Annotated in this window: 56 protein-coding genes and 2 pseudogenes (2 of these 58 cut by a window edge); 31 read left to right on the plus strand and 27 right to left on the minus strand. The window is 38.7% G+C overall.

Features of this window, described 5'->3' with window-relative positions:
- A protein-coding gene (asd, locus tag O1450_RS00500; protein ID WP_269229307.1) for an archaetidylserine decarboxylase crosses the window boundary here: on the plus strand, window positions 1-166 show its 3' end. It extends 686 nt beyond the left edge of the window; only the last 166 of its 852 coding nucleotides appear in the window; its start codon lies off the left edge, out of view; its stop codon occupies window positions 164-166.
- Window positions 167-210: 44 nt separating this feature from the next.
- Here the strand turns inward: asd and O1450_RS00505 are convergent, their stop codons facing one another.
- Window positions 211-1,056, minus strand: a complete 846-nt coding sequence (locus O1450_RS00505) for an ADP-ribosylglycohydrolase family protein (RefSeq protein WP_269229308.1) — start codon at window positions 1,054-1,056, stop codon at window positions 211-213.
- 384 nt (window positions 1,057-1,440) lie between these two features.
- Window positions 1,441-2,076, minus strand: coding sequence for a CatB-related O-acetyltransferase (locus tag O1450_RS00510; protein ID WP_269229309.1), 636 nt, complete (start codon window positions 2,074-2,076; stop codon window positions 1,441-1,443).
- 323 nt (window positions 2,077-2,399) lie between these two features.
- On the opposite strand from O1450_RS00510, the gene O1450_RS00515 reads away from it, so the two are divergent.
- Window positions 2,400-3,449 carry a hypothetical protein gene (locus O1450_RS00515; RefSeq protein ID WP_269229310.1) on the plus strand — a complete coding sequence of 350 codons (1,050 nt, stop codon included), beginning with the start codon at window positions 2,400-2,402 and terminating at the stop codon, window positions 3,447-3,449.
- Window positions 3,450-3,858: 409 nt separating this feature from the next.
- Here O1450_RS00515 and O1450_RS00520 read toward each other — a convergent pair whose 3' ends face one another.
- Both O1450_RS00520 and O1450_RS00525 read right to left on the minus strand, forming a co-directional pair.
- Window positions 3,859-4,767 (minus strand): LysR family transcriptional regulator, encoded by a 909-nt coding sequence (locus tag O1450_RS00520; RefSeq protein ID WP_269229311.1) that lies wholly within the window; start codon window positions 4,765-4,767, stop codon window positions 3,859-3,861.
- A gap of 488 nt (window positions 4,768-5,255) precedes the next feature.
- Window positions 5,256-5,585: pseudogene (locus tag O1450_RS00525) on the minus strand (LysR substrate-binding domain-containing protein); the annotation flags it as partial.
- Here O1450_RS00525 and O1450_RS00530 point away from each other — a divergent pair.
- Window positions 5,574-5,720, plus strand: a pseudogene (locus O1450_RS00530) (chlorhexidine efflux transporter); the annotation flags it as partial. The pseudogenes O1450_RS00525 and O1450_RS00530 overlap by 12 nt on opposite strands.
- A gap of 138 nt (window positions 5,721-5,858) precedes the next feature.
- Here the strand turns inward: O1450_RS00530 and O1450_RS00535 are convergent.
- From O1450_RS00535 to O1450_RS00550, 4 genes are all read right to left on the minus strand, one after another.
- Window positions 5,859-6,323, minus strand: coding sequence for a DUF2147 domain-containing protein (locus tag O1450_RS00535; RefSeq protein WP_241282303.1), 465 nt, complete (start codon window positions 6,321-6,323; stop codon window positions 5,859-5,861).
- Between the two features lie 122 nt (window positions 6,324-6,445).
- Window positions 6,446-7,804 (minus strand): phosphate regulon sensor histidine kinase PhoR, encoded by a 1,359-nt coding sequence (gene phoR / locus O1450_RS00540; protein ID WP_269229312.1) that lies wholly within the window; start codon window positions 7,802-7,804, stop codon window positions 6,446-6,448.
- Between the two features lie 8 nt (window positions 7,805-7,812).
- Window positions 7,813-8,523: a phosphate regulon transcriptional regulator PhoB gene (phoB, locus tag O1450_RS00545; RefSeq protein WP_004659793.1), complete on the minus strand. Its 711-nt coding sequence runs from the start codon at window positions 8,521-8,523 to the stop codon at window positions 7,813-7,815.
- A gap of 250 nt (window positions 8,524-8,773) precedes the next feature.
- Window positions 8,774-9,451 carry a TetR/AcrR family transcriptional regulator gene (locus O1450_RS00550; RefSeq protein WP_269229313.1) on the minus strand — a complete coding sequence of 226 codons (678 nt, stop codon included), beginning with the start codon at window positions 9,449-9,451 and terminating at the stop codon, window positions 8,774-8,776.
- A gap of 305 nt (window positions 9,452-9,756) precedes the next feature.
- Here O1450_RS00550 and O1450_RS00555 point away from each other — a divergent pair, with 305 nt between their 5' ends.
- Window positions 9,757-10,584 (plus strand): SDR family NAD(P)-dependent oxidoreductase, encoded by an 828-nt coding sequence (locus tag O1450_RS00555; protein ID WP_004659799.1) that lies wholly within the window; start codon window positions 9,757-9,759, stop codon window positions 10,582-10,584.
- Window positions 10,585-10,647: 63 nt separating this feature from the next.
- Here O1450_RS00555 and O1450_RS00560 read toward each other — a convergent pair whose 3' ends face one another.
- Both O1450_RS00560 and O1450_RS00565 read right to left on the minus strand, forming a co-directional pair.
- Window positions 10,648-12,015 carry an MATE family efflux transporter gene (locus O1450_RS00560; RefSeq protein ID WP_269229314.1) on the minus strand — a complete coding sequence of 456 codons (1,368 nt, stop codon included), beginning with the start codon at window positions 12,013-12,015 and terminating at the stop codon, window positions 10,648-10,650.
- A 99-nt stretch (window positions 12,016-12,114) separates the two neighbouring features.
- Entirely contained in the window at window positions 12,115-13,269 is a 1,155-nt protein-coding gene (locus tag O1450_RS00565) for a methionine aminotransferase (protein WP_269229315.1), read from the minus strand.
- Window positions 13,270-13,587: 318 nt separating this feature from the next.
- Between O1450_RS00565 and O1450_RS00570 the strand changes: the two genes are divergently transcribed.
- Window positions 13,588-14,025, plus strand: coding sequence for a hypothetical protein (locus O1450_RS00570; protein ID WP_269229316.1), 438 nt, complete (start codon window positions 13,588-13,590; stop codon window positions 14,023-14,025).
- Between the two features lie 129 nt (window positions 14,026-14,154).
- On the opposite strand, the gene O1450_RS00575 is transcribed toward O1450_RS00570, so the two are convergent.
- Genes O1450_RS00575 through O1450_RS00585 form a run of 3 tightly spaced genes read right to left on the minus strand, consistent with a single transcriptional unit; the run spans window position 14,155 to window position 16,618 of the window.
- Window positions 14,155-15,462: a DUF445 domain-containing protein gene (locus tag O1450_RS00575; RefSeq protein WP_269229317.1), complete on the minus strand. Its 1,308-nt coding sequence runs from the start codon at window positions 15,460-15,462 to the stop codon at window positions 14,155-14,157.
- A gap of 18 nt (window positions 15,463-15,480) precedes the next feature.
- The gene (locus tag O1450_RS00580; RefSeq protein ID WP_269229318.1) at window positions 15,481-16,038 is read right to left on the minus strand and encodes a CC0125/CC1285 family lipoprotein; all 558 of its coding nucleotides are present in this window, start codon (window positions 16,036-16,038) and stop codon (window positions 15,481-15,483) included.
- Between the two features lie 40 nt (window positions 16,039-16,078).
- The gene (locus tag O1450_RS00585) at window positions 16,079-16,618 is read right to left on the minus strand and encodes a DUF924 family protein (RefSeq protein ID WP_087537256.1); all 540 of its coding nucleotides are present in this window, start codon (window positions 16,616-16,618) and stop codon (window positions 16,079-16,081) included.
- Between the two features lie 192 nt (window positions 16,619-16,810).
- Here O1450_RS00585 and gshA point away from each other — a divergent pair, with 192 nt between their 5' ends.
- Together gshA and O1450_RS00595 are read left to right on the plus strand one after the other, a co-directional pair.
- On the plus strand, window positions 16,811-18,388 hold the full coding sequence (gshA, locus tag O1450_RS00590; protein ID WP_256414055.1) for a glutamate--cysteine ligase: 1,578 nt from the start codon (window positions 16,811-16,813) through the stop codon (window positions 18,386-18,388).
- Window positions 18,389-18,406: 18 nt separating this feature from the next.
- The gene (locus tag O1450_RS00595) at window positions 18,407-18,910 is read left to right on the plus strand and encodes a disulfide bond formation protein B (protein WP_005156976.1); all 504 of its coding nucleotides are present in this window, start codon (window positions 18,407-18,409) and stop codon (window positions 18,908-18,910) included.
- Window positions 18,911-18,958: 48 nt separating this feature from the next.
- Here the strand turns inward: O1450_RS00595 and O1450_RS00600 are convergent, their stop codons facing one another.
- Window positions 18,959-20,305: a PGAP1-like alpha/beta domain-containing protein gene (locus O1450_RS00600; protein ID WP_269229319.1), complete on the minus strand. Its 1,347-nt coding sequence runs from the start codon at window positions 20,303-20,305 to the stop codon at window positions 18,959-18,961.
- A gap of 261 nt (window positions 20,306-20,566) precedes the next feature.
- Between O1450_RS00600 and O1450_RS00605 the strand changes: the two genes are divergently transcribed.
- The 8 genes from O1450_RS00605 (at window position 20,567) to urtE (ending at window position 30,497) form a co-directional block, all read left to right on the plus strand.
- Window positions 20,567-21,154, plus strand: a complete 588-nt coding sequence (locus tag O1450_RS00605; protein ID WP_269230384.1) for a YqiA/YcfP family alpha/beta fold hydrolase — start codon at window positions 20,567-20,569, stop codon at window positions 21,152-21,154.
- Between the two features lie 17 nt (window positions 21,155-21,171).
- Window positions 21,172-23,055, plus strand: coding sequence for a DNA topoisomerase IV subunit B (gene parE, locus O1450_RS00610; RefSeq protein ID WP_269229320.1), 1,884 nt, complete (start codon window positions 21,172-21,174; stop codon window positions 23,053-23,055).
- 224 nt (window positions 23,056-23,279) lie between these two features.
- Entirely contained in the window at window positions 23,280-24,620 is a 1,341-nt protein-coding gene (locus O1450_RS00615) for an MATE family efflux transporter (RefSeq protein WP_269229321.1), read from the plus strand.
- 271 nt (window positions 24,621-24,891) lie between these two features.
- Window positions 24,892-26,172, plus strand: coding sequence for an urea ABC transporter substrate-binding protein (gene urtA / locus O1450_RS00620; RefSeq protein WP_269229322.1), 1,281 nt, complete (start codon window positions 24,892-24,894; stop codon window positions 26,170-26,172).
- A 91-nt stretch (window positions 26,173-26,263) separates the two neighbouring features.
- Window positions 26,264-27,886 carry an urea ABC transporter permease subunit UrtB gene (gene urtB / locus O1450_RS00625; protein WP_269229323.1) on the plus strand — a complete coding sequence of 541 codons (1,623 nt, stop codon included), beginning with the start codon at window positions 26,264-26,266 and terminating at the stop codon, window positions 27,884-27,886.
- A gap of 4 nt (window positions 27,887-27,890) precedes the next feature.
- Window positions 27,891-28,961 carry an urea ABC transporter permease subunit UrtC gene (gene urtC, locus O1450_RS00630; RefSeq protein WP_269229324.1) on the plus strand — a complete coding sequence of 357 codons (1,071 nt, stop codon included), beginning with the start codon at window positions 27,891-27,893 and terminating at the stop codon, window positions 28,959-28,961.
- Window positions 28,962-29,789, plus strand: a complete 828-nt coding sequence (urtD, locus tag O1450_RS00635; protein ID WP_269229325.1) for an urea ABC transporter ATP-binding protein UrtD — start codon at window positions 28,962-28,964, stop codon at window positions 29,787-29,789.
- A gap of 9 nt (window positions 29,790-29,798) precedes the next feature.
- Window positions 29,799-30,497 (plus strand): urea ABC transporter ATP-binding subunit UrtE, encoded by a 699-nt coding sequence (gene urtE, locus O1450_RS00640; protein WP_269229326.1) that lies wholly within the window; start codon window positions 29,799-29,801, stop codon window positions 30,495-30,497.
- A gap of 188 nt (window positions 30,498-30,685) precedes the next feature.
- On the opposite strand, the gene O1450_RS00645 is transcribed toward urtE, so the two are convergent.
- The 4 genes from O1450_RS00645 to O1450_RS00660 form a co-directional block, all read right to left on the minus strand.
- The gene (locus O1450_RS00645; protein ID WP_269229327.1) at window positions 30,686-30,832 is read right to left on the minus strand and encodes a hypothetical protein; all 147 of its coding nucleotides are present in this window, start codon (window positions 30,830-30,832) and stop codon (window positions 30,686-30,688) included.
- Complete coding sequence (locus tag O1450_RS00650) at window positions 30,833-31,573, minus strand: hypothetical protein (protein WP_269229328.1); 741 nt, start codon at window positions 31,571-31,573, stop codon at window positions 30,833-30,835.
- Window positions 31,574-31,644: 71 nt separating this feature from the next.
- On the minus strand, window positions 31,645-32,190 hold the full coding sequence (locus O1450_RS00655; RefSeq protein ID WP_269229329.1) for a GNAT family N-acetyltransferase: 546 nt from the start codon (window positions 32,188-32,190) through the stop codon (window positions 31,645-31,647).
- A gap of 93 nt (window positions 32,191-32,283) precedes the next feature.
- A complete protein-coding gene (locus O1450_RS00660) occupies window positions 32,284-33,009 on the minus strand; it encodes an outer membrane protein OmpK (RefSeq protein ID WP_269229330.1) in 726 nt (241 codons plus the stop codon).
- 370 nt (window positions 33,010-33,379) lie between these two features.
- Here O1450_RS00660 and O1450_RS00665 point away from each other — a divergent pair, with 370 nt between their 5' ends.
- From O1450_RS00665 to O1450_RS00685, 5 genes are all read left to right on the plus strand, one after another.
- Complete coding sequence (locus tag O1450_RS00665) at window positions 33,380-33,754, plus strand: HPF/RaiA family ribosome-associated protein (protein ID WP_241334492.1); 375 nt, start codon at window positions 33,380-33,382, stop codon at window positions 33,752-33,754.
- A 140-nt stretch (window positions 33,755-33,894) separates the two neighbouring features.
- Entirely contained in the window at window positions 33,895-34,440 is a 546-nt protein-coding gene (locus O1450_RS00670; protein ID WP_269229331.1) for an ankyrin repeat domain-containing protein, read from the plus strand.
- Window positions 34,441-34,471: 31 nt separating this feature from the next.
- Window positions 34,472-35,239 (plus strand): transporter, encoded by a 768-nt coding sequence (locus O1450_RS00675; protein ID WP_269229332.1) that lies wholly within the window; start codon window positions 34,472-34,474, stop codon window positions 35,237-35,239.
- Window positions 35,240-35,316: 77 nt separating this feature from the next.
- The gene (dsbD, locus tag O1450_RS00680) at window positions 35,317-37,164 is read left to right on the plus strand and encodes a protein-disulfide reductase DsbD (protein ID WP_269229333.1); all 1,848 of its coding nucleotides are present in this window, start codon (window positions 35,317-35,319) and stop codon (window positions 37,162-37,164) included.
- 2 nt (window positions 37,165-37,166) lie between these two features.
- Window positions 37,167-37,862, plus strand: coding sequence for a glutathione S-transferase family protein (locus tag O1450_RS00685; protein ID WP_269229334.1), 696 nt, complete (start codon window positions 37,167-37,169; stop codon window positions 37,860-37,862).
- A 44-nt stretch (window positions 37,863-37,906) separates the two neighbouring features.
- Here the strand turns inward: O1450_RS00685 and O1450_RS00690 are convergent, their stop codons facing one another.
- The 3 genes from O1450_RS00690 to O1450_RS00700 all read right to left on the minus strand — a co-directional run bounded on the left by O1450_RS00690 (window position 37,907) and on the right by O1450_RS00700 (window position 41,168).
- Window positions 37,907-39,094: a GGDEF domain-containing protein gene (locus tag O1450_RS00690; protein ID WP_269229335.1), complete on the minus strand. Its 1,188-nt coding sequence runs from the start codon at window positions 39,092-39,094 to the stop codon at window positions 37,907-37,909.
- A gap of 19 nt (window positions 39,095-39,113) precedes the next feature.
- A protein-coding gene (locus tag O1450_RS00695; protein WP_269228195.1) for an IS5 family transposase occupies window positions 39,114-39,915 on the minus strand; the annotation gives its coding sequence in 2 pieces (ribosomal slippage) (window positions 39,114-39,650 and window positions 39,652-39,915; 801 coding nt in all).
- Between the two features lie 341 nt (window positions 39,916-40,256).
- On the minus strand, window positions 40,257-41,168 hold the full coding sequence (locus O1450_RS00700) for an alpha/beta hydrolase (protein WP_269229336.1): 912 nt from the start codon (window positions 41,166-41,168) through the stop codon (window positions 40,257-40,259).
- A 176-nt stretch (window positions 41,169-41,344) separates the two neighbouring features.
- Between O1450_RS00700 and O1450_RS00705 the strand changes: the two genes are divergently transcribed.
- On the plus strand, window positions 41,345-41,782 hold the full coding sequence (locus O1450_RS00705) for a DUF2147 domain-containing protein (RefSeq protein ID WP_269229337.1): 438 nt from the start codon (window positions 41,345-41,347) through the stop codon (window positions 41,780-41,782).
- A gap of 70 nt (window positions 41,783-41,852) precedes the next feature.
- On the opposite strand, the gene O1450_RS00710 is transcribed toward O1450_RS00705, so the two are convergent.
- Both O1450_RS00710 and O1450_RS00715 read right to left on the minus strand, forming a co-directional pair.
- Window positions 41,853-42,203, minus strand: a complete 351-nt coding sequence (locus tag O1450_RS00710) for an arsenate reductase (protein WP_269229338.1) — start codon at window positions 42,201-42,203, stop codon at window positions 41,853-41,855.
- 417 nt (window positions 42,204-42,620) lie between these two features.
- The gene (locus O1450_RS00715) at window positions 42,621-43,445 is read right to left on the minus strand and encodes an exodeoxyribonuclease III (protein ID WP_269229339.1); all 825 of its coding nucleotides are present in this window, start codon (window positions 43,443-43,445) and stop codon (window positions 42,621-42,623) included.
- Between the two features lie 41 nt (window positions 43,446-43,486).
- Here O1450_RS00715 and pyrE point away from each other — a divergent pair, with 41 nt between their 5' ends.
- Entirely contained in the window at window positions 43,487-44,137 is a 651-nt protein-coding gene (pyrE, locus tag O1450_RS00720; RefSeq protein WP_004659863.1) for an orotate phosphoribosyltransferase, read from the plus strand.
- A 573-nt stretch (window positions 44,138-44,710) separates the two neighbouring features.
- Here pyrE and O1450_RS00725 read toward each other — a convergent pair.
- The 3 genes from O1450_RS00725 to O1450_RS00735 form a co-directional block, all read right to left on the minus strand.
- Window positions 44,711-46,069, minus strand: a complete 1,359-nt coding sequence (locus O1450_RS00725) for a hypothetical protein (protein WP_269229340.1) — start codon at window positions 46,067-46,069, stop codon at window positions 44,711-44,713.
- A gap of 251 nt (window positions 46,070-46,320) precedes the next feature.
- A complete protein-coding gene (locus tag O1450_RS00730; protein ID WP_269229341.1) occupies window positions 46,321-46,509 on the minus strand; it encodes a DUF3565 domain-containing protein in 189 nt (62 codons plus the stop codon).
- Entirely contained in the window at window positions 46,510-46,962 is a 453-nt protein-coding gene (locus tag O1450_RS00735; RefSeq protein ID WP_269229342.1) for a MarR family winged helix-turn-helix transcriptional regulator, read from the minus strand.
- A 179-nt stretch (window positions 46,963-47,141) separates the two neighbouring features.
- Between O1450_RS00735 and O1450_RS00740 the strand changes: the two genes are divergently transcribed.
- The 9 genes from O1450_RS00740 to lpxC all read left to right on the plus strand — a co-directional run bounded on the left by O1450_RS00740 (window position 47,142) and on the right by lpxC (window position 57,156).
- Window positions 47,142-47,624: a glutathione peroxidase gene (locus O1450_RS00740; RefSeq protein ID WP_005052532.1), complete on the plus strand. Its 483-nt coding sequence runs from the start codon at window positions 47,142-47,144 to the stop codon at window positions 47,622-47,624.
- A 223-nt stretch (window positions 47,625-47,847) separates the two neighbouring features.
- A complete protein-coding gene (gene gshB, locus O1450_RS00745; RefSeq protein WP_269229343.1) occupies window positions 47,848-48,792 on the plus strand; it encodes a glutathione synthase in 945 nt (314 codons plus the stop codon).
- Between the two features lie 226 nt (window positions 48,793-49,018).
- Window positions 49,019-50,116: an undecaprenyldiphospho-muramoylpentapeptide beta-N-acetylglucosaminyltransferase gene (gene murG, locus O1450_RS00750; protein WP_269229344.1), complete on the plus strand. Its 1,098-nt coding sequence runs from the start codon at window positions 49,019-49,021 to the stop codon at window positions 50,114-50,116.
- Window positions 50,117-50,129: 13 nt separating this feature from the next.
- Window positions 50,130-51,581 (plus strand): UDP-N-acetylmuramate--L-alanine ligase, encoded by a 1,452-nt coding sequence (gene murC, locus O1450_RS00755; protein ID WP_269229345.1) that lies wholly within the window; start codon window positions 50,130-50,132, stop codon window positions 51,579-51,581.
- A 91-nt stretch (window positions 51,582-51,672) separates the two neighbouring features.
- Entirely contained in the window at window positions 51,673-52,599 is a 927-nt protein-coding gene (locus O1450_RS00760; RefSeq protein WP_269229346.1) for a D-alanine--D-alanine ligase, read from the plus strand.
- A 6-nt stretch (window positions 52,600-52,605) separates the two neighbouring features.
- Window positions 52,606-53,463: a cell division protein FtsQ/DivIB gene (locus O1450_RS00765; RefSeq protein ID WP_269229347.1), complete on the plus strand. Its 858-nt coding sequence runs from the start codon at window positions 52,606-52,608 to the stop codon at window positions 53,461-53,463.
- Window positions 53,464-53,528: 65 nt separating this feature from the next.
- The gene (gene ftsA / locus O1450_RS00770) at window positions 53,529-54,791 is read left to right on the plus strand and encodes a cell division protein FtsA (RefSeq protein ID WP_269229348.1); all 1,263 of its coding nucleotides are present in this window, start codon (window positions 53,529-53,531) and stop codon (window positions 54,789-54,791) included.
- Window positions 54,792-54,957: 166 nt separating this feature from the next.
- Window positions 54,958-56,142 (plus strand): cell division protein FtsZ, encoded by a 1,185-nt coding sequence (ftsZ, locus tag O1450_RS00775; RefSeq protein ID WP_269229349.1) that lies wholly within the window; start codon window positions 54,958-54,960, stop codon window positions 56,140-56,142.
- A gap of 111 nt (window positions 56,143-56,253) precedes the next feature.
- The gene (lpxC, locus tag O1450_RS00780) at window positions 56,254-57,156 is read left to right on the plus strand and encodes a UDP-3-O-acyl-N-acetylglucosamine deacetylase (RefSeq protein ID WP_046739818.1); all 903 of its coding nucleotides are present in this window, start codon (window positions 56,254-56,256) and stop codon (window positions 57,154-57,156) included.
- Window positions 57,157-57,254: 98 nt separating this feature from the next.
- Here lpxC and O1450_RS00785 read toward each other — a convergent pair whose 3' ends face one another.
- Window positions 57,255-57,671, minus strand: partial view of a hypothetical protein gene (locus O1450_RS00785; RefSeq protein WP_004659883.1) — the 3' portion only. 24 nt of this gene lie beyond the right edge of the window; only the last 417 of its 441 coding nucleotides appear in the window; the start codon falls outside the window, past its right edge — the gene reads right to left on this strand; it ends in the stop codon at window positions 57,255-57,257.

A 57,671-nucleotide genomic window follows, 5' to 3' on the forward strand; every position in this document is an offset into this window, starting at 1 on the left:
ATTACAACATCACCAAATGCAGTTAGATAAAGGGGCTGAGTTAGGTCGTTTCTATTTAGGTTCTACTGCTGTGGTTTTATTTGAAAAAGATAAAATGGTGTGGGAAGAGCAATTTAAAGCCAATTCAACTGTAGTAATGGGTGAGCGTTTAGGTCATTCGATTTAATTTAGATGTGATTTTTAAAAAGCTCCAAGTAGGAGCTTTTTTTATCACTGTGAATCGTGTAGTAAGTTCATTAGATCTTTATCTAAATTTCGTAGAAAAAGTATTCCATACTTATCTTCTTTTAGCATTTGAAAAAGGTGATTTGGTAAATCGTTCTTATATTCTGAAAAGCATGTTGCTAGACCTATAGCAATAGATGCAACGCTATCCGTATCTCCACCTAATTCAATGCATGCCTTCAAAAGTGAACTCATTGAGTTATATTTTACTAAACAGCTAAACGCTGCACTAACAGTATCATATGCATTCAAAGAAACTCTTTTTTGCCAATTAAAATCCCATTCACCAAAGCCTTCAGACTCTAAGAAATCCTTCAATTCAGCTAATGTGCCTTGTGTGTGTAAACCGAAATAAGCTGCTAAAGCTACTGCACAACTTGAAGATACCCCTAACTTTGTATTATGTGTTATTTGTGCCTGTAAGGTAGCGAAAAAAACGATATCACTTTTATTCTTTAAAAATCCGATAGGTACTGAGCGCATAGCAGCACCATTTCTTTCACTCGTAGAAATAAGAGTATTAATTAATTCTTTTCCAGATTTAACTTGAGTTAACAAATTATAAAAACCTTCAGAATATCCAAGTCTTATATCTCTTTGAAAGCATTCTAGAAATTTGGCTGCAATATTTTCTTTATCCCATTTTACTCCTGACAAGATAAACTCAGCTATGGCAATCGACATTTGGGTGTCATCTGTGTATTTAGCTGAGATATCATATAATTCATGTTTACAATATGATTCTAAATTATTATAAAGACGAATTTTTTCTACGGCACAAAATTCAAAACCTGCACCATATGCATCTGCAATAGCTATTTCAGTTAACATTAAAATTAGCCCTCTTCTCAGATATGTTTTATTAAATTCTCAAAAGCTATAATATATATAACTTGATTTGTAGTGTCTTCTTTAAGTTTAGAAATATCAAATAGTATTATTCTAATTTTTTATTTAGCTTAATTTTCCTGCTATTTGTATTTTTAGCTACATAGGATTTGGTTGATTAGCTAATTAAAACGTAAACAAAAATTGATTTGAAAAAGAGTCTCTTAAACGTTTTATAAAATGACTATTAATTGAACGCTTCTGTGATGAAATTTAAAAATACACACCTCTTATTAGCGTGCATTTTTAAATTTTTATTTAGATTTTTATGGTGAGGTTATGATTTATATTAATTAAAAATATAGGTTTGATTGAGGGATTTTAATATTAATCATTAACTAAGTGGTAATACCTTTCTTTTAACAGATTGATATCGGACTGCACTAAATAAGGAATTAATTGATTAAACTTTTCTGGTTCTAAATCATATAACTTTAAATTTAAAAGTTCTTGTATTACCTCATTACTAAACCTCATTTTCACTTTTTGAGCAGGGTTTCCTGCTACGATACTATACGGCTCAACATCTTTCGTTACGATACTACCAGAGGCTACAATAGCGCCTTCCCCAATATTAATTCCTGGCATAATCATAGCTCTCATACCAATCCATGCACCATCTCCAATGATTGTATCTCCCTTCATTTGATAAGCATCAACAATATGCTCCATAAATGGATACAAACTAAACCAATCTGTACGATGGGTATGATTACCTCCCATGAGAATTACGGCTTCTGCAGCAATACAAACATAACTACCAATATGCAACTGATCTATTTCCCAAAGAGGTTCCCAAGCTTTTAAACTGTATTCATCACCATACAGATATCTCACTACACTTTGTTCAAATGAATCACTCCATGCATGGCTGTAGTAACTGGTTGTACCTTTAATATGAATATTTGGATTCTTAACTGTTTGATGTAAATATTCAACTTGTGACCAATGTGGTTTGTTCATTCTCTTACTCTTAATCGTAGCTAATTTTGTAAAGATGAAATAACAAATTTATTTTTCTAATTCAATTATGATCAAGTAACAATTTAAATTTATTATTTATTTTTCAATCAGATAATTTGATAAAAAATGTAAATAATTTGTTTATTTGCCTTGAACTCATAAAAAATTATTTTAGCTAAATTAATGATTTAAATATATTAATAAATATCAAACATAAGAAATTCTAAGCATATGTAAAAATAGCCGTTTTAGCTCATGAACTGCTAAAAATTTTCTTCATTCAAGCCAAACAACTTTATAAACTTTTATTTAGAGCTTTTTTAATGCCAAGTCAAAAAAACAGAAGTAGGCTTTCTACTTCTGTCTCTTCTGAAAAAAATAGTCGAATAATTCGATTCAATCCCGTTTCATTTATTCCATTATTAGGAGCTATTTGTTATCCATTCTTGCTGATGCTCTTTCATGAAGTTGCTAGCACATCGGCAGAAAAAATGAACTTACTTCAGATTTTAATGGCATCTTTTATTCTTATCTGTGCTCTGTTAGTTCCAGTTGCTGGGATTGTTGTGTCATGTTATGCGAATATCCCGAAGAACGTTAGACGTTTAGCTTATGCCTGCGTGGTATCTCCCACGCTATATGTTTTACTAGGGGTAGTACAAGCTCTTGTTGGAAGTTCTATTCCTGATCCATGGGTTTGGTGCATCATATGGCTGCTTGTAGCAATATGGGCATTTCGCTCAACTGACTATAACTCTTCTGTAGAAATGCCTATTAATATGGCACGGTGGCGAGTTGCCCATGGAATATGTGCATTAATTGTTTGTGTTTACGTTATTTTCCACTTGGGAAATCATCTGGTAGGGCTGATTGGACCTACTCAATATGAAATCGTTATGAATATTGGGCGGATTATTTATCGTGCCGCTTTTATCGAACCATTATTGGTTGCTGCATTCTTGTTTCAGGTAGGAAGCGGACTTTATCTAGCATGGAAATGGAGCGGAAAAAAACACGATTTTTTTCGGACTTTTCAAATTGCATCAGGGTTGTATTTATCTATTTTCATTCTAGGACACATGAATTCCGTTTTTATTTACGCTAGAACTTATCTCGGAATTGAAACAGACTGGAATTTTGCCACTGGGTACCCTTCAGGACTAATCTATGATCCATGGAATATACGTTTAGTACCGCATTATTTTCTAGGTGTATTTTTTGTTTTAGCTCATCTTGCAACAGGACTAATGTTTTTATTTAAAGCTCATGGTGTTAGGCAACCTGTAATCAATTACTTTTGGGGAGTTGGTCTCATCGGAAGTTTGATTGTTGCATCTGCCATAATTCTTGGAATGATTGGTTTTAGAATTTGATTTTTACCAAGTAAGTAATGTGGAATTTTCCTAAAATTAACATAATGGCGCTTGTGCGAAACTATCTATAAAAATTATTTTAAATAAATTTAACTACCCTGAAAACACCAAAAAGCCGACTTGGAAAGATGTCGGCTTGTTTTTAAGCAAATTTAGTATGTTTTGCCAAGCTCTAACCTTAGCTGTACGCTTTTTCTTACACCAATTCCAGTCAATGACCCATATTCGTACCGATCCAAATCACCTAATATTAACTCATCAGGAACAGGAAGTTCCAAAACATAAAACAAGAATGATAAGTTTGAGCATCAGGACGTGAGGTAGGACAGGAGTTATACCTAAAGTGCGAAATACGAAAAAGCCCGACAGGATGTCGGGCTTTTTCATTTGATCTGAACTCAGTAAGTTTCTAAAAGTTCATCTGCTTAGCATTGTAATAAGTATGAATAGCATCTGCACAACTGTTAATGATTGGGTCTTCATCCTTTCTCCAGATTAATCTGACTTCACTCAAAGCATTGTCATCATGAATGGGAATGAGTCTGACATTATTTGGAAGAATCACTTTAAATTCCTCAGGTACGATACAAATGCCAAAACCATTCGCAACTAATTCCAGTTGAGACCTTTTTCTCGAATAGATTTTGGTTCTTTGGGGAGTAAAACCATTAACCAAACATAAATTAGCAGCCAGATAGCTTAGCCCACCACGCCCTTTATGAGGCACAGAAACAAAATTAAGTTGTGCTAACTCACGAATCGTCACACTTTCTTTTTCGTAGAAAAAGGAGTTTGAGCTATGAGCAGCCACATATAGGGGTGCAGTGTATAAACTGATCGAATTTACATCATTTAGATTGTGATAAATCGGTGGGCGAATAAAGCCCAAGTCAATGCTGCCATTTAATAAATATTCGAGCTGTAGTTCAGATGATAAAGTATTCATTTCAATATCAATCAAATGTGTATCACACAACTGCTCAAAGATTTCGAGCTTATTTTGATCAAGCACAATACTACTAGAATGTGCGATTTTAATAATTCTGCCTTCACCGCGACTAATACTTTGAGCGCTCACAATCGAGCTTTTTAAATGATCAAGATTGGTCTTTAAACTTTTATATAGTGCTTCACCTGCAGGGGTGAGGCTTATTTTTTTCTCTGAGCGATCAAAAATTTCAAAACCCAGTTCTTCTTCTAAATTTTTAATTTGCCTGCTGAGAGCTGATTGGGCAATAAAAAGCTTTTCTGACGCTGCGATAAAGCCACCAGTTTCAACAATCGTGATTAGATAATTGAATTGTTTTAATGTCCACATATCTCAAAATTAGATCATTGCTTGTTTTTTCTATATTAGATTAGATGGTAAAAATCTTATACCTTTTTCATAGATTCTTTATTTGAGTAACTGAAGATGACCATGACAAAGAAAATATTAATATTGATCGCTTTTGTTATCATTTGTCTGCTCGCTCAAAGCTATGATGCTTATATGGGAATGACGAATTCAATAGATCATATGAATTTATTAGGTGATTAACCGCATTCATTTAAGTTAAAGATTAGATTTAATCTATTTGATAAATGGATCTAAAATTTAATCATGTACGCTTTTTCTTACAGTGATTAAGGTGAATATCCCATTTGCAGCTTTAATTGAATTGTCTAATATGAACACATCAGGAACAGGAAGTTCCAAAACATAAAACAAGAATGATAAGTTTGTGCATCAGGATGTGAGGTATGACAGGAGTTGTACCTAGTGAAAGGAATATGAAAAAAGCTCGACAGGATGTCGGGCTTTTTTTATTCGATTTGAATTTGTTTTGCCCAAAACTCAATAAGAAATTGCAAAGATTGGCTGAGCGGTTTGTAGCTTGGCCAAATCGCCTGAATCGGCATATCTAACCCATTGGTCGTATCACTAAATGCTAAACGAGCTAAACTTTGCTGATAAAAATGCGCTTTCACAACAGAAAGGGGAAAATTTCCCCAACCTAATCCTTGCTCGACCATCTGAATTGCCATCGACAAATTATCAGTCGTCCAATAGGTTTCAGAAACTAGAATGCGTGGATCGGGTAAAGCATAATGTTTACTCGCGACAATAATTTGTCTAGGATCATGCAGATCAGTTTAATAAAAGCATTTTTGTTAGATTTAAGTCTGATGGTTCTGATACCTTGTTATACCTTTGTTTATAATTATCTTTTCGACCATATCTTTGGTTTACCCAGCCATTTGGTGGAGTCGAAAATTGTATCTGTTTAAGTCATTCCTTCATTTGAAATGTATTTTTATCTATGTGTTATTGATCTCAAAATCACAGAATTATTTGAAAAAAGAGCGTATTTATATACGCTCTTTTTGATGGATTTTTAATCTAAACTTGAAAGAGAGATTTCAAATTTAGAGACGAATCCACGTCATATTTCTAAACGTATTATTATTCGGGTTTTTTGCATTTATCGTGAGCATTTTACCTGTTTTGCTTAAACGCGCATTCAAACTATATTTATATCCATCATAAGGATTGATCCATACACCTTGTCCAAATTCTTCATTTAGATTCAGCATTTTAAGATTACTCAGTACTTCCATACCAATAATCGGCTGATTTTTTAAAGCACCAGTACAAGGGGTGCATAGTGTAGGAATCGCCTCTTTGCCTTGAGGATACATTTTCACAATGACAGCACTGTATTGTTCAGTTTTAGAATTACGTCTGATCACAATATCCGATAGATAAGAACCACTCCGTTCATCTACCACTTTCCAAGTACCGATCAATGGATCAGTAGGCATTGCGATCGCTGAAAATGAACTACTTAAGCCTAGGAGAAAGGCGAAACTACGAAAGAAATGAGAATTCATAAAATATATTACGTCTAAAGAAGAATGTGTAAGCGGTGAAATTAATCAGAATATTATTATATTATTATTGTAATTAAATTGTAATATTAAATATTTAGGGAGCAATTTTAGCTCCCTCTATTTTAACCTATACGATACAAACGTTCTTTGGGAAAGACAGCGGTAAAGGTTGAGCCTTCGTTTTCTTTGGAGCTAATTTCTAAATGGGCACCATGTTGCATTAAAACATGTTTGACAATTGCTAAGCCTAAACCTGTTCCCCCTGTCTGACGGCTACGTGCGCTGTCAACACGATAAAAACGCTCAGTTAAACGGGGTAGATGTTTTGGATTAATGCCAATTCCATTGTCTTGTACGGTAAAGTAAGCGTGATCGCCATCTTCATGCCAGCCAATCGTAATAATGCCGCCTTTCGGCGTGTATTTAATTGCATTAGTGATTAAATTACTAAACGCACTAGCAATTTCCATATCAGAGCCGATTAAATCACAATGACTGTCGATATCTAAATTTAAAGTATGACCATAATCGAGATTATAAGCACGCGCATCATCAAATAATTGATTCATCAAATTTGCCATGTCAATAATTTGATTTTTTGCGACTTTTTTATTGTTTTCTAAATTGGATAAAAGCAATAAATCATTCACCAATGCATTCATACGTTTGGTTTGTGATTGCATTTGAGTGAAAGCACGTTTCCAGCGAGGAGTAATGTCATCTTGATCGATAAATGTTTCGATATAACCACTCAGTACGGTGAGAGGTGTACGTAATTCATGAGAAATGTTGTCCACGAAGTCTTTACGCATTTGTTCAAGATTATGTACGCGAGTGGTGTCATACGCCACCAATAAGCGACTTTCGCCACCAAAGCGAGTTAATTTGACTTGCACATATCGGTCTTCGTCCATTTGAGCCTGTAGACGGATACCATCAGGTGCTTGATCGATATGATTAAAATATTCAATAAAACTGGGTTGACGCAAAATAGCCAGTAAATTACGTCCACGATCCAAAGGATTGATGCCCAATAACTTCTCGGCAGCAGGATTCCACCATTCAATCTGATGTTGGTCATCAATCAAAACAACAGCTTCCGCCAATGCAACCAGAGATGATTGAGCACGATCAATCAAACCTACCATTTCGGCTTGAACGATACGTTCTTGTCGCTGCGCTCGATAGACATTAAATAATAATGCACCCCAAATACCGCTTAGATTTGGGGGAACATCATAGGGACGATTTGAAATCCACTCATTGACTAAATACAGTGAGCGGAGTTGGAGTATAAAAAAAACGACGAACGCGACAAAAATAAAGCTCCAAAAGTATCCAACCCCGAATCCAATTAAGCTCGCAATCAATAAGAAAAAAAGTAGCAGTCTTAGATCTTGTTTTGCAAACGTCCATAAATTGCTGTCACGGAAACGTTGATGTTCACGTGCCAGTTCAGGGACGGGATAAGGTTCATACATAAAGGATTTTAACCTGCTGCTAAATCAGCTCGTGTAGAAAAACGATAGCCTGTGCCACGTACTGTTTGTACAAAACGATCTACGCCAAAAGGTTCTAAGACTTTGCGTAAACGTCGGATATGCACGTCAATGGTTCGGTCTTCGATATAGACATTACCACCCCAAACTTGATCCAGTAATTGTGCACGTGTATACGCACGTTCAGGGTGTGTCATAAAGAAAGCCAATAAACGATATTCGGTTGGACCCATATCGAGAATACTGTTACCAAAGCTCACACGCTGGCTGACTGGGTCGAGCATTAAGCCATTGGCATCAATGACTTTTTCGCCACTGAGAGCATTGGCACGACGTAATACAGCCTTGATACGAGAAACCAATTCACGTGTGGAGAATGGTTTGGTCATGTAATCATCTGCACCTGCATCAAGTCCTTGCACTTTATGGTCTTCTTCACCACGTGCAGTGAGCATGATCACAGGAATCTCTGCCAAGTTTTCATCACGTTTGAGGCGACGGCATAGATCTACACCACTGACACCCCCTGGTAGCATCCAATCCAGCAAAATAAGAGCAGGACGCTGATCGACGATAATCTGATGCGCTTGTTTGGCATCCTCAGCTTGTAAACATTGGAAGCCTGCCATATCCAAAGAGGTATGGATCATTTCGCGGATCGGTAGCTCATCATCGACAATTAAAATATAGTCATCTTTCACTGCGCAATACCCTTAAAATCTGTAACGGTGAACCGTTTTGTTGTTATGACAGGCTTATTACAAAGACTAATTATGACAATATCATTGCAAAAGAGTTAATAAAGTCGAATTTAGCAATAAATTGTGACAATTCTAGGGCAGAGTAGTGACCAAATGATGACAAGTTGTTTGTAAATAAAACAAATCAATTCATTTGGTTAATACCATTGAAACCTTTTTATTGTGTTCGTCACAAAACTGTAAAAGGATTTTAATTTTTTTGTGAGGTGGTTTCAATAAATGATAAAAAAACAGCACAACAAGCAGATAACACATCTTCTAAGGGCTGTTTAAAACCTTCGGAAACCCAACGAATAATAATATGCGTCACATAACCATTTAAACCTGTTGCCATTAATGAAACTTCTTCACCACTTTGAGGTGCATTCGGCATGGTAATCATCACGAAAGCTTGGATAATTCGGTCAAATTGAGTCAAGGTTTCTTGAATCGTCGCCTGATTATGTAAATCTTGTACCAACATGGCATCGATATAAATAATTCGTGCCATACGAGGGTCATCTTTAATTGCGCTTAATAATGCGGATAAACCTGCCGTGACCATATTCTTAGGTTCAGGCGCAGCCATCAGCACGGCTTGGGTTAAACAATTTTGCATTTTGCCAATCATTCTTAAGAATACCGTTTGGAAAAGTTCCTCACTTTTCTTAAATGATTCATAAAAATAACGCTCAGTCAGCTTCGCCTCATTACAGACATCTTTGACAGTGACCGAAAAAAAACCCTGTGTACCATAGGTTGCAATGCCTGCTTCAATCAACTTTTCGCGGCGAACTTCTTTGCGTTCAGTTAAAGAGAGACCTTTAAACTGACGCTCTTTCGCTTCGGTATTATTTTTCTTGCGTGTCGCTAGATCTTCAGTTGCCATGGAAAAACCGTTCCCTAAAAAGTCTTTAAATCGTATATCTAAGATTTATTTGCATTTTAAACAGGTCTTGCGAATTTAGAATAACTAAATTTCGTAAAACTTATTTCATCGTGTCTAAACATCTTACGTCATGAAATGTAAATAGACCTAATATGACAAGTAATATGTTGGTTATTGCCATTTGTCTTAAAGCTGTAGTGTACTATATTGACAACCCGTATTGTCAAAATTATATTGGTTATAGCTTAAACTGCACATGATCAAGACAAATGTGTGCATATCATTCGCAATACAAAGGATAGGCAATGAAAAATTTTAAAAATAAAGTCGCAGCGATCACAGGTGCAGGTTCTGGGATTGGACAACAATTGGCAATTTTATTGGCTAAACAAGGTTGCCATTTGTCATTGAGCGATATCAATGAGAAAGGATTAGCGCAAACTGTTGAGTTGGTAAAACAAAACCCAATCACAGTAACGACCAAAGTTCTTGATGTGTCTAACCGTGAAGCGGTGAAGCAATGGGCGCAAGAAACTGTTCAAGATCATGGCTCAGTGAATATGATTTTCAATAACGCAGGTGTGGCACTTGGCTCAACTGTTGAAGGCGCAAGCTATGAAGATTTAGAGTGGATCGTGGGAATTAACTTCTGGGGCGTGGTTTACGGCACCAAAGAATTCTTACCATTCATTAAGCAAACCAAAGATGGTCATATCATTAATATCTCAAGTATTTTTGGTTTAACTTCGCAACCAACACAATCTGCATACAATGCAACAAAATTTGCGGTACGTGGTTTTACTGAATCATTACGTCAAGAACTTGATATTGAAAAGAGTGGCGTAAGTTCTCTTTGCGTACACCCAGGTGGTATCCGTACCAATATCGCAAAAGCTGCTAAAATGAATGACAGCTTAAAGAGCTTGGGCATGGATCCAAATAAATCGATCAAGCAGTTTGATAAATTCTTGCGTACACCGCCAGAAGAAGCTGCTCGTCAGATTTTAAATGCAGTATTGAAAGATAAACGCCGTCTGTTAATTGGAACAGATGCTCGTATTGTGGATTCTTTCCAACGTCTATTCCCGACGGGTTATCAACGTATTGCTGCACTTGCAACGAAAATGATGTAAGTTTCAAGCATAAAAAAGCCATTCTTAGAGAATGGCTTTTTTATTTGAGGATCAAAGAAATTTTTAAATAAGGACTTTGATCTTGGTTTTCTTCCAAAAGAACTGATAATAAGAGGCTTGTAATACGCATAAGCACACAAAAGAAAGTGCATAAGCAGTCCAAATGCCCGTTAAGCCCCATAACGAACTAAACCAATAGGCACAAGGAACTTCAATTACAATAATGGTCAGAATATTAATCATCATCGGAACATTGACGGTTCCACTAGCCCGCATGATTGAAGCAAAAATAGCACTCGCACCAAAGAATAAAAGCGACCACAATACGATGAATAAGAGCTGCTGCCCAAGTTCAATGACGCTGTGATCAGTAATAAATAATGCCATTAAATATTTGGAAAATAAGTAGGCTAAAGTGATCAAACTGCCTGTGAATATGACATTCATTCCCAAAGCGGTTCGTGTGACTTTGGCTAATAATTCGGGTTTTCCTGCACCAATTGCTTGAGCGGCAAAAATAGAAGCCGCAATTGAAATAGAGAGGGCAGGAAACTGAATATAGTTGAGTACTTGGTTCACTGCACCATACGCTGCGGTCGCATGCGCACCATAATGATTAACCAAACCAATGATGACTAAGCCTGCCAATGAGGTCGTCACCATTTGGATGCCTGTTGGGATACCAAGCTTTAAGATTAGTTTGCTTAGGTTGCTATCGTGACGAATACTTTTCAATAGACGGGCATCTATTTTCAGAGGATGATTCTTGTAATTAAGGTAGAAGCTCAGAAAAATAAGGACTGCGGCATATCCCATAATGGTTGCCACCGCAGGCGCGACAATGCCCAGAGCAGGGAATCCAAAATAGCCTTTGAGCAAAACAGGTGTTACCGCCAAACCAATCAGGCTGGTTAGGCTCAATGCAATCAGTGGGGTAACACTATCACCGACACCGCGTAAAATCGAAGTATAAATAATATAGACAAACAATAAGGGACTACCCACCAGCATCCAGCGAACGTAGGGTAAAGAAAGATGCATGACTTTAGGATCTGTACCTAATAATTGCAAAATATGCTCGGCAAAGCTCCAACCTAAAACAGCAATAATGCTGCCACCAATCAAAGTCATAAATAGGGTAGAGCCAATCACACTTCTGACTTTTTCAAGATTTTGCGCACCCCATGCCTGTCCAATCAGTACAGTCGTTCCTGCGGAAATCCCGATGACAAATGCCAATAAAAAGAAAAGAATTGGGAAGAATACAGAAACCGCAGCAATCGCATCAACTCCCATCATTTGACCTACAAAGATGGTATTAATCGTTCCTGATAAGTTCTGTAAAATGTTGGTAGCAATCAACGGAACAAGAAAAACAAAAAATGTTTTCCAGAGATTGGGTTGCATCACCAAAGGTTGGCGTGGTGTCATTCTATTTCCTTCACGCTTCGCCCAGAAACGTTTCTATTTTTTCCACCATACCATCATCGGTCATATTTACGTCATGATTGTTCAGTTTATTTTTGTAGATCAACATTGTACGAGGATTTGACTCGCACGCTCTAAAGTCTGATCAGTTTTGGCAAAGCAGAATCGAATCAGGCGTAGTGACTCGGGCGCTTGTTGATAAAAAACGGAAATAGGAATCGCGACAATTTTGTGTTGCTCTGCGAGGAATTGGCACATTTCCACATCATTCAAGTCAGGGCGAATCGCACTGTAATCGAGATTTTGGAAATAAGTGCCTTGTGATGGAATAAATTGGAAACGTGAACTTTGAATTTGAGTATTAAAAAGATCTCGTTTTGCTTGATAAAAGTTCGGGAGTTCCTGAATGTGCTCAGGATGTTGCTGCATATAGTTCGCTAATGCTATTTGGCAAGGTGTGGTTCCGCAAAAATTGGCAAATTGATAAATTTGACGGAACAGATGCATCAAATGTGGTGCTGCAATGCAATAACCCGTTTTCCAACCTGTAACATGATAACTTTTGCCAAAAGAACCGATTACATAACTGCGTTCACGTAATTCTGGAAATTGTAGTGCGCTATAGTGCTTTTGCCCGTCAAAAACCAAATGTTCGTATACTTCATCTGACAGCACCACAATATTTTTATCTTGAATGAGTTCAATCAGTTGGTGCCAGTCTTGTTCTGACCAAATTGCCCCTGTTGGGTTATGTGGTGTATTGACGATAATCATGCGAGTTTTTGCATTGATACAATCTTTGACCTTTTGCCAATTCACCTGAAATGTTGGTGCTTCTAAATGAATATGAACTGATTTTCCCCCTGCCAGTTGTACCGCAGGGGCATAGCTGTCATAGCTCGGGTCAAAAATAATAACTTCATCATCTGCATGAATACAGGCTTGAATGGCACAAAAAATCGCAATGGTTGCGCCAGGGGTAATGGTAATTTCAGTGACAGGATCGAGTTGCAGTTGATCTCGCTGCAAAAACTGCTTTGCCAATTGCTCTCTTAATGCCAACACACCATCACCCGCAGGGTACTGGTTATAACCTGAAAGCGTGGCTTGGCTAAGGGCTTCGAGTAGTGCAGGCGGAGCAGGGAAATCGGGAAAGCCTTGAGATAGATTTAGTGCATTCAGTCGTTGTGCGAGTTCAGTCATCACGCTAAAAATAGTAACACCTTGGCTTGGGAGTTTTGACTGAAGCTGCAACATTGTGGTTAACCTAATTCCATTTTATTTTGAGGTGATTGTAGCGATAAAGAGGGGATTTTTCCAAATTCTCGCTTTCTAAATAAAAAGAGATACGTCTCTCTTGTTCGTTTAAAGAGTGTGTTTCCCATCAAGAGAAATAATGGAATTGTGTCTTAATAAAAACAATACTGACAGAATTGGTCAATTTTGATTTAAAATTGTAAATTTAATTGTTAATTTTCAAACATATAGGGTGTTTAAATTTTATTTTTTAAGCGATATAATTTACAGGTGTTGATTAAAATAAATACTATTTTTTGTCAAATAGGGCATTCAGTAATGGACAGTTTCGATCTAAAAATACGCTACCCACATCATATTGATTTAAAAGATGTAGAGCAGCTTGAGGCACTGAATACTATTGGGGTATTAACTCGCTTTGATAAAATGGGTTGGAAAAAACAATTAAGCCGTTGGCTACAGCTTAATGGTGCTAGCCCAACGTTTACCATTACCGATGAAAACAAGGAACGAACGATAGAAATTGTCTTGAATCCTTATGGGTCTGCTCAAGAACTTAAATTTATCGTGAAGACTAATATTCCAGTGGTTATTGCTAAAAAGCAAATCTTTGGATTAATTACGCTTCAGGCAAAAGAAAAGATTCATTTTGATCAACTTTCATTGGTACAAGTGAAAACTTATCTAACCGCATTTTTAAAGCAAGATACAGATGCTTTGACTCGTTATTATCAAGAAAGTAAATACATGGTTTGATCTACGAAAAGGGCGTGAAATGATAGATTTCTAAATCAGATGATATTCGTATTGGGGCTTATTTTATTTCAATTCAGTGATAAAAAAGACGACAAAACATTACGGTTTTACCGTCCTTAATCATATCATTTACAAAACATTTTCAACAATCGCACGAATCACACCGAGGGCTAAACCAATAAACGCACCCACGATGACGCCATTGACACGGATCATATGCAAATCACCACCCACCTCACTTTCGATTTTGGCAATCATTTCACGCGAATCCCATTCATGAATGCGTTCACTGATATAGCGAATAATCTTATCGCTGTATTGCTCACTGAAATTGGTTGCTAAGCCGACCATTTTCTCATTCAAGACTTGGCGCACTTTTTCATTTTGAATCAAGCTTTCACCCAACTGTTGAATCGCGACTTGTAAGTTGGTGGCAATACCAGAATCTTCCTGCATTAAATCCGTTTTAATCGCATCGCATAAAATTGCTACAGCACCACTAATAAAGTTCAGAACTTGAGGGCTATCAAGAAGGGCATCTTTACCACTATTCAAACGTTGACTGGCTTCACTCTCCGTATCAGCGAGTTGTAACATGAGTGAATGTGTGGTTGTTTCAATGTCTTGTCGCCATGGATGTTCAGGATTAGCCAACATCGATTCAACTTTTTCAATTAGTGAGTCAATTGTCCGTTGTTGAACATCAATCCCAATCCAGCTTGCACCTTTGGCAAGTTTCCAAACACCTAATTCTTGGAACAGTTTACGTGATAGATCTCGTGCCTCTTCAGGGTGAGAGACCATCCACTCATGCGCCAAATCAAGACCACGTTGTAATACGTCTTGATGGAAATCATTTTCCAAAACAGCACGTAACATTTCACTAGCTAATTTATTGATTTTGGTACTGCGTACCCATTGCACACTATTGTTTTGCACAAAGTGGGCAATTTGATCTTGGCTCACAAATTCAAAAATTTTCGGTACAGTATGTTGAATCATCTGTACGACTTGCTGGTTATTTTGAGGGTTTGCTAGCCATTGACCGACGGCCAAGCTGAGGTCGGCATTTTTTAAACTACGTTCAACGATTTGAGGAGATAAAAAGTTTTCTTGTACAAAGCGGCCCATTGATTCTGCAATACGCGCTTTATTCCGTGGAATGATTTCGGTATGGTCACGCAATAGTTTGGGTAAAGGCATTTTTCCAAAAGGATTGCGGAAAAGTACAGTGACAGCGTACCAATCAGCCAGCCCACCAACTACACCTGCTTCCGCACCTAACATAAAAATATGAATGACCCATTTATATTCAGGTAAAAAATGCGCCGCGACCATTAAGCCAATCCATGCTACAACCGCAATGATCAATGCCATAGTGGCGAAGTACTTACTTCTTTGCAGGCTCGGTACGTGGATTTCTTCGACTGAATTCATTGAGTCATCCTTATCAATTTACTTTTTGTTTTGAGGTAGTACAGGGGGCTGTAACACGTCTCCTGTTGGACTCAATCCGTATTTTTGCCCTAATGATTGCAAAATGAGTTGCGCATCAAAAGCATCAGGTGATTGCTGCTGAGTCTGAAAACACTCGATAGTATACGACACTTGGATTGGATCAAGATTGACCACTTGAGGCATATCATAGAATGGGTCAGGCCAAAAGGCAGGATGTCGGCGATAATAACCATATGGGTAATAAGAGGGTGTCGGATAAATCACAGCTTGGCGTTGCGTTTTATGTCGTGCGTTACTCGGATCATCAACAACAGTAAAATAACGGAAACCGTTTTTGACTGTAGTTTGTGCGGCTTTGAGTAAAGTAATTTCCTCTGCCGTACCATAACTCAATTTATTATCTGCTTGGAAACCAATACGGTAAGTTTTGTTATTCAATGGATAAGCGGTGAATTGACCCAGTTGATCGAAGGTTTTGGGTTTTGATGGAACAGTTACACATCCTGCCAGTGTTAATGTAACAAGGAGAGGGGCACATATGAATAAAGATTTCATTTTGCAATTCCTATGTTCAATGTCTCAGGAGACGAAAGACTTAAAAGCTGCTATTTGGTTGTGTTAAAAAGGTCAGTTCTTCAGGTGTCGAGCTTCGACCTAAGATGGCATTACGATGTGGATAACGCCCAAAACGGTCAATAATCACTTTATGCTTTTTTTCAAAGCTCAAATTAATTTCGTTCCCTAAACGTTGGAACAGTTTTAAAGCAAACTCGTGCATTAATTTAGATTCACTATGCATAAATGGCATATATAAAAATGAGCGTTGTTCGGGATTCAGTTGAGCATCGAGTTGTAAACTAATTGCTTCTTGAGCAAGCATCAATGCCATGTTGTCATAGGCAAAAGCTTGCGCTTGATCACGATATAAGTTGCGAGAAAATTGATCCAACACAATGATTTCGGCTAAACGACCTTCTGGTGTGTGTCGCCAAGACCAAAGCTCTGCTTGGATTGCTTGATGGTGAATTATTTGAAATTGGTCGCGAATTTTTGCATCAAATTCATCACTTTTGGCAAACCAAAGTGAACGGTGTTCAGGATTAAACCAAAAATTAAGAATATCCTCTGCTTGCATAGTTCAGTGCTCATGGGAAGATTTATTTTTAATAAAATCACAATTTCAGCATGTCTTATATAACAAGATTGTGATAAAAATTGCCAAACTAAATCAGATGACTAGATCACAATTGTCGTTATAATTGGCAGAATAACCAAGTCGCGACCATTTATGTGGTTGGCTGATCTTAAATAAGCGAGCATATAAATTATGAATCAACCCAGCATACATTCTTCCTCTGTGATACCGACTTGTGTAGATGCTTCGCTATTAAAGGGGATGCTACGCGGTATTGAACGCGAAAGTTTACGTATGCAAAGCAATGGATTTTTATCACAAAAAAATCATCCAGAAGCTTTAGGTTCTGCACTTACACATCCGCATATTACGACAGATTATTCAGAAGCATTGATGGAGTTTATTACTACACCGAAAACAACCATCGCGGCTGCATTAGATGAATTAAGAGATATTCATAGCGTGGTACATCAGCAGCTAGAAGAAGGCGAAAGATTATGGCCACTGTCCATGCCGTGTATGTTGGATGATAATGAAGAAAATATTCGATTAGCACAGTACGGCACTTCTAATATTGGCCGCTTTAAAACCTTATACCGTCATGGTTTAGGTGTACGTTATGGCCGCCGTATGCAAACCATTTCTGGCGTGCATTACAACTTATCTTTCCCGGATCAATTGTTTGCAGTATTGCAACAACATGAAACCAAGCCAGAATTAAAACAACTCAGTTTGCAGGATTATCGTAGTCATCGTTATTTTGGCCTGATTCGAAACTTTATCCGACTTACCCCTTTAGTGATGTATCTGTTGGGTGCAAGCCCATCGGTCTGCCGCTGTTTCCTAACAGGCCGTGAACATCATCTACAGCCACTGGTCAAGGGCACTCTCTATTTACCTGAGGCAACTGCCTTACGCATGGGACGCTTGGGCTATCAAAACTCAGCACAAAAAGAATTGGGCATCCATTATAACGATCTACACGATTATCTTGATGGATTACAGAAAGCGGTACATACCCCTTATCCTGAATTTACCGATTTAGGTTTAAATGATGAACAGGGTGAGCCGATTCAAATCAATGATCACGTGCTCCAAATCGAAAATGAATACTACAGTCTAGTTCGTCCGAAACAAGTACCACAAGCAGGTGAAACCCCATCACAAGCATTGAAGAATCGTGGTGTTGGCTATGTAGAATTACGTGCCGTAGATGTGAACCCTTATAGTGCGATTGGAATTGATGAAATTTCAGCGGGTTTTCTTGAAAGTTTAGCATTGTATTGTTTATTAAATGACAGTCCTGATTTGTTTGCAGAAGAGCAAGAGCAAATTGATCATAATCAAACTGAAGTGGTCAATCGTGGACGTGCAGTAGATGCTAAAATTATAGAAGGTGAAACAATAGTTTCACTGCATGATTGGGCACAACGTCATTTAAATGCGATTCAAGACTGCGCTACTTTGTTAGATCAAATGGATGGTTCACAGTTATATTCTGAGGCAATCCAAGTGATGCAGCAGCGTTTAGATCATGTTGAAAATACGCTTTCCGCGCATGTGATTAAAGATACTTTGGATAATGGTGGGACATGGAGCTTCGGGAGTGTCATGGCTCAACAACATGTCAATCGTTATGAACAACATCAATTGAGTGCAGAAAGAGAACAATATTTTGCAGAATTAGCGCAAACATCGTTGCAAAAACAGGCGCAACTTGAACAAGATAACGACATCAGCTTTGAACAATATCTTGCGCAATACCGTTAAAATTTTAGAGGACTTCCCATGCGATGGACTTACCGCTTAGTTAGTGCATTATTGGTACTAACGAGTATTATTGGTATCTCGTTTGCGTTGTATTTAGAACATGTGCAAGGTTTAGAGCCTTGCCCACTGTGTATTTTCCAACGTATTGGCTTAATTGGAATGGGATTGATTGCATTAGTCGCATTTATTCATAATCCGATTTCAAATGGTTTTAAACGTTTTTATGCACTATTAGCAACCTTATCCATCGGTTGGTCAGTGGGCGTGGCATCTCGTCATGTTTGGCTACAGCATTTACCACCTGATAAGGTGCCAAGTTGTGGTCCAGGCTTGGACTATTTAGTTGATGCATTGCCAATGAAAGCGGTATTTCAGGAAGTGCTTTCAGGTTCAGGCGAATGTGCAGCAATAGATTGGACTTTCTTAGGACAATCTCTACCCGTGTGGTCGTTGCTGTATTTTAGTTTGATCTTATTGGTATGTTTGTGGCAGTTGTTTAGACATTATAGTGTTGCTAAATAATAAAAAAGCCAACGATACGTTGGCTTTTTTAGATCAAGAAGACTGACATCAGGTTTCTACGATGCCATCTAAATCATCAAAAGTATAATTATTCGGAACATTGATTAAATGTGTTTGGATACCTTCCTCAACGACTTCGTCAACATCGGGATATAACCAACGTGTAATCTGTTCAGCAACACTCGAATGGTACTGAATTTCAAAATGGTTTAAACCATAGAATACGGCTTTATGGGTTTCTGGTAATTTAAGTTGGAAGCGTGGATTTTGATGTTCACCTAGCGCACTTTCCACACTGACCAAATAATCGCCAATGACAGAGAGTGCTTTATTACGCAATTTCTCAAATTCTAAAGTACCTGCAATTAAGAAGGTATTGATATGTGAGGGTAATGGTGCAGGTTTACGATTGTCATCCGCAAAGCCAATACGTGCATCATTATGTTCCCAATCATCATCTCGAACACTCCCATGACGCAAATCTAAAATACCATTACTACGAATGTTGACCAGTTGACCAATTAAGCTAATAAAAGGGAATGCGCCCAATTTATCTTGCAAAATAAAACCAAAGCGTTCTAGCACTGCACCATGATGTGGCGAACCAATACAAACTAAATTCTCAACCATGTGCACCCATTGGTAGAGATTTTGTTTGCCATAAAATAGGGCACTACGAGAAACCAAGCCACCCATACTATGTCCGATTAAATCAATGCTGGTGATTCTTGGATTTCGTTGCACTAAATCTTCAAGTACATTTGCAAAGCTTCGACCATTTGCAGAAATACGACGCCCTGTATTATAGTTCAAATATAACATGGTGTTGTTGTCCCGTTGCGCAAGCAAACGTTCACCAATTCCACCATAACGACTATTTGACCAGCTGAGATGATTCATACACAGACCATGTGTAAGAATGACAATACGACCAGTTAATTCACCTTGTTGTAATGATCCATAATGATCATAAAGCACCATAGGTAAAGCCATTGGGTTGTGTTGTTTTAAGAAAAAGTCTCCAAAAATGCCATTTAATGCACCCACCACAAAATGAAGTGTTGGTGTCAGGGGCTTATCATGCAGCACCGGGAATTTTTCAATAATATGACGTAAACTTGGTGCAAGAAAACTGCTACCGTACTTCTGTAATGTGTCATAAGAAAATTGATAAAATTTTTGCAACTGTGGAAGTTTCTGTAATTTTTTAGCTTTTTGTGCGCTTAAACCAAGTGTTGTCCGTAACACTTCTGTTTGCACTAATTGCACCAATTCGTGAACACCACTTAAGCTTGTGCTCACAACTTGTGCAAAACCTTCCAAGACATCTGCCTGACTAGGGGGTGTACTGTCCCATTTGCAGTAGGTTTCATGCAGAGGCGTTAAACTTGGCATATTGATTTCCCCATCCTTGATATATACCGAAGGTTTGAAGTAATTGACTTAATATTCTTTAGATAAACTACAACAAACGCTTACATCTTATGTGTTTCATAAGTAATTTTTTTAGAATACTGATGAACGGAGTGCACTATCGTTTTTTGTGTCAGACAATATCAAGCTTAAATGTAATTTATATTGTTGTTTGTTTGTCTATTAATCTGAATAATGTGATTTATTTGGCAATAAGTCAAGCTGTTGTCTATTATGGTGCGTATGCAAATTATTTATTTACATGGCTTTCAAAGCAGCCCCATGTCAAAAAAGGGGCAACAATTAGAACAATATTGCACGAATGTTGAGCATACTGATGTGCATTTACCTGATTTGAATAAGCCGCCTGAACACGTTTTAAGAGATGTTTCTAAGCTGATTGAAAGTTTACCACTCGATCAAGTTGCATTGGTTGGAAGTAGCTTAGGGGGATTCTATGCGACATATTTTGTCGCAAAATATGGATGCCCTGCTGTACTGATTAATCCTGCTATGCAACCATGGCAGTTATTCGAAGATTTATTCGGGATTGAACAAATCCCGCTCAAAGTCACTGATTCATGGACACTCGATGCCGACCAATTGCAGCAATTACAATCAATTGCTGACACGAAGTTAAAGCATGCTGATAAAATTCTTGTACTGTTGCAACGAGGTGACGAAGTCTTGGATTATCGTCAAGCACAACGTTATTATAATGCAGCACAGCCATCGGCATTGATTTTAACCGACGCTGATGGTGATCATGCAATGGATGATTTTGAAGAAAAATTACCTTTCGTACTCCGATTTTTATCGACAGCCCTCTAATAAGGAAGTCAGACCCAGTGACACAATACACGGCACAATCCCTTGAAGTTCTTTCAGGTTTAGATCCTGTTCGTCGTCGTCCCGGTATGTATACCGATACCTCACGTCCAAACCATTTGGCGCAAGAGGTGATTGACAATGCGGTGGATGAAGCACTTGCAGGACATGCCAATCAAATTTGTGTCACCGTATATGAAGATGGTTCATTGTCAGTCGAAGATAATGGACGAGGTATGCCAGTCGATATTCATCCTGAATATGGACAAAGTGGTATTGAAATTATTTTGACCAAATTACATGCAGGCGGAAAATTTAGTACCGATAATTATCAATTTTCTGGTGGTTTACATGGTGTTGGTATTTCTGTCGTGAATGCCTTATCAACACGTGTTGAGGTTGCGGTACAACGCCAAGGTAACTTGTATCAAATGGCATTTGAACAAGGCGAACCTGTTGCACCATTATCGGTGTTAGAAGGTAAAGTTGCGAAACGTGCGACAGGAACAACCGTTCGTTTTTGGCCAGAAACAAAATACTTTGATAGTCCAAAATTTGCACTAAAAGCATTGAAGCATAATTTGAAAGCTAAAGCCGTTTTAGCGGCGGGCTTGAAAATTATTTATGACGATAAAATTAATAACGAAAAAATTGAATGGCAGTTTGAAAATGGTCTAGTCGACTATTTAATGGATGAACTCGAGGATCGAGGGATTCTACCTGATCCTGCTTTTGTCAGTAGTGGACAAGCAGAGCGAGCAGCTTGTGAATTTGCGATCTGTTGGAATGTTGAGGGTGGTGAACAAATACAAGAAAGTTACGTCAACTTGATTCCAACTGCGCAAGGTGGTACGCATGTCAATGGATTGCGTTCAGGGGTCACGGAGGCGTTACGAGAGTTCTGTGAGTTACGTAATTTATTACCACGTAATATGAAACTCTCTGCGGAAGATGTTTGGGATGGGGTCAATTTCATTCTATCGCTGAAATTCCAAGAACCTCAATTTTCTGGTCAAACCAAAGAGCGTTTATCGAGTCGTGAAGCCTCCAATATTGTGTTGAATATTGCCAAAGATGCCTTTGCTTTATGGTTAAACCAACATGCTGAGATTGCAACGCAGTTAGCTGAAATGGCAATTGCTAAAGCTGGGCGTCGCTTAAAAGCAGCGAAAAAAGTGGAGCGTAAAAAGATCGTCTCTGGTCCTGCGTTACCCGGAAAACTGGCTGATTGTGTGGGTTTAACGCGTGAAGACAGTGAATTATTTATTGTCGAAGGAGACTCTGCGGGTGGAAGTGCTAAACAAGCGCGTGACAAGAATTTCCAAGCGATTATGCCGATTCGAGGAAAGATTCTAAATACATGGGAAGTGTCTTCGGATGAGGTGCTCGCTTCTCAAGAGGTACATGATATTGCGATTGCCATAGGGGTTGATCCTGGTAGCGATGATCTATCTGAATTACGTTATGGCAAAATTTGTATCCTTGCCGACGCAGACTCGGATGGTCTACATATCGCGACATTACTCTGTGCGTTGTTTGTGAAACATTTCCCGACTTTAGTTGAAGACGGTCATTTGTTTGTCGCAATGCCACCACTGTATCGTATTGATATTGGTAAAGATGTTTATTATGCGTTGGATGATAGTGAACTCGAAAGCATTTTGAAAAAAGTGAAAGGTAATAAAAATCCGCAAATCACTCGATTTAAAGGATTGGGTGAGATGAATGCGAGTCAATTGCGCGAAACTACGATGGATCCCAATACGCGTCGTCTAGTCCAACTCGATTTGGATGATGCGCATTTTACAGCAGGGTTGTTAGATAAATTACTTGCCAAAAAACGTTCGAGTGATCGTAAGCATTGGTTAGAACAGAAAGGTAATTTGGCGGATATTGTGGTTTGATTTGAATCGATTTTTTGCATAGCCCAGTCCATCTGGGCTTTTTTATGTCTTGTTAAAAATATGAATTCATAAGCATAAGAATAAATATGGAACGCTATTTGCTTTTTATCTATCGGTAAAATTCTATCTAACATTTGAAGCACATTGATCAAAATGTCTTGTTTGTTTCTAAGATTTTAAAATTCAAATATATCAAATTTTCAATTGATAATAGTGGAAATATAATGAAGCGTTTTTTAAGTATTTTTTTTCCAATTTTGTTTAGTAATACGATTTTTATTCTGAGTGGTGTTATTGATACTGCTTTCTTATCCCACTATAGCCATGTGCATTTAACGGCTTTATCCGTTTCTCTTTCAGTTTATATGATTGTTTTTGTGGTGGGCTACGGATTACTACAAGGAATGTTTCAAATCCTCGCTGAAGAAAAAGGGCGGGAAATAAATCAACAAAAATTAACTAACCTCGTGAGTTTGGCTGTATTAATCGCAGCTGTGTTTAGTATTTTCGCGATCATTTTGATCAACAATACTGAGCATCTATTAACCTTTTTTCAAGCACCTGACACGGTTCTGATACTGGTTAAAAATTGCTTGATGATTTTTTCAGTCGATCTGGTGATTCGTCTATGTTGTCGTATCTTAACCATACAAATACAGGTTTTAGATCGTCCTATCATCGCGACATATATTGGTGTGGTTTTTTTGTTGATCAAACTGCCACTGTCCTATGCTTTGATCAATGGAGTGGCGTACTTTGATATTGCACCTTGGGGTGTCTATGGTGCCGTATTTTCGACATTGCTTGGGGACAGTGTGATGTTGATATTGCTGTGCGGTTATATACGTGGCAAAGCTGTTTTTAAACTTGATCTGAGTCGCTTTTCTTTCAATTATGAATTGTTGATTCGTTTTCTTCGAATTGGAATACCCACCGCTCTCATGATCGTGATTGATGTGATTGCTTTCATGGCGATTTCGATTTTAGCATTACCACTTGGCAGTATCGTGATTGCCTCGCATCAAGTGATCGCAAGCATATGTTCCATGCTATACATTTTACCTGCCGCATTTTCTGTTGCATTCAGTTTGATGTTATCTGAAAAAATTGGTGCTCAACAGAAGCAAGTTGCTTTACTTTGGTCAAAAAAAGCCTTTCTGCTTATATTTGTTTTAGCTGTGACTTTATGCAGTATTTTACTACTTCTTCGTGAGGAATTCATTTCCCTATTTACTCAAGATTCAGCGGTTATTCAGATCACGATCTACCTCTTTATACTCGGAATACTGTTTCATTTAGCCGATGCAATGTTATGTATTTTTGCAACGGTATTACGTTGCTGGGACATAACGATTGTACCGAGTATGATTTATAGCAGCTCGTTATTGATCTTTGGTCTAGGCTTTGGTCAGGTATTGGCATATTGGGGAATGGATTGGTGGATATTCAAGATCGCTCCATTGGGAATTTATGGATTTTGGTTTGCTTTAATTGTGTCTTATAGCCTAGCTGTAATCATGTGTGCTTTATGTTTTAAATATCGAAATATCACATGGATTCGTTAAATAAAAGGACTTTGAATTTATCAATCTTTTCCAAAGCAGAAATTTAAGTTTTCGCTATCAGGGTTAACTATCAATTTCACGTCTTGAATAAGTGATTCTGCATCATTTTGGTTCATTACGTATTTTTTGTATGCAATGTTGTATACAAGATTGGATTTCTAACGAGAAAGTTTAGATAAAATTAATATAAAACAATTGCTTAAATTATTGGCACAGAAATTGAATAACTCCACTTAGTAAAAATCACAATATCAACCTGTGGAGAACAAAGATGCAAAATAAATTGATGTCGATGTCTGTACTTATGGCAGCGATGATGGGGGTAGGACTGGTCGGTTGTTCAAAACCAACAGAAAAAACAGAACAAACAAAAACTGAAACGAAAGCGGCACCTGCGGCAAGTGGCGATACGATTAAGGTAGGGATTTTACATTCACTCTCAGGCACGATGGCAATTTCTGAGACATCTCTGAAAGATACTGCATTGATGACCATCAATGAAATCAATGCCAATGGTGGGGTGATGGGTAAAAAACTCGAACCCGTCATCGTTGACCCAGCATCGGATTGGCCGTTATTTGCTGAAAAAGCACGTCAGTTAATCACTCAGGACAAAGTTGCCGTTATTTTTGGTTGTTGGACATCAGTATCACGGAAGTCTGTTCTTCCTGTGGTTGAAGAGTTGAATGGTTTATTGTTCTATCCAGTGCAATATGAAGGTCAGGAACAGTCTAAGAATATTTTCTATACAGGTGCAGCGCCGAATCAACAAGCCATTCCTGCCGTTGAATATTTAATGGGAGATGAGGGTGGTAAAGCACAACGTTTTGTTTTACTCGGCACAGATTATGTCTACCCGCGAACAACCAATAAAATCTTACGTGCATTCTTGAAGTCTAAAGGCATTGCCGATGCAGACATCATGGAAGAGTACACGCCATTTGGTCATAGCAACTATCAAACCATTGTTGCCAATATCAAGAAATTCTCTGCGGGTAAAAAGACTGCGGTGATTTCAACTATCAATGGTGATTCCAACGTTCCTTTCTATCGTGAGTTAGGTAACCAAGGTATTAAAGCCTCTGATATTCCAGTGATGGCTTTCTCAGTTGGTGAAGAAGAGTTACGTGGTATTGATACCAAACCATTAGTGGGTCATTTAGCTTCATGGAACTATTTCATGTCAGTTAAAAATCCGAAAAATACCGAATTTGTCAATAAATTCAAACAGTATGCAGTGGAGTACAAGCTTCCAAATGCTGACAAAGTTGTGACCAACGATCCGATGGAAGCGACCTATGTTGGTATCAATATGTGGAAACAAGCGGTTGAAAAAGCAGGTACAACGGAGGTTGATAAAGTTCGTGATGCAATGGCAGGTCAAACTTTTGCAGCACCATCGGGCTATACCCTCAAAATGGATGAAACCAATCACCATTTACATAAACCTGTGATGATCGGGCAAATCCGTGCTGATGGTCAATTTGATGTGGTTTATAAAACACCGCAGACCATCAAAGCTGAGCCTTGGAGCCCATATATTCCTAAATAATTGTTCCATGCAACCTGCTGTTTTGGCAGCAGGTTTTTCTTAGTTTTATTTCTGATTGATTGATTTAAATAGAAAATATAAGGGGAGTCTTATGGCGAAACACTATGTTTTGGCACTGCTCTGCATCATGGCACAGATCATTTTTAATCCTGCATGGGCAGAAGTTACCTCACCAACAACAGTGACGTCTACAACTTCTCAGGATGCCATCCAGACTTTTGTTAAATCCGACTTTACCGCTCGTCGTGCAATGTTGAATCAATGGCCAGCCAGTATTGAGCAATTGGATCAATTGGTCGCGTATATTGATCAAAATGAATTATATACCGATAGTTCTGGCAACACATATATTTTAGAAAATGATGAAAAATTATTAAGTTATCCGCAACAACAAGTGATCGAAACTTGGCCATCTGACTTGTCTCAAGTGACACTGGTTAATACGCTGCGTAAGGCACTGAACTTTGGACAAGCCAAAGTTAAACTCAATTCAGACGATGCATCACAACGTTTAGCTGCGGTGGATATTTTAGAAAATAATTTAGATGAGCTCGATGTTGCCACAGTTAAGCAACTCTATCTCAATGAAAAAAGTGATGTTGTTAAAGCACGTTTAGCACAACTGAAAGCCCGTTTAGATTTTAATAGCTCAGATGAGTTTACTAAGATTGAAGCGGTAAAAGTTTTGGCAGATTCGAACCGTCCCGATGTATTCGCATTGATCAACCAAAGCTTAGAACAGCCACAAAGTAATCCTGCATTAAAAGCAGCTTTGGTTGAAGCACAAAATAAAATTAAAACGCGTTTGCAAATCAGTGAATGGTCAGGGCATGTATTTTCAGGTCTTAGTACCGCTAGTATTTTACTTTTAGCCGCGCTTGGTCTTGCGATCACCTATGGTTTGCTTGGTGTCATCAATATGGCACATGGTGAACTCATCATGATCGGTGCTTATACCACTTACGTTATGCAAAGTTTTTTTAAAACGCACTTTGCAGGCTTAGTCGATTGGTATTTATTGGCTGCGATTCCTGCTGCATTTCTGGTGAGTGCGCTGATTGGCATGTTGATTGAACGTACTGTGATTCGCCCGCTTTATGGTCGCCAATTGGAAACATTATTGGCAACCTTTGGTGTGAGTTTAATCTTGATGCAATCGGTTCGGATGATCTTTGGTGCACAGAATGTGGAAGTGTCGAATGTCGCATGGCTCAGTGGTGGTATTGCCCTCACACCAAGCCTGATGTTGCCGTATAACCGTATTGCGATTATTGGTTTTACTGTGGCGGTCTTACTACTTTTAGTTTTCTTATTAAACAAAACCCGTTTCGGATTATTTGTCCGTGCTGTGACACAAAACCGTCAAATGGCGCGTGCTGTGGGCATTCGATCTGCACGTATCGATATGCTGGCATTTGGCTTAGGTTCAGGCTTAGCTGGATTGGCAGGTTGTGCGTTGGCACAAGTGGGGAATGTCGGACCTGATCTTGGACAAAACTACATTATCGATGCCTTCCTTGTCGTTGTCGTCGGTGGTGTCGGTCAAGTATGGGGTGCGGTACTTGCAGCCTTAGGTTTAGGGATTAGCGGTACAGTTTTGGAGATTGGTTTAGGTGCGGTTTTAGCAAAAATTATTCTCTTGGTTCTTGTGATTTTGTTTATCCAAAAGCGTCCACAAGGTTTGTTTGCCATCAAAGGTCGTTTCGTGGAGTAAGCCAATGAAAATCACTTCTTTATTTGCAGATAAACCGTATAGCGCAATCGCGATTGCCATTTGTTTTGCCGTGTTATTGAGCTTACCGTGGTTGCATTTGTTATCACCTGATTCCGCATTTTATCTGTCAGCGTATTGGATTACGTTGATTGGCAAAATCATGTGCTTGGCTTTGGTCGCTTTGGCATTGGATTTGGTCTGGGGCTATGCAGGAATTTTAAGCTTGGGGCACGGTTTGTATTTCGCTCTCGGTGGTTATGCTTTTGGTATGTATCTGATGCGTGAATCCGCAGGTGATGGCTTACCTGATTTCATGCGTTTCCTCAGTTGGACAGAATTACCGTGGTATTGGGTCGGGACTGAACATTTTGCATGGGCAATCTGTTTGGTATTACTCATCCCTGCATTGGTTGCCTTTATTTTTGGCTTCTTTGCTTTTCGTTCCAAAATCAAGGGCGTGTATTTCTCAATTATTACTCAAGCCATGACCTTTGCAGCGGCACTCTTATTCTTCCGCAATGAGACGGGTTTTGGTGGTAACAATGGCTTCACGGGTTTTAAAACCTTATTGGGTTTTGATATCACTTCTGCACCGATGCGTGCCACTTTATGTTTTGTCACTGCTTTGACTTTGATGCTGTGTTTTATTGGTTTACGTCAATTGATGAATCGTCCTTATGGCCGTGTGTTGGGGGCGATTCGTGACAGTGAAAACCGTTTGCAATATTTGGGTTATCGCACACTGTGGTACAAGCTGTCAGCATGGGTATTATCGGCAGTGATTGCAGGTATCGCAGGTGCGTTGTATGTGCCACAAGTGGGCATCATTAATCCAAGTGAAATGAATCCTGTCAACTCAATTGAAATGGCAGTGTGGGTTGCCGCAGGTGGTCGTGGCACTTTGATTGGGGCGATTTTAGGCGCAGGTTTGATTAATGCACTGAAAACTTATTTCACTGTGGCTGCGCCCGAAGCGTGGTTACTGATCTTAGGTGCCTTATTTATCGTGGTGACGATTTTCTTACCTAAAGGCGTGATTGGTTTATTTGATCGTTTTAAAAAGGAGAGCAATTAAATGAGTGATTTATTCATAGACTCAGCTCAACATGGCGGTCAACTTGGTGAGGGTTATGGTCGTGCCAAAACCCAAGGTGCAGATTTTAGTCACGGGATTGCCTTGTATTTAGAAAAAGTCAGTGTGTGGTTTGATTCGTTTCGTGCCCTCAATGATTTATCGCTGTACATCGCCGAAGGTGAGTTACGCTGCATCATTGGACCAAACGGTGCAGGCAAAACCACGCTGATGGATGTGATTACAGGTAAAACGCGTCCAACCACAGGTACAGCATTTTTTGGACAAAATTATGATCTTGCCAAAATGGGCACCGAGGAAATTGCGGAAGCTGGGATTGGGCGAAAATTTCAAAAACCAACGGTATTTGAAAATTTCACAGTCATGGAAAATTTACTGCTCGCTGCACCACGCAATAAGCGAGTGAAAAAGAGCTTGTTTAGCCGACTTGATCCAGAAGCACAATTGGCATTGGAGGAAAGTTTAGAACAAATTCGCTTAAAGGAATTTGTGAAAAAACCCGCAGGATTATTATCGCATGGTCAAAAGCAGTGGTTAGAAATCGGCATGCTATTGATGCAACGTCCGAAGCTGATTTTATTGGATGAGCCTGTGGCAGGAATGACCGATGCGGAAACAGAACGCACGGCTGAACTGTGTTTGGAATTGAAAAAAAATCATACGCTTGTGGTCGTAGAACATGACATGAGCTTTATTGACACCATCAGCGAAAAAGTTACGGTATTAGCACAGGGCGCAATCTTGGCAGAAGGCACATTGGCAGAGGTACAAGCCAATGAAGATGTGATTGAAAAGTATTTAGGACGCTAGGAGACTGCTATGTTAGAAGTGAAAGAAATTAACCAGTTTTATGGTGGCAGTCATATTCTGCGTGACGTGTCTTTTCAAGCGCCTATAGGTGAATGCAGCGTCATTTTAGGGCGTAATGGCGTAGGTAAAACCACCTTGCTGAAATGCTTGATGGGGATTTTACCGATTAAATCAGGACAGATTTTGCTAGATGGCAAAGATATTGCCAAGATGTCGCCTGAGCAACGTGTGCGTGCTGGCTTGGCATATGTACCGCAAGGACGAGATATTTTTTCAACCTTGACGGTAGAGGAAAATATCTTAATTGGTATGGCGAAATTTTCAGGTGCAAAAACGCGGAAAGTACCGAGTTATCTCTACGAAATTTTTCCTATACTTGATGAAATGAAACATCGCCGTGGTGGAGATTTATCGGGTGGTCAGCAGCAGCAGCTTGCGATTGCTCGAGCGTTGGCTTCTGAGCCTAATGTCTTGATTTTGGATGAGCCAACTGAGGGTATTCAGCCCTCGATTATTAAAGATATTGGTCGGGTCATTCGTAAATTAGCAGATCAGGGTGAAATGGCGATCGTTTTAGTTGAGCAGTTTTATGATTTTGCTGAAGAATTGGCGGATAACTATACCGTGATGGCTCGTGGACAGGTGATCGCACAGGGGCAAGGTGCGGAAATGCCTGAAAAGGGAATAAGGGAGTTGGTGGCGATTTAGTATCAACCCTATATATCTCATTTTACTATTTAGAGACTAGATATTAAAAAAATGATTATCTTTCGGAGTCATACCTAGTAGTCTTCTAATTTTTAAATACGCTTTCCGCTGTAGTTACTTTGGTTTTGCCCGTAGAAGCGTTTGAAGCTTCGTAAGGGCAAAGGCATTTTCACCTATACGATGAATGATTAAAACTTCTCAATCTGTATTTTGATTGCACTTTTCTTGCGCTTCGCTAAAGCTTTAGTCGCTTTAGCTTGCTCAGGTTGTGAATGACGTTTCCGAGACTCATAAGTTTTCTTAAATTTTTTGTTGAGTTTGAGGGTAAAGATCATTTATTTGCCTTCAACCTTATAGAACGTGCCGCCCGCATAGACGTTATGCCCAAAACCACATCCAGACTCGCCGTTATTTTGTTTCACCTCAATTTTTTGACCATTATTTGTATCATTCGTAAATTGAAGTTTAATCTGGCAGTCTTCATAGCGATAGTTTGCCTGTTTTGCCGTGGTCGGCATGGTCGTTTCAAACTGCCCCATATTTGGACCATAAATCAGACCTCGAATCCCAAAGTAATAACCATCAAAAGCGATCTGATACTTGTTTTGCTTTTTGCTGACCTTGATGTAATCCCATTGTCCAAAACCATTGGCTCGAACATAAGTGCCTTGTAGGTCTTTAGATATTTGGGGCTTTGCTAGCTGTTTCAGGTTGTATTGGCTAGTTTTAGAGTCTTTATCTTTTAGAAACCACACTCTTGCCCATTGCGGCTTGCCTAATTTTGTATAACTCAATCCCACATTATTATTGGCAATTTCAATGTCTCGGTCAGTCACCTGAATACCACTTTCCTCAGCATTCATTTGGCAGAACTGAGCCCATGCAGCTTGATTTTCAAATTGTTTTACTGCTTGGGCATATTGCTTTTGATCATAAAACTTTTTACCTGCTTGGGCATATTGTTTTACTTTGCTACAGCCTTGTTGTAACTCTTGTTCAAATGAATCTCCAGCAAAACTTGAAGCTGAGCCAATTGCTGTTATAACCATTAGGCAAAGTTGCGTTGTTCTCATCATTTTAAATATTTCTAAAGCTGCTTGATACTCATTTTAAACAAGAAGTGAAAATATATGCTGTGAGCAAATTGTTAGCTTGAAAGTTGTAGCTGCATCCAAACCAAGTCACGCCATTGTCCAAATTTCTGTCCGACTTGTGGCATATAACCTGTTTGTACAAAACCAAGCTGTTTATGTAGCACAATTGAACCCGTATTTTCACTATCAATTGCAGCCACCATGATATGCATGTTTTGTTGTATCGCGAGATGGATCAGTTGTTGCATCAAGGCTTTGCCAAGACCTTGACGTGCGTAGCTTGGATCAACAAAGACAGAATGTTCGATACTCTGACGATAGCCGCTAATATTGCGGAATGTTGAATAATACGCATAACCTGCAATTTTATTATTTTGTTGATCTTCAACCACGATCATGGGGAAGTGCTGTTGTTGCATGTCCTGAAAACGTTGTTGATATTGCACTAAAGTAATGGCCTGATCATTCCAGTTGGCTGTACCTGTCAGGATTTCATAATTATAAATGGCGAGAATCTGTTCCAAATCATCCATCATCGCAAAACGAATTTGATAAGGGGAATTCAGAGAATGTGCTGCAAGCTTAAGATCAAATGACATGAGAAAATAAAAGAAAGTTCACATATCCTGAATATGCGTGATTGCAAAAAAAACAGCAAGACAGAGCTTGCTGTTTTTCAATAGATTGACTGCTTAGAAATGGTATTTCACTAAAGCGCTGACATTGTTTTCGTCGCTGCCTTTAATACCAAACTTGTTATTCCAAACAGAATGTTCAATACCGAGGTATAAACGTGTTTCAGGTGAAATATGTTTACCGACATTCCACTTATATTGTGTTGTCCAGTTGAGTTCGCTCGCATGATCTTTTTCTGCTGTAGACCAGTCAAGGAAACCATCAACCACAAAATCTTCTGTAGAGACTTTAAATGGCAACGCATAAGCGATAGTCATTTGATAGTCATCAGCGGTTTTTTCATTATTGGCACGGTAGAAATTCACGTTTGCATATTGGAAATATGGAATTGCTAAATCAAAGCCTACGCCGTACAAGAAGTTGTCAAAGTTATTGCCATTGGCACTATTGCCTTCCCATGTCGTTGAGATCAACACATCTTTGACTGGGCCGAAAGCAAGTTTTTGACCAGAAATTTCGCCTAAGCTCAAACGAGGAGAAAGTTCGAAATAGGTACTTTTGTTGTCGTCACCACCACGCATACGATCCATAAAGAAGAATACGTCGGCATATTGTACTTTAGCAGCATATTCAACCGTTAAAGTCGTTTGTTTTTCGTCGACAACTTCGTAGTTTTCACCGTATAAACCTGTGAGGCTAAAATCTTGCCAAATAGGCTTTGCCTGAACGAAAGCTGCTGTAGATACCAATAAACAAGTCGCTGCAAGTTGCTTCAATTGCATTTAAAAAAATCCCCCAAAAATGGCGTGTAAATCATACAAGGAATTAAGCAAAAATAAAGCCAAATTTGACCAAATGCTCAAAAGAATTGGACTGAGCCGATCAAAAGAAAAAAGTTCATGAATTTAAAAATCTTTTTGATCAAGTTTTAATAAAAATGTCAAAAATCAGCTTGCATATTTGTTATGAAAGTCAGATATTGGAGTTATAGAAGATCTTCTTAATGACTGAAAAGCAACAGATGTAAGGCAAGGAGACTACACGTATTTACATAATCAAAATATACAACTGCACTGAATGAATGCATGCTCAAAGCGTGCTAAATAAAAAAGTTTCGTAGAACCGTCTCACAGAAAAGAGAGGAAGATATTTATGAATATTGAAATCCGTACAGATAAAAACATTCAAGGTAGCGAACGCTTAATCAGTTATATCCGTGCAGAACTTACGCAAGAATTTCAACGCTATAGCGAGCGTATTACACATTTTTCGGTTCATATTAGTGATGAAAATGGGGAGAAAACGGGCGATCATGATAAACGTTGTATGATCGAAGCTCGTCCAGCAGGTTTGAAGCCACTTGCCGTGACTCATAAAGCTGCGAATATCGATGCATCTATTCATGGTGCGATTGATAAACTAAAACGTAGTCTGGAACATTTATATGAGAAAAAAGAACATCATCGTGGTGGTTTACCAGAGTATGTTGACGTCGATGACGATGTAAAAATTGATGATGAAGCGTAAAATTAGCGCATAAAGAAAGCCCAATTGTGGGCTTTTTTTATGCGTGTATCAAATTTATACATGATTTTTAGATCGTTTTATAAAAACCTGTCGGGATATTCGGCATAATAGAAACATTCAATACAATGTGAGAATTGGTCATGTTAAGCAATCAGCAGCAAGCCTTGGTGCAAGCCATACAACAACTCGATTTAGACCAAGTGCAATCTTTACTTGCTGCAGGACTCGACCCGAACTTTATTGATCCTGAACATGGTTTTCCTGTATCTATTGTATGTGATGGTTTATTTGTGTGGTGGGAAAATGTGTGTGAAGCCTATGAAGCAGGCAAGCCATTGACCGACGTTGAAAAACAACAACAACTGCAAGTTTACCTACACATTTTAGATGCATTGATTCAAGCAAAAGCCAATTTACATTTATGGGATGCAGAAGAATTCTACGGCCCACTTTGGGATGCCGCTAGTGCAGCATGTGTACCTGTTGTACAGCGTTTACTCGATGAAAAAGTAGATCCGAACACACGTGACGAAGAAGGTTTAACGATTTTATCTTCAATCAGCCAACTGTTTTTTGATTGTGATTTCGATGAAATTGACTGGTCAGAATCTTTACCAGAAGAACGTGAAACTCTCGAGTTATTACGCAGCCATGGTGCGAAAATGTCAAAAGAGCTAACGGTATAAGTTCAGCCAATAGAATAGAAAGGGGATAATCATGAAAAAAATTGGAACATTGAGCTTGATTGCTGCATCAATGATGGCAAGCACTGCTTTTGCAGCAGATTTCTCTTTTGACCGCCCAGGCTCAGGTATAGGTACGGGTATTACACCTGTAGGTCACTTGGCGTGGGAGCAAGGACTACCGAGCGTAAGCTATCAAGAAGGGACGGTCGATGGCGTAAAAGATAAAACGCTTACATTGAACGGTGACATGCTGTTACGCACAGGTTTAGCTGATGGTCTAGAACTGCAACTGGGTTGGCAAGGTCCTGTTTGGCAGCAATATAAACATGCTGGCATTAAGAAAGAAACCAATGGTTTAGGTGATGTCAGTATTGGTTTGAAAAAGGCGATTAATTTAAAAGATGATCGTTTAACAATGGCATTGTTAGCAGAAGCGATTATTGCGACTGGCAATGATGAATTCACGAATCACGATGATATTTATAGCCTCACTTCAGCAGTTGCGTATAAGTTCAGCGATTTGGTGGGTACATCAATTACTATGCGTTATGAAGCACAAAACAGTGATTGGGCCGTGACAGCAATTCCAACCATTGATTATAAAATTGCGGGTAAATTATCTGGTTTTTCAGAGTTTGTTTATCGTAAAGCAGAAAGCCAAGACTATGAATATGGTTTAGGAACAGGTTTAGTCTATAGCTTAAATGATCGAGCTCAACTTGATGCCAGTATAGGTGTCGATTTGAATGGCGATCAAAAAAGCTATAACGGTGGTTTAGGTTTATCTGTTTTATTCTAGTCAAAATCTCCGCTAACTTTTGAAATCATTCTACAAAATGAGTCTTAAGTTATCGGGAGAGTTACAGTGAGATGAACATGAGAATGTCTGTTCAGGGTGGGTACCTTAGCCAATTAATGCGCTACTTTTTGGCTACTTTATTGTTGTTATGTACGTCTTTGGTTTACGCTCAAGACAATCTATCAGCACCGTTACTGACTCCTGAACAGGCATTTGCATTTTCAGTTGAATCGACCAAAACCAATCAAGCGCGGTTACACTGGACTATTCAGCCCAATTATTATCTCTATCAACACAAATTTGAGGTTCAACAAGGCAATCAACCTGTTACGTTGAAATTACCCAAAGCAGTTGAACAGTACGATGAAAACTATGGTCATAGCCAAGTTTATTATCAGCAAGCAGAGTTTGAGATTAGCACTCAAGCATCTCAACATTATCGTGTTACATGGCAGGGTTGTGCCAAAGACCGTATTTGCTATCCACCTCAAAATATTGAATTTCAAACCGATGCTGATGGGTTGGTCAGTGTCGAAAATGTCAGTTCTAATTCTCAAAAACGTTTTTTAGATGTTGCTCGTTCTGCGAATAGCTTAAATGCTCAGACCGCAGAGACGGATGAACTTACAACTGAAAAATCTAATGATGTAAAGTTGAATGATTCAACCAATATGGCGCAAGACCAACAGTGGTCAAGCACATTGGCACAGCACTCTCTTGCTTATAGCTTGTTATTATTTCTAGGTTTAGGAATTTTATTGGCATTTACGCCGTGTTCTTTACCAATGTTGCCGATTTTGACCTCATTGATTGTTCGTGAACATAAAGGCGTTAAAGCGTGGACGATTGCACTTACTTTTGTATTTAGTATGGCAATGGTCTATGCCGTATTGGGTTTAATTGCCTCTGTGGCAGGGCTAAATTTCCAACGATGGTTACAGCAACCTGCGACATTAGTTGCATTTAGTCTATTGTTCGTTGTATTCGCTTTAAATCTGTTTGGTTTATTTGAATTGAAACTGCCACAGAAATGGGTGAATCGCCTCGACCAAATGCAGTCAGTACAACAAGGTGGGACTTTGCTTGGTGCAAGTATCATGGGCATGATCTCCGCATTGTTAGTCGGTCCGTGTATGACAGCACCTCTAGCGGGTACATTACTCTTTATTTCACAAACGCAAAATCAGTGGCAAGGTGCTTTACTATTATTCACCTTGGGATTTGGTATGGGTATTCCATTACTGCTTGCCAGTGTTCTAGGTGCAAAGGCACTACCGAAAGCAGGAGAATGGATGCATCAAATTAAGGTTATTTTTGCCTTTTTGATGTTGGCTTTAAGTATTTATTTTATCCGTCCGTTGTTGCCTGAATTAGCGATTCAAATACTTAGTCTTGTATTGGGCATGGCATTTATTGGTTTCGCGATATATCGTCTGTTTGTGAAGAAAGGGCAATTACAGTGGTTATATGCATTGTTGCTGATGATCTCAGTTCCGTTTTTAGCTTTTAACCAATATCAACATATTCAAAATTTAAGCACAGTTCAGGCAGATAAATTAGCCGAGTGGCATGTCGCAACAACCGCTGCTGATTTTCAGCGGATTCTAGCCAACGCACCAAAAGATCGGGCCGTTGTGATTGATGTGTATGCAGACTGGTGTGTGGCTTGTCAGCCGATTGAGCATCGTGTATTAAAAGATGCGGAAGTTCAACAGGCATTATCTCGTTATTATTTGATTAAACTTGATTTAAGTCATTATGATGCGTCGCATCAGGCCTTATTAAATCAATGGGATATTTTAGGACCGCCAACCTATTTATTTTTAGATCAAAAACAACAAGAAGTACGTTCACTGCGTTTAACTGGTGCTTTTCAAAAATCAGAATTATTACAACAACTCACCTTGCTTAAAGGGAAATTATAATCATGTATCAACTGTTTATTGGCAATAAAAATTATTCAACTTGGTCGATGCGACCGTGGATTTTATTAAAACAACTTGGCATTCCATTTCAGGAGCATTTAATTCAATTTGATAGTTTTGAAGCTGATAGCCAATTTAAAACTGAGATTTTAAAATTGAATTCAACGGGCAAAGTTCCAACACTCATTCATGATGATTTGATTATTTGGGATAGTCTGGCGATTTGTGAATATATTGCTGAACAAAATCCAGAGAAGAATGCGCTACCTCAAGATAGAAAGCAACGAGCGAGAGCACGATGCATTAGTGCAGAAATGCATAGTAGTTTTCAAAGCTTACGTAATTTGTGTCCAATGAATGTTGAGGCTGATTTGTCCCAGATTGGAAAAGAACTTTGGGCTGACCATGAGCAATTACGGAATGACGTCGCTCGAATTGATCAAATTTGGTCAGAGCGACCAAGTGAAGAGCAGTTTTTATGTGGTGAGTTTAGTCTAGCCGATGCATTTTATGCGCCTGTGGCGATGCGTTTTGAATGTTATAAATTACCCATCTCTGCTGCTAGCCAAAGTTATATACACAACATATTATCTTTGGCATCAGTTCAAGAGTGGATCGCAGGAGCCAAACAAGAACAGATGTTTGTACCCTTTGATGAGCCTTATCGTAATCATCGTGAAGAATATTTAAAAGACTAAACAACAGATCAAAAATAAAGGCATCTTTGGATGCCTTTATTGAATTAATTTAAGAAAAGTTCAGTAAAAATTTTGACTTGATTTCGACCAGATGCTTTTACCGCATACAATGCTTGATCTGCCTGACTAATAATTAAGTGAGGTTCATCGGCACTGAGTGTGCTACTGATTCCAAAACTGGCACTGATAGAAAACTCTTGATGATCTTCTGAGGTAAATTTTAACTCACTAATCGCTAAGCGACAGCGCTCAGCCACATTTTGTGCTTGTGCAGGCGTAGTATTGGGCAATAATAAAATAAATTCCTCGCCCCCAAAGCGCCCAATCATATCTCGATCACGTAAATTATTCGCCAAACATTTTGCAACATTGACCAACACTTGATCCCCCACGCTATGCCCAAAATGATCGTTAATATTTTTAAAATGATCTAAATCAAGTAATACAATCGAGTACAGTTGATTGGGTTGCTGATGTAAGCGCTCTAAGTGATTGCTAATACTACGACGATTCATCACATTCGTGAGCGGATCTAAACGACTAAGTACTTGAATAGCTGTTTCTCGAATTCGCCATTGTTTGAGTAGACTTTCAAATAGCAGTAAACAAGCAATTAAAATTGGCAATAAGAAGAAAAACATGCTGCCAACCCAAAAAGGATGCATTTGAGCTTGATTCAGGACTTCTAGCTTAAATATCGGTGCATATTGTAGGACACCATACATACTTAAAAAGTTGCAAAACAGCAGTGCGATTGTTGCTGGCACCAGCGCACAATAAATCATTTTACGATCAAACAGAACCAGACCTACTCCCACGACACTGACATAGGCAACCATGGTTGCAGGACTAAAACTGCCAATCAGATAGCCTGTATGACAGAGTAAAACAGTAAAGATCTGTACGCTTAAAATCGGAATGATTTCTTTTACCCAAGATTTATCTTTATAAATAAAGCAGGGCACAATCAAACTTAAAAAGACAAAAAGCATGATTACATTGGTCCAAAGTTTAGATCGAACCAACGGTAAATTTACCCATTGCCATGTAAATGGATTGAGCAAGACAAAACTGTCCCAAATAATTCCAAATAGACTCATAAGTGAGGCTAAGATTAGCAACAAAATACATTTCTTTAACATGTTCCAATTAATTAATGGTTCATGTTCCCAGAACTGCGAGAAATTCCATTTTTCTCTGTCAACTAATCTCTTACAATGAATCCTCATCATTGGCATGTTTCCTTAGAACCTATCCAGAATATTTTCTATGCAAAAGTAGCCTTAAAAAGGCTAAATTAATGAACTGAAGGCTCGTATTTAGGTGCTTTTCACAGTTTTTCCAAAGCCTTCTACATTTTTCTAACCAAGCAAATGATCTTTCCACAACCCAGCGTTGTGGTATGACTGCAAATTTATGTAATTCACTTCGTTTAGCAACTTCAACTCGCGCTCTGATTAAATCATTAACAGCCAAAGAAAAGGGTTCGCCTGTATAACCACCATCAACAAGTACAACCTCTACATTTTGTAAGGTGTCTCTATGTAAAGTTATGGCATCTAATGCACCTTGACGATCTGTTTTATCTGCTGTCGTAATAAATATTCCATGAGGCAGACCTTGAGTATCAACAATGATATGTCTTTTAATCCCTGAAACTCTTTTACCAGCGTCATAGCCTTTATTACGTGCGGTATCTGTGTTTTTTACACTTTGTGAATCAATGATGATAAAGCTCGTTTGTTCTTTCCGTCCATTGTTGATACGGGCCTCGCCAACCACATTTTTTTAAAGCCTGCTCAAGTATGCTAGGTTCAGTTTCTGATGGTTTTCTATTCCAAATCGAGAAGTAATAATGCACAGTGCTTTTAGGTGGAAAGTCTCGAGGAAGCATACTCCATTGACATCCACTTTTTAGAATATAGAGCAAGGCGCAAAACACTTCATAGACATCAACGACTCTTGGACGCGTTTGTTTTCTTCCGCTCAATAGTAACGGTTCAATTTCTTTAAAGGCTTCTCGACTAATGTCGCTGGGATATGGTTTTCTCATGGGGGAGAATTTAACAAATTATTTTTCCAATTGCCAAAAAAGAATGAAATTAATATTGGATAGGTTCTTATATGCAATCAGATTCCTAAGAAACGATATTAGTGTAAATTCGTTGTCAAAAATATTATTAAACGATTATTAAAATAACAATAGCACCTTTAGAATGAGAAGTAAGTCTAGCTATGTGCTTTTTAATGTAAATTAGGAGAGGAAAAATTCTTTGAAAAAGGAAGCTTAATCTAAATATTCGATCAGTTTGTTCTTATAATGACAAAAATGAATTAAGAATGACAATGGTCAGACATAGCTGACCATTTTCTGCAAAATCATCAAATTATGTTTTAATCACGATCAATTGCATGAGCAAAATCCGCAATGTCTGCTAAAGCTTGTTTGGCTTCAGGGAACCATGCATTAAACATTTGGAAGTTATGCCACATGCCTGTATACAGTTTAAAGTGTACTTTGACGCCCGCTTTTTCTGCTTTTTCTCTAAAGCGTTTTGAATCATCCAGTAAAATTTCTTTTGAGCCGACTTGCACCAGTGTTGGCGGTAAGCCTTTAAGATCATCAAATAGAGGAGAAACACGGGGATCATCCGCTTGTACACCATCTTTTAAGTAATGATTAATTCCTGCTTGTAAGGCTTCAATAGAGAGCAGGGCATCATGTTTTTGATTAAAGCGTAATGATTCACTGGTTAAGGTGAGATCTAAATAGGGTGACATGAGAATTAAACCACTTGGCATTAACTCAGGTTGTGCTTTTAGTCTTAGGCACAATGCCAATGCAAGGTTTGCCCCACAAGAGTCACCTGAAATAATAATATCTTTGGGCTTAATACCTTGCACTAACAATGCTTGATAAACATCAAAAATTGCATCAATGGCTTCGGGAAAAGCATGCTCAGGTGCTAAAGGATAATCGACATGAACCACTTGCATTTGGGTTCGTGCGGCAATATCGGTCATGAGAGCACGATGGGTATTTAAACTACCTAAGAAAAAAGCGCCGCCATGAATATGGAAAATTAGTTGAGTGGCCGATGCTTGTGCTTTGATCTCTTCGCCACGAACACCCGCTAAGCGCAATGGTCGAATTTGTACTGTTGGATTTTGAGGGAATAGACGACAAAGTTGGTCTAATAAAGGTCGCAAAGCATTCGGGGCTAAATTAAACTGACTCGGCGTACGAATGGTCGCTTTTAGTAATGATTCAGTAAAATAATATTTCCAAACAGTACCAAGTTTCATAATTTTTCCATATTGTTAGGTCAATATATAAATAAGAGTTTTGACTTGCGCTGCAATAAAAGCAGTGCTTTGTTTTTGCTCAAAGTATACCCAATAGTCATAATCAAGAATTGCAATATTGATAAAAATTCTCAATACTCTTAGTCTTGAAAAGACCCCTTAAGGATATTACAAAAATGAAGAAAATTGCTTTAGCATTTGGATTGCTCGGTTTAACAACTTTTGCCAATGCAGCAGATATATTAAATGGCTCAGTTTGGCAAACCATTGATGATGAAACAAAACAGCCAAAAGCGATCGTGAAATTTACGGAGCTGAAGGATGGCACGCTTACAGCATCTATTCAAAAATATTTAGTTCCAGGTCAAGAGAATGCATGTTCAAAATGCGAAGGAACATTTCATAACAAGACATTAAAGGGCGTAACGATTGTTCATAGCCTTAAAAATGTGGGTGGCGTAAATTATGATGGTGGTTCGATTATCGATCCTAAGAATGGCAAAACTTATAAATTGAAAGCTGAAATCATCGAAGGTGGTAAAAAGCTTAAATTACGCGGTTATATCGGTGTAGCGGCGCTTGGTCGTAACCAAACTTGGATTCGTGCAAACTAATCACACTTTAAGCTTAAAAAACCGAGTCTCATGACTCGGTTTTTTATTTCTATTAATGGGAATAAGTCATTTATGCTGATAAAGCTTGATAAGTCGCTTCATCAAAGCCAATGACAAAGCCTTCAGGTGTTTGTAAAACGGGACGTTTAATCAAACTCGGCTGAGCAATTAAAGTTTCAATCAAATTTTCCTGATTACTGGTTGCATGTGTCTGTTCTGCTTCGGTTAATTTACGCCAAGTCGTACCTTTTTTATTTAGGACCTTATCTGCGCCAATCTCTTTTAGCCAAATTGCTAAAGTGTCAGCATCAATCGCTTGTTTTTTATAATCATGAAATTCGTAAGCAATACCTTGTGCTTGTAAGGCATCGAAAGCCTTTTTCATTGAACTACAATTTTTAATACCATAAATTTTAAACATACTGAAAACCATAACAACACAATGAAAGATATGCGTTAAAGCCTAACTTAAAAGGCAGGGAATGTACCAGTTGAAAATAATTATAAAGTTTGTGGGTCTATTGTCTTTCGTAAAAGTGCATTGATGATTTATGCGCAAGATAAAATTGAGCAAAATATTGAATACATAAAAAGAGAAAACCCGCATCTAATCATCCTGATCATGCGGGTCTCATTTCAACGTCCAATGTCTCATCCTTGCAAATAAACTTAATCTAAGTTTATTTTGTCTTCCTACGGCGTCCTATCCCTTTTTGGTCATCCTGACCGCTTCCCTGTGCCGTGGTGCTATAATGCCGTTACAGCTGGTAAATAAAAATACACAAAAAACGACATGATATGTAAGCTAAAGAGACGGACAAAGTGAACAAGTGTTCACTTATTCGTGTATTTTGTAATCAATAATCACAGGTGCATGGTCACTAAACCATTGTTCTTTATAGACCCAAGCATTTGCAGTGCGTGCTTTCCAATCAGGAGAACAGGCTTGATAGTCGATACGCCAACCGACATTTTTCGCACGTGCTTGCCCACGATTTGACCACCATGAATACAATTCGGCTTCTTTTCGTACCTCACGGAAGGTATCTACATAGCCAAGTTCATCATAAATATGGTCGAGCCATGCACGTTCATGTGGCAAACAGCCAGATGATTTCTGATTGCCTGACCAGTTTTTAATATCAATACGCTTATGCACGATATTGTAATCACCACACACGATGATGGATTTATTTTCATTTCGCCATTGTTTGAGTATTTGGGCGTATTCTTGAAGAAATAAATCTTTACGTGCTTGCGCTTCATCACCGCTTGAACCTGACGGCAAGTATAACGAAGCAATATGAACAGGGTGTGACAGACCTAAATCGAATTTCGCCGTGATAAAACGTCCTTGCGAATCTGCCAATTCAAAGCCTAAGCCATTTTGCACAGAGACAAAAGGTAAGCGACTATAAATGGCTGTGCCTGCATAGCCTGCACGTTCAGCAGGGAATAGATGCGTGTACCAACCTTCAGGTTTAAATTTATCCGTCCATTGTTCATGAGTGATGCGGCTTTCTTGCATACACACCACATCGGCATCGGACTGTTCTAACCACTCAAGCAGACCTTTGGTCACAGATGAACGTAGACCATTTACGTTAATTGAAACCACTCGAAGAATTTTTACATCACTTGGATAGCGATCCTTTGGTATCATACGTCTGTTTAACCTCAATTAAAGAATTTGGAGCACCTTATATGACAACGCCTGTGTCATTTCATCCGCAAGCTTTTATCGAACTCGCATTATCACGTGGTGTGCTTAAATTTGGTGAGTTTACCTTAAAATCAGGTCGTGTCAGTCCTTATTTCTTTAACGCGGGTTTGCTTAATGATGGCGAAGCGTTATCTTTGTTAGCACAAGGTTATGCCGATAAATTGGTTCAGTGTGAAAACGTTGGTGTGATTTTTGGCCCTGCGTACAAAGGCATTCCTTTTGTTGCGGCGACTGCGGTGGCATTGTCTCAAGTACATGGCAAGAGTGTACCTTGGGGTTTTAACCGTAAAGAAGCTAAAGATCATGGTGAAGGTGGTGTGTTGGTTGGTGCATCGGTTGCAGGTCAAAAAGTGTGGATCATTGATGATGTGATCACTGCGGGGACTGCGATTCGCGAAGTTGTGACTATTTTAAAAAATGCAGGTGCGACGATTGCAGGGGTGTTGGTTGCGCTAGATCGTCAAGAACGTGGTCAGGGTGAGCTTTCTGCGATTCAGGAAGTGCAAAAAGAACTCGAAATTCCTGTGCATGCTTTAATCACGATGAAAGATTTAATGGATTATTTGGATGCAAAAGGCGAGAAAGACGCTTTGGCCAATATGCAAGCGTATCGTGAAAAATATGGCATCTAAGTTTTAGATGAATATGAAAAGGAAGCGAAGGCTTCCTTTTTTTGTTGAGTTAATAGATTATTGTAAATAATGTTTAAAAATAGGTGTGAAATGTGAATAATCACTAAAAAATCCGTTCCAGTGTGCTGAACCCTAGAAAGGCTTATAAGGTGTTGATGTGAAAAAGTTAAAATATTTCGCATGAGATGTATTATAATATATTGATTTTAGATAGGCTTAAAATTAGAAAGCTAAAAACATATTATTTATAGGTTTTGAAGAAAAATTCTAATGATTCCAGATATTTGTATGGGGAGTTATCTAGTATTTCAAGACCTGGGACATGAAAAATATATTCATTATTGTTGAGAGTATATGAATCTAATTTAAAATGTTCATTTTTTTTAGGTAACCATTCTAAGCTACATAAACTTTTATAAAGATGGTTGAAATCTTTTGTGTTTTTTAAAGCAATATTAAATATTTCTATTGGTACTAATGGAATTTCTAAATTATCAGTAAAAATACCTGAGTATCCATCAATTACAATTATACCATCTATACTATATTTATCTATTGAAGGGATTTTTAAATCTACAGAAAATTCAGGTAGATTTTCAAGTAAAAATTTTTTTTCTCTTTCACTTTTTGAACTTTTTCATAACAAGCCTTTCTTTTGTTAATAACTTCTCTTGGGTCTGCTGGCTGAATCATCCATCTAAGCTCTATAATTAATATTTTTTTATTGATCTCGTCAATAAATAGAAAATCAAATTCCTGATCTTTTTTATTTATTCTTTTTTTATAATTTTTTTTATATATTTGATTAATTAAATTTCCTTCTATTTGATTAATCATTTTTTTCTCAAAAATATTACTTTGTTTGTCAAAATTTTTAGAATCATTTCTTGCAAACAAAGTCATTAGATTTCTTTCAATGTTTGACTCTATGATATGGAAACATGGAATGAAATATTCTTTTTGATGTAAAAATAATGGCTGTAATGCAGCATCAGAACTTAATGATTTGTCTAAATTTTTTGGAAATTCTAAAAACTCTAAAAATTCTTTAATTTTTTCTATATCCTTAATATCTGATATTAAAGATATATCATTAATAAGTTTATTTTTTTCTGTAACTAAAACTAATGAATCCTCAAAACCTCCAATAAAATTATATTTTATATTTGCAACTCTTATGGATATTAAGTGATATAAACACCTATAAATTAAAGCATCTATTAATTTAGCTGTTAGATCAGAACTCCCCCAACTATAATGAAAAACTTCTAAGTGTAATCTTTCTCTTTCACGATGTCCTGCTACAGAAATTATTTCTTTAAACAATTTTTTATTAAAATTATATTTAATTTTTCTTTTTTTTAAGAAAACATTTTCATATAATATTTCAGAGATTCTATTTACAAAATAATTATCATCTTGTCTAAAGTAAAAATTAACTAACAATGAAATAAAATCATCAGTCTTTGGTTTGTTAATTCCTATTGATTCAAGCATGTTGTAACTTATATTGTAATCATTTTTATACTTTATATAGTAATTATTATTGGTTGTTGATTGAATGGAGAATGTGTTAGTGTGGAGCATGGACATTAAGTGTACTGCTTTTTTGTAATCAATAGTTTTTAGAATAAAATTAAAGTATTCTGGATACGACTTTTTGTCTGTAGATAATTTAAGATTTAAAGATGGAAAGCTTTTAAAGTCCTTATAAATTTTATTTATAGAAAATTTATAAATATACTTCATCTCATCTAATTTAATAGAAAATACAACTGGATCATTAATTCCAATACTCATATACATTATTCTAGTAAAGTCTTCTGCAACAGTTAGTAGTCTCCAAATAGCCAACTCTCTTGATGTTAAAGTAAGGTTTAAGCTTTCATAAGCTTCATCAAAATTCTTATCAAATTTATTTAAATCAAACATTTTTATAGCCAAATAAAAAATATAAAAGATTAAATTATTTCAACTCTCAGCATTTACTATAAGAGCCGATAAAAACTTGTTTACTCTTAAAGTATTGCCGAATAACAATTATGAGCTAACGTAGCTATGTATCGATCGTCCATGATAGTTCATAATTTTACTTTCCTACATAGGGTAGGCTGAGATTATGATTCACACACCACATCGACATGTTTCCATACTTATATTCAATATAAAATCTCTTATGTGAATCATTCTTCCTCACACTTTTTACATTCCAACATCACCCCTAACTTTTCTTTACGCCCTTGCTCCGTCAAAACCCAAGGGCGATTTTGCCACGGTGGATCATGGCGTACATGTTGCGTATGACCACAGGCTAGGTCAGCCACCCAATGATTTTCTTCATCGAGATGAAATCCAACAATGGCTTGTTGCATTTATTCACTCAAACTTTCGAGTTTATAATCCTCTAAACCCTTTAAAAAACGATGGCATAGATTATGAATTGCCACCAAATCATTTGGATCCACACCCAAAGAGCAGGCGAGTTTAAAAGGAATTAAGGTAATTTCATCTTTTGCAGCAAGTGCTTTTTCAAGCAAGATCACTTTTTTCATACGCTCATCTTCTTTCACCGCAACGCGCTTTAAAAACTGTTTTTCTTCGAGTTTTTTAATAATTGGCGTCAGGGTGCCCGAATCAAAAAAGGTTTTTTGACCAATTTCAGACAACGTTACATTGTCCTTTTCATACAAAGCCAGTAACACAATAAACTGCGGATAGGTCAGATCGTATTCCTGAAGCAAAGGACGATATTGGCGAATCATTGCATTGGTCGCGGAATACATCGCAAAACACACTTTGTTTTCTAAAAGAGAAAATTCGCTCATGATTCTGTCCTTAACATCGTAATTGCTCATAAGCAGTATAAGTTGAAAAGTCCCAAAAGTATATTGTGCATAATTAACTTGCACACAATATAATTGTGTGCAATATTAATTCGCATAGCTGAACAAATAGACAAAGCTATTAAGCAAATAAGATTGATTGAATCAGAGCGAGATGTTGTATGACCACAATTTATGATTTTCAGGCTGAACTTTTAGAAGGTGAGCAAAAGAACTTTGCAGATTATCAAGGCAAAGTTTTATTGGTGGTGAACACGGCAAGTCAATGTGGCTTAACCCCACAATTCGAAGGACTTGAGAAGCTATATCAGGACTATCAACAACAAGGTTTAGTGATTTTAGGCTTTCCATGTAACCAGTTTGCTAACCAAGACCCATCAAGCAATGAAGAAATTGGCAGCTTCTGTCAGCGCAACTATGGGGTGTCATTTCCAATGTTTGCCAAAGTTGATGTGAATGGCTCAAATGCACATCCGATTTATAAATATCTCACTTCAGAAGCCAAAGGTATTTTAGGTAGTGAAAGCATCAAATGGAATTTCACCAAGTTTTTGATTAACCAAAATGGTGAAGTCATCAAACGCTATTCACCAACCACCAAACCTGAAAAAATTAGCAAAGATATTCAGAAACTCTTGGCATAAGTTGAATATAAAATTGAATGCTTTAGAAATTACTGGTATCGAAATCATCTACCAGTAATTTTTTAATTTTTATCACTCAGAAAGTCATCTATTTAAATAAATCGAATCTAGTGATTTGAATAAATTAGAATTTTTTACATTTAATAATTACATAACTTGTTTAAACATCACCATTAAACTTCGCTATACTTTTTGCCAAGATTAAAAATATGAGCGTCAAACTATGCGTGTACTTGTGGTGATGGACCCAATTGAAACAGTGAATCTCAAGAAAGATTCCACGATGGCAATGTTATGGGCGGCAAGCCGTCGCGGTCATGAATTGGGTTATGCATTACAACACGATTTATATATCGATCAAGGCAAAGCTTTTGGCTTGATTTCACCGCTTAAAGTCTTCGAAGATTACGATCATTATTATGAGTTGGGCGAGAAGCGCAAAGAGTCATTGGCGGATTACGATGTGGTGCTGATGCGTAAAGACCCACCGTTTGATATGAATTTTGTCTATACCACTTATATTCTGGAACAAGCTGAACGTGAAGGGGCATGGATTATTAATAAACCACAATCGCTACGCGACTGTAATGAAAAGTTGTTCGCGACTCAATTTCCAGAACTTCAAGTGCCAACTTTAGTGACTTCACAACAAAGCTTGATTCGTGAATTTATTAAAGAACATGGCGATGTGATTGTGAAACCTTTGGATGGTATGGGTGGGATGGGTATTTTCCGTTTATACCAAGATGGGGTAAATATTGGTTCAACTTTGGAAATGCTCACCGAAATGGGTACATGTCCAATCATGGCACAACGCTATATTCCTGAAATTGTTGAAGGTGATAAGCGTATCTTGATGGTCAATGGTGAACCGATTCCATATTGTTTAGCGCGTATTCCGCAAAATGGTGAAGTACGAGGTAATTTGGCAGCAGGTGGTCTAGGTCAGGCACGTCCACTCACTGAAAATGACAAAATGATTGCGGCGAAAGTCGGGCCTTTCCTGCGTGAAAAAGGTTTGGTTTTTGTCGGTCTTGATGTGATTGGCAATTATGTCACTGAAATTAATGTCACCAGTCCGACCTGTATCCGTGAGATTGATGCACAATTTGGAACCTCGATTGCAGACGATTTATTTGATGTGCTAGAAGTGGGGCGAAACAGCTAAGATTACGCCATTTTTTGACCAAACTGCCCGTTTGTATTTCGATTAAATTTATGTGCAAATGGGCGTTTGGATATTGGCAGAACCTTGTTTTCAACAAAGAATTAAAAAAAGCTTAGCTTTCTGTTGTAAACAGGTGAAATTCGCTTTTCGTGAATGAAGCTTTAGGATTAGAATAACTCCCGAAAACAATAGACGATAACCTTCTTTTGAGTTGAAGAATTAGACCGTGACCAATTCACCACAGAACAAAGCTAAACATGTCATGATGATGGCCGCTGGTACAGGTGGGCATGTTTTCCCTGCGCTTGCTGTTGCCAAACAACTGCAACAAGAAGGCTGCCAAGTCTCTTGGTTAGCGACGCCTACAGGAATGGAAAATCGGTTACTTAAAGATCAAAATATTCCGATTTATCAAATTGATATTCAAGGCGTACGTGGGAATGGTATTTTACGTAAGCTGACTGCGCCATTTAAAATTCTAAAAGCAACATTAAGCGCGATGCGCTATATGAAGCAATTAAACATTGATGCTGTGGCGGGTTTCGGTGGTTATGTCGCTGGACCAGGTGGCTTGGCTGCACGTTTACTCGGTATTCCTGTGTTAATCCATGAACAGAATGCCATTGCAGGATTTACCAACACCCAATTGGCGCGTATTGCCAAGACCGTGTGTCAGGCTTTTCCAAATACATTTGCAAACAGTGATAAAGTCGTGACCACAGGCAATCCTGTGCGTGCTGAAATTACTGCGATTTTGAACCCATCATGGCGTTATCAAACCCGTGAGCAAGAACAATTACCACTGAATATTTTGATTGTTGGTGGTTCACTGGGTGCACAAGCACTGAATGAGCGTTTGCCTGAAGCTCTGAAAAAGGTCAATGTTCCATTGAATGTGTTTCATCAATGTGGCCAAAATCAGCAAGATACAACGCGTGAGCGTTATCAGGGTGCGCCTGCAAGTTTGAATATTCAAGTTGAGCCATTTATTCATGATATGGCAAAAGCCTACAGTGACGCTGATTTAATTATTTGCCGTGCTGGCGCATTAACGGTTACAGAAGTCGCAACTGCGGGTCTTGCTGCAGTGTTTGTTCCGCTGCCTATCGCAGTGGATGATCACCAGACCGCAAATGCGAAATTTTTAGCAAATGTCGGCGCTGCGAAGATTTGTCAACAAGCAGACATGACACCCGCTGTTTTAGATGAGTTGTTAGCCACATTATTAAATCGCCAACTACTGTCTGAAATGGCAATTAAAGCACGTCAACAAGCACAACCGAATGCAACTCAGCATGTGGTTGATCTGATTAAAAAATTGTAATTCGAGTTTATTTATGTCTCCAAAAAATCCAAACCAAGCCAAAAAGCTCATCAAAGTGCCGGAAATGCGCCGTATTAAACATATCCACTTTGTTGGGATTGGTGGTGCGGGGATGTGTGGTATCGCCGAGGTATTGGCCAATCAAGGTTATAAAATTTCTGGTTCAGACATTAAAGCCTCAAAGACCACAGCGCAACTCGAAAGCAATGGTATTAAAGTTTATATTGGGCATTCGGCTGAAAATATTAAAAATGCCAATGTGCTAGTAGTATCAACTGCGATTGATCCTGAAAATCCAGAAATTAAAGCCGCGATTGAACAACGCACACCGATTGTGCGCCGTGCAGAAATGCTAGGTGAGTTGATGCGTTATCGTCACGGTATTGCAGTTGCAGGGACACATGGTAAAACCACAACGACTAGTTTATTAACGACGATGTTGGCAGAAGAAAATCTAGATCCAACTTACGTGATTGGTGGTTTGCTGAATAGCACAGGTGTCAATGCTGCACTGGGTGAAAGCCGTTTTATCGTTGCAGAAGCCGATGAGTCAGATGCATCTTTCTTGTATTTGCAACCGATGGCTGCGATCGTGACCAATATTGATGCAGATCATATGGACACTTATGAAGGTAGCTTTGATAAGTTAAAAGATACCTTTATTCAGTTCTTACATAATTTACCATTCTATGGTTTGGCAGTCGTCTGTGGTGATGATGCCAATATTCGTGAAATTCTTCCTCGTATTGGTCGTCCAACTTTGACTTACGGTTTTGGTGAAGATAACGATATTCGTGCAGTCGATGTGGTACAAGAAGGTATGCAATCGCACTTTACTGTACTGCGTAAAGATCGTGAGCCATTACGTGTCACCATCAATCAACCAGGTCTGCATAATGTCTTGAATGCATTGGCTGCGATTGGTGTGGCAACTGATGAAGGTGTTTCTGATGGTGCGATTTGCCGTGCTTTAGAAGGCTTCAGTGGAGTGGGTCGTCGCTTCCAAGTTCAAGGTGAATTTGAAGTGGGCGAAGGCTTGGTGAAATTGGTCGATGACTATGGTCACCATCCGAAAGAGGTAGAAGCCACCATTAAAGCAGCGCGTGCCAGCCATCCCGACCGTCGTTTGGTAATGTTGTTCCAACCACATCGTTATAGTCGTACCCGTGATTGTTTTGATGATTTCGTCGATGTGTTATCGCAAGTGGATCAACTGTTATTACTGGAAGTCTATCCAGCAGGTGAAAAACCGATTGTGGGTGCGGATAGCCGTGCTTTGGCACGCAGTATTCGTTTACGTGGTGAAGTTGAACCGATTCTAGTTGATCCAGTTGATGGCAATTTGCCGAATGTTTTACAAAAAGTGTTACAAGCGAATGACTTGCTATTAACACAAGGCGCGGGTAACGTGGGCGCAATTTCGGTAGAATTGGCTCAGCATCGTTTGTATGCCAAATCCCCCTAACCCCCTTTGTTAAAGGGGGAACTCCTCCCTTTGAAAAGGGAGGTGGGGAGGAATTTAATAGAATATATGAAGTTTTTTTAAGGATATAAACGTGTCAAATGCTGCAAAATTCGGCAAAGTTGCTGTGTTGTTTGGTGGGAAGTCGGCTGAACGTGCTGTGTCATTGGATAGTGGTCAAGCCGTTTTAGAGGCTTTGTTGCGGTCAGGTGTGCAAGCAGAAGCATTTGATCCACAAGAGCGAAGCGTGACTGAGTTAGTCGGTTATGATCGTGCTTTTATCGTATTGCATGGTCGTGGTGGTGAAGATGGTCAGATCCAAGGTGTGTTGGAGTGGTTAAACCTTCCATACACAGGCACGGGTGTGCAGGGTTCTGCGATTGGGATGGACAAAGTCAAAACCAAACAAATTTGGCAAGGGAGCGATTTACCGACCGCACCATATCGCATTATTACCAAAGATTCTGACCTAGATGCTGTCGTGGCAGACTTAGGATTACCTGTCATTATCAAGCCAGTACATGAGGGCTCAAGTGTTGGCATGAGTAAGGTTGAAAAAGCAGAAGATTTTGCGGCTGCGATTGAGAAAGCGACACAGCATGACGCTATCGTGATGGCTGAAAAGTGGATTACGGGTCGTGAATTCACCATTTCATTCTTGAATGGACAACCGCTGCCTGTGATTCGTTTACAACCGCCAGCAGACGTTGCTTTCTATGACTATGAGGCAAAGTATCAACGCAATGACGTGGAATATGGCATTCCTTGTGGTTTAAGCGAAGATGAAGAGAAAAGCTTACAAGCATTGTGTCTACGTGCTTTTCAAGCAGTTGGTGCGGAAGGTTGGGGGCGTATTGATGCAATGCAGGATGAGCAAGGCAATTTCTGGTTGTTAGAAGTCAATACCGTACCGGGAATGACCAGTCATTCTTTAGTGCCTAAAGCAGCTCAAGCCGTAGGTTATAGTTTCGATCAGCTCTGTGTTGCAATTTTAGAGCAAACTTTAACCCAATCGGCTTAATGATATATGGCTCAACTCCCTGCTTCTATGCGCCGTAAAATACGGCCAGCCATTAGCTCGATTCATGAGAAACCGCCTTCACAGAAACAAAAAATGATGAATGCAGGTGGCTGGGCGTTGTTGATCATTGCTTTTATTGTATTGGCAATTGGTCTCTATGGCTTATATAAAGTGATGACTGATGCAAAAGTCGCACAATTACAGGTGGTTGGGACTAACTCGGATATTGAAAATCAGCAGTTAGTGCAATATCTAAGTCCAATTATCAAAGATAACTATTTCACTTCCGATTTAGAGCAAATTCGAGATCAGGCGCTAAAAGTGTCTTGGGTTGACCGTGTCGTGGTATCACGAGCTTGGCCGAATGGGATTCGTGTAAGAGTTATGCCGCGTCACGCAATTGCGCGTTGGGGAACAGGGCGTTTGCTCAGTGATAATGGTGATGTCTTTAGTGAAGCTATATTAAAAGTACATCCAAACTTGCCACTTTTACATGGGCCAGTCAGCCAATCCAAAATGATGATGCGTCGCTATAATGAAATTAATCAACTGTTTCATCCAGCGAATTTAAGATTAAAAGAATTGTATTTAACAGAGCGAATGACGTGGTTTATGCAGTTTGATTCGGGTCTACGGATTATTGTGGATCAAGATCAAACCATGAACAAGCTTCAACGCTTAAGCCATTTGGCACAAACGGATCTCAAACCTGTATGGTCGAAAATCTCAGCAATTGATTTGCGTTATCGGAATGGCTTGGCCATTCAATGGAAAAACGCAATCCCGCCAAAGATTGTCAACGGTCAGTTAGTTGTAACGATTGATGACACAAGCCTTGCAGGGGCAATTCAGGCAAAGCCATAATACGTGGCTTGAAAATAACAGGCAGTTTGCCCGTACTAAACAACAAAAGATATGGTAATGAAGTAATGAGTGAAGCTGTTTCCTCAGTTGTTGCGATTGATATTGGGACGCATAAAGTCTCAGTTTTGATTGGTAAGGTCCATGCACCGGATAAGATCCAAGTGATTGGCATGGCAACTGCTCGCAACCGAGGCATGGTTAAAGGCAAAATTGTGAGCTTGGATAAGGTGATTGCTGCGATTAAAAATGCAGTCTCTGAAGCCGAAGATATGGCTGAGTGTCGTATCCATAGCGCATGGGTGTCAATTCCAAGTACTGAATTGCAAAGTTTTTATGCATCAGGCCGTACACCAGTAGCTAATCATGATCATATTATTACGACAAATGAAGTGGTTAGAGCATTAGAGTTAGCCAAGGCGAGCCATGTATCGCCAGATTATTATCTTGCGAGTGCTGTTCCATTAGGCTTCGAGTTGGGTGATTCGGCTGAATGGGTGCAGAACCCAGTCAATATGTCGGCTCATAGCATGACCGGGCATTATCAATTGATGATGATGCCGATTAGTACCATGCAAAACCTTGATCGTGCCATGAAAGGTGCGAATATCGGGGTAGAGAAAATGGTGGTATCTAGTTTAGCTACGGCTGAAGCTAGTTTGCTCAAAGATGAAAAAGAATATGGCGTATGCTTAGTTGATATTGGTGCAGGGATTACCAATATCGCAGTATATTTAGATGGTCGTTTAGCTTTAGTACGTACCTTGCAACGTGGTGGTGAAAATGTGACCCGCGATATTGCAGCGGTTTTACAAACGACCACTGAAGAAGCTGAACGTATTAAAATTTTACATGGTTGTGTTGATCTCAGTGTAGTGAAACCTGACCATATGATCCAAGTGCAAGCGATTGATGGACAACAGACCATTAGTCGTATTGAGCTTGCAGAAATTATTATTGCGCGCTATGAAGAAATCTTTACATTAATTCGTGAAGAATTGGAGCATAGTGGGGCAATACATGGTTTATATCATGGGGTTGTACTCACAGGTGATGCTTGTCAAATTGAAGGTATGGTGAATTTGGCACGTCGTATGCTTGGTGTATCTGCACATTTGGGTAATCCACCTTTACAGGTTTATGCTGAAGACCAGCATCTTGCGGCCTTACGTCGTTCAATGTATGCGACAGCTTCAGGATTATTGATGTTTAGCCAAAGTGATTTGCAGGATGCAGTAGAAGAGCCGGAAGAAGCCAATGATCGTAGTTTCATGGATCGTGTTACGAATGGTTGGAATGCATTAAATAGCAAATTAAAAGCCATATTTTAAGTTGTACTTATTTTGGGGAAAATTGTTAGGAAGTTGTAATAGTGAGTCGTTGTACTTGACAAGCTATGTATTATTGAACAGCATCCTAAACATCGGTTGTTTTAAAAATCAGGGCAGTAACGGGCTGAAGTGACTGCCACTTAATATATTAGGAAATTTAAAGGTCATGGCCTCATTTGAATTTATAGAAGATGAACTAGACGATGGCAACGGTCAAGCCCGTTTCACAGTATTTGGTGTTGGTGGTGGTGGTGGTAATGCTGTCCAACATATGGTGCAATCCGATATTCAAGGTGTAAAGTTTGTTTGTGCCAATACTGACAAACAGGCACTTGATAGCATGAATGCCCCTTTTAAAATCCAATTAGGTGAGCAAAGTACGCGTGGATTAGGTGCAGGTGCAAACCCTGAAGTTGGACAAATCGCAGCTGAAGAAAGCCGCGAAGTGATTCGCCAACACCTTGAAGGTACGGATATGGTATTCGTAACCGCGGGGATGGGTGGTGGTACTGGAACAGGTGCTGCGCCAGTTGTGGCTGAAGTTGCTAAAGAAATGGGCATCTTGACCGTAGGTGTAGTAACGACCCCGTTTAATTTCGAAGGTCGTCGCCGTCAAAAATCAGCTGAAAAAGGGATAGATGCATTAGAGGCTCATGTTGACTCACTGATTATCATTCCAAACCAACGCTTACTCAGCGTTTATGGCGATATTTCAATGAAAGATGCCTATAAAAAGGCAGATGACGTATTATTAAATGCCGTTCGTAGTATCTTTGACTTGGTTGTAAATCGTGGTCATATTAACCTCGACTTTGCAGACTTGAAAACAGCCATGAGTACTCGTGGTTATGCTATGATGGGTGCGGGTTTGGGTCGTGGTGAAGACCGTGCGCGCCAAGCTGCTGAACAAGCGATTCGTAGCCCGTTATTGGATAATGTGAATATTATCAATGCGAAAGGTGTACTGATCAATATCACGGGTGGTGATGATATCACCTTGCGTGAAACTGAAATTATTACCGATGTGGTCAACCAAATCGTTGATTTGGATGAAGGTGAAATCTTCTACGGTACGGTATTTGATCCTGATGCACGTGATGAACTTCGTGTCACTGTGATTGCGACTGGTTTGACCCGTAATGCATCTGAAGTTGAACATAAGAAACGTACAGTGACTGCACATCATGCACCTGTTCAAGCAGTTGCTCAGCAGCCAGTTGATGAAGATGATGTTCCAGCGATCAGTAAACGTGCAAATGTAGACGTACCTGCTACAGCAGCGCCAAGTTCTACACCACGTTCATCGCCAATGAGTATTCAAGACTATCTGAAAAATCAGCAGCGTAAATAATAAAATCATATGTTTAGAGAGAGGGGGCAAGTAATTGCTCCCTTTTTTATTTTTTTAAAATGGCAAAATATGCTAACTTATATCGGTTTTTGCAAATGAAGTTGTCATGGTATGGTGAAACAACGTACTCTCAAGCGTGTGGTGAAAGCGAGCGGTATTGGTCTGCATAGTGGTCAAAAGGTGCTGATTAATTTTGTTCCTCACCATATTGATGGAGGTATTATCTTTCGCCGTATTGACCTCAATCCTCCTGTAGAAATTCCTGCGAATGCTTTACTCATTCAAGAAGCATTTATGTGTTCCAATCTTGTGCGAGAAGATATAAAAGTCGGTACGATTGAGCATGTGATGAGTGCTATAGCAGGATTAGGCATTGATAATTTAATCATCGAAGTCTCTGCTTCAGAAGTCCCGATTATGGATGGCAGCGCAGGGCCATTTATTTATTTACTCATGCAAGGTGAGTTAGCGGAACAAGATGCACCAAAGAAATTTATTAGAATTCTAAAACCTGTTGAAGCACTCATTGAAGATAAGCGTGCTATTTTCACCCCGCATTCAGGTTTTCAACTCAACTTTACGATTGATTTTGATCATCCCGCATTTGCTAAAGAATACCAATCCGTGTCGATTGATTTTTCAACGGAAACTTTTGTATACGAAGTCAGTGAAGCGCGAACTTTTGGCTTTATGAAAGATCTTGATTATTTAAAGGCGAATAATCTGGCTTTAGGGGCGAGCTTAGAGAACGCGATTGGTGTTGATGATACAGGTGTGGTTAATGAAGAGGGATTACGCTTTGCTGATGAGTTCGTGCGTCATAAGATTTTAGATGCTGTTGGTGATTTATATTTATTAGGTCATCAGGTAATTGCTAAGTTTGATGGCTATAAATCAGGGCATGCACTCAATAATCAGCTGTTACGCAATGTTCAAAATGATCCGAGCAGTTATGAAATTGTAACATTTAATAACGATAATGATTGTCCGATTTCTTATGTGAGTGTGACATAAGTCATTGTCTTTTATTGGATATGTTATATTATAACAATAAAAGTTGAGATTTAGTTCACATAAAATAAGTGTATATTTCAATACCTAAGATAAGTGGTTTACTTTTTATTGCTTGCCAAACGTAGTAAAGCTTGGCTAAGCTTAGGGTCGCTCACATATTCAGCGGCGCTGCGTAACTGCTCTTGGGTTTCTGAAGAAAGTGTTTTAGATGGGGGAGAAGGTTCACGAGGAACATTCATTTTGTTTCTTAGACGAACTTGGATTTTTCGTAAGTCTTTGAGTCCTTCTAATTGAGCTAACTGCGCAACATAGTTGCTTTGTAAATAGCTGAGTTGACTAATCATCGCTTGATTTTCACCAGTTATGATCAAAACACCATGTTGATAACAAACAACCTGCCATTGCTCTGGTTGGGGCAGTATAGGTTGAATAATTTTCGTAAGTTGTTTCCATTGAGTCACTTGCGTAGTCAGAAACGTTAAGTTTCCAGTTTTTATGTGTTGTCCTTTCTGTTG

It is taken from the genome of Acinetobacter sp. TR11, assembly GCF_027105035.1.
Lineage (GTDB): Bacteria > Pseudomonadota > Gammaproteobacteria > Pseudomonadales > Moraxellaceae > Acinetobacter.

Excerpts from the sequence above, each read along its gene's own strand:
- O1450_RS00645 (WP_269229327.1), bottom strand. The coding sequence starts at position 30,832 with ATGATCTTTACCCTCAAACTCAACAAAAAATTTAAGAAAACTTATGAG.
- O1450_RS00715 (WP_269229339.1), bottom strand. The coding sequence starts at position 43,445 with ATGATACCAAAGGATCGCTATCCAAGTGATGTAAAAATTCTTCGAGTG.
- O1450_RS00740 (WP_005052532.1), top strand. The coding sequence starts at position 47,142 with ATGACCACAATTTATGATTTTCAGGCTGAACTTTTAGAAGGTGAGCAA.
- O1450_RS00555 (WP_004659799.1), top strand. The coding sequence starts at position 9,757 with ATGAAAAATTTTAAAAATAAAGTCGCAGCGATCACAGGTGCAGGTTCT.
- O1450_RS00735 (WP_269229342.1), bottom strand. The coding sequence starts at position 46,962 with ATGAGCGAATTTTCTCTTTTAGAAAACAAAGTGTGTTTTGCGATGTAT.
- gshB (WP_269229343.1), top strand. The coding sequence starts at position 47,848 with ATGCGTGTACTTGTGGTGATGGACCCAATTGAAACAGTGAATCTCAAG.
- ftsA (WP_269229348.1), top strand. The coding sequence starts at position 53,529 with ATGAGTGAAGCTGTTTCCTCAGTTGTTGCGATTGATATTGGGACGCAT.
- urtA (WP_269229322.1), top strand. The coding sequence starts at position 24,892 with ATGCAAAATAAATTGATGTCGATGTCTGTACTTATGGCAGCGATGATG.
- O1450_RS00660 (WP_269229330.1), bottom strand. The coding sequence starts at position 33,009 with ATGCAATTGAAGCAACTTGCAGCGACTTGTTTATTGGTATCTACAGCA.
- phoR (WP_269229312.1), bottom strand. The coding sequence starts at position 7,804 with ATGTATGAACCTTATCCCGTCCCTGAACTGGCACGTGAACATCAACGT.
- O1450_RS00515 (WP_269229310.1), top strand. The coding sequence starts at position 2,400 with ATGCCAAGTCAAAAAAACAGAAGTAGGCTTTCTACTTCTGTCTCTTCT.
- urtB (WP_269229323.1), top strand. The coding sequence starts at position 26,264 with ATGGCGAAACACTATGTTTTGGCACTGCTCTGCATCATGGCACAGATC.
- O1450_RS00730 (WP_269229341.1), bottom strand. The coding sequence starts at position 46,509 with ATGCAACAAGCCATTGTTGGATTTCATCTCGATGAAGAAAATCATTGG.
- ftsZ (WP_269229349.1), top strand. The coding sequence starts at position 54,958 with ATGGCCTCATTTGAATTTATAGAAGATGAACTAGACGATGGCAACGGT.
- O1450_RS00595 (WP_005156976.1), top strand. The coding sequence starts at position 18,407 with ATGCGATGGACTTACCGCTTAGTTAGTGCATTATTGGTACTAACGAGT.
- murC (WP_269229345.1), top strand. The coding sequence starts at position 50,130 with ATGTCTCCAAAAAATCCAAACCAAGCCAAAAAGCTCATCAAAGTGCCG.
- O1450_RS00605 (WP_269230384.1), top strand. The coding sequence starts at position 20,567 with ATGCAAATTATTTATTTACATGGCTTTCAAAGCAGCCCCATGTCAAAA.
- O1450_RS00570 (WP_269229316.1), top strand. The coding sequence starts at position 13,588 with ATGGACAGTTTCGATCTAAAAATACGCTACCCACATCATATTGATTTA.
- urtC (WP_269229324.1), top strand. The coding sequence starts at position 27,891 with ATGAAAATCACTTCTTTATTTGCAGATAAACCGTATAGCGCAATCGCG.
- O1450_RS00565 (WP_269229315.1), bottom strand. The coding sequence starts at position 13,269 with ATGTTGCAGCTTCAGTCAAAACTCCCAAGCCAAGGTGTTACTATTTTT.
- O1450_RS00600 (WP_269229319.1), bottom strand. The coding sequence starts at position 20,305 with ATGCCAAGTTTAACGCCTCTGCATGAAACCTACTGCAAATGGGACAGT.
- O1450_RS00685 (WP_269229334.1), top strand. The coding sequence starts at position 37,167 with ATGTATCAACTGTTTATTGGCAATAAAAATTATTCAACTTGGTCGATG.
- O1450_RS00725 (WP_269229340.1), bottom strand. The coding sequence starts at position 46,069 with ATGTTTGATTTAAATAAATTTGATAAGAATTTTGATGAAGCTTATGAA.
- O1450_RS00535 (WP_241282303.1), bottom strand. The coding sequence starts at position 6,323 with ATGAATTCTCATTTCTTTCGTAGTTTCGCCTTTCTCCTAGGCTTAAGT.
- O1450_RS00675 (WP_269229332.1), top strand. The coding sequence starts at position 34,472 with ATGAAAAAAATTGGAACATTGAGCTTGATTGCTGCATCAATGATGGCA.
- O1450_RS00550 (WP_269229313.1), bottom strand. The coding sequence starts at position 9,451 with ATGGCAACTGAAGATCTAGCGACACGCAAGAAAAATAATACCGAAGCG.
- O1450_RS00585 (WP_087537256.1), bottom strand. The coding sequence starts at position 16,618 with ATGCAAGCAGAGGATATTCTTAATTTTTGGTTTAATCCTGAACACCGT.
- O1450_RS00650 (WP_269229328.1), bottom strand. The coding sequence starts at position 31,573 with ATGATGAGAACAACGCAACTTTGCCTAATGGTTATAACAGCAATTGGC.
- O1450_RS00655 (WP_269229329.1), bottom strand. The coding sequence starts at position 32,190 with ATGTCATTTGATCTTAAGCTTGCAGCACATTCTCTGAATTCCCCTTAT.
- O1450_RS00700 (WP_269229336.1), bottom strand. The coding sequence starts at position 41,168 with ATGAAACTTGGTACTGTTTGGAAATATTATTTTACTGAATCATTACTA.
- O1450_RS00575 (WP_269229317.1), bottom strand. The coding sequence starts at position 15,462 with ATGAATTCAGTCGAAGAAATCCACGTACCGAGCCTGCAAAGAAGTAAG.
- dsbD (WP_269229333.1), top strand. The coding sequence starts at position 35,317 with ATGAGAATGTCTGTTCAGGGTGGGTACCTTAGCCAATTAATGCGCTAC.
- O1450_RS00505 (WP_269229308.1), bottom strand. The coding sequence starts at position 1,056 with ATGTTAACTGAAATAGCTATTGCAGATGCATATGGTGCAGGTTTTGAA.
- O1450_RS00705 (WP_269229337.1), top strand. The coding sequence starts at position 41,345 with ATGAAGAAAATTGCTTTAGCATTTGGATTGCTCGGTTTAACAACTTTT.
- O1450_RS00670 (WP_269229331.1), top strand. The coding sequence starts at position 33,895 with ATGTTAAGCAATCAGCAGCAAGCCTTGGTGCAAGCCATACAACAACTC.
- O1450_RS00520 (WP_269229311.1), bottom strand. The coding sequence starts at position 4,767 with ATGTGGACATTAAAACAATTCAATTATCTAATCACGATTGTTGAAACT.
- O1450_RS00580 (WP_269229318.1), bottom strand. The coding sequence starts at position 16,038 with ATGAAATCTTTATTCATATGTGCCCCTCTCCTTGTTACATTAACACTG.
- urtD (WP_269229325.1), top strand. The coding sequence starts at position 28,962 with ATGAGTGATTTATTCATAGACTCAGCTCAACATGGCGGTCAACTTGGT.
- pyrE (WP_004659863.1), top strand. The coding sequence starts at position 43,487 with ATGACAACGCCTGTGTCATTTCATCCGCAAGCTTTTATCGAACTCGCA.
- lpxC (WP_046739818.1), top strand. The coding sequence starts at position 56,254 with ATGGTGAAACAACGTACTCTCAAGCGTGTGGTGAAAGCGAGCGGTATT.
- O1450_RS00690 (WP_269229335.1), bottom strand. The coding sequence starts at position 39,094 with ATGATGAGGATTCATTGTAAGAGATTAGTTGACAGAGAAAAATGGAAT.
- O1450_RS00615 (WP_269229321.1), top strand. The coding sequence starts at position 23,280 with ATGAAGCGTTTTTTAAGTATTTTTTTTCCAATTTTGTTTAGTAATACG.
- O1450_RS00510 (WP_269229309.1), bottom strand. The coding sequence starts at position 2,076 with ATGAACAAACCACATTGGTCACAAGTTGAATATTTACATCAAACAGTT.
- O1450_RS00765 (WP_269229347.1), top strand. The coding sequence starts at position 52,606 with ATGGCTCAACTCCCTGCTTCTATGCGCCGTAAAATACGGCCAGCCATT.
- O1450_RS00560 (WP_269229314.1), bottom strand. The coding sequence starts at position 12,015 with ATGACACCACGCCAACCTTTGGTGATGCAACCCAATCTCTGGAAAACA.
- urtE (WP_269229326.1), top strand. The coding sequence starts at position 29,799 with ATGTTAGAAGTGAAAGAAATTAACCAGTTTTATGGTGGCAGTCATATT.
- O1450_RS00710 (WP_269229338.1), bottom strand. The coding sequence starts at position 42,203 with ATGTTTAAAATTTATGGTATTAAAAATTGTAGTTCAATGAAAAAGGCT.
- gshA (WP_256414055.1), top strand. The coding sequence starts at position 16,811 with ATGAATCAACCCAGCATACATTCTTCCTCTGTGATACCGACTTGTGTA.
- O1450_RS00665 (WP_241334492.1), top strand. The coding sequence starts at position 33,380 with ATGAATATTGAAATCCGTACAGATAAAAACATTCAAGGTAGCGAACGC.